We start from the raw sequence: 55,325 nt of genomic DNA, 5'->3' as shown, positions 1-55,325 counted from the left end.
AACTTTCTAAGCATCGTTTCTCAGGACTTTCCGGATCTGACACTCGTTCCGGACGCTATCGTAACCACAAGCGGCACGTTTAACACGAGCCACCCGCTTGCTCAAGGATGTACGAGCTTTACAATGCAGGCAGCCTCCTACTACAGAATTAGCGGCAGTCGTATTCAGCCCGTTGCTTACTCGAATGGACTTCCGGTTGTGGCTGCTTATGAAAACGACAAGCAGCGGATCGTGTTTATGACGGACTGCAACGCCATGGATGATGAGCGTGGTTTCCAGAATCCTGGAAACCGACGGATGATCGAGAACATCCTCAGCTGGACGTCTTCGCCGGTGTACAACGATACGAAAGAAACGAAGGATGCCTACGTCTCGAATAAGTTCACGACGACGATTCCGTCCAAAGAGACGGCATTTGATCAGCGGATCAAGGTGGCGAGCATTGCACTGTATACGGATTTTGGAAACGAGATGAAGCAGTTCATCGATAAGTATAAGGCGGCAACAAAGCTTACGTTGACGCCGATGGCGGCTATTGAAGGAGCAACGCTTGTGATTGTAAAGTCCGAGTTCCTGTATCAATCCGACGGGAAAGCGATCGGGCAAAGGGAAGCCTCCTTTAACGACGTAATTGATATTTACGTGACTGTCACCGTACCGGTGGTCATGAAGGATCAGAACAAGCTGCTTCGTTTCTTCCACATGGATTTTAATCCGACGCCAGGGCACAGCTTCACGCTCGGAAAGAACAGCTTCCACCGCTGGGTGCCGGTGAATGAAAAGGTAGAAGAATATGCGATCATAGAGGCGCCAGGCAGCGAGCTGCTGGTCCGCCAGATCAACGTGTACCTGAAACCAACAGGCATCTGGCTCGCAACGGAAACAAGCACAGATCTGATTGCCGGCACGCTCAAAACAGCATCAATCTACCATACGGACGAGGACTACTGGTTTAATCCGAAAGACGGCATGTTCGATTCGACAATGCTTCGGCTTGGCCGAGTCTTTGTTCAGGCCAACTCGGACATTTACAAGGACATGGTAATTCTGGACACCCGCTCCCGAGGTGGGGGGCTCGACGAGCAGCTCAGTCGGGAAATCATCGCCCGAGTGAACAAGGAGAGCTTACACCACTGGGATATTGGTTATTTCGACGGCGAGGCATACCAAGAGAATGGCGTCATGATCATTCATTTGCCACGCAAGCTGCTGGAGACATTCACTGAATCGCAGATCCAAGCATCGATTGCCAAGCACAAGGCATACGGGCTCTTGCCGATCATCGAGTATCATGATGAAGACGACAGTCTTGAAGTGACAGAAATATAGTTTCCGTGTAACGCATTACATGATATTATAATGGTAATGGCTGACGAGGTGCCGCCCATTGGGGCGGCCCATTATCTTGTTAAAGGAGTGAACGAGATGCCGATTAAAGATACACGAGATATAGTGCCTTTCGTCAACGGACTTGAGTCTAAGCTCAATGAGGTAGAGGACGGTATGGAATCGTGGCTACAAAACAAGGCAACGATCCTGGCTGCTATTCCGCAGGTCAGCAGCATACGGGTGCAAGCGACTTCTGCAATCGTAAAAGCCGAAGATGCGCTTGCTGAGCTGAACACGGCAACCTATGGCGTCGTTGCAGCGAAGGGTCAACGTCTGCGTAAATTGCTGGACGATCTCAAAAAGCAGGTTATTCAGATCGCAGAAAATGCCACGGGCGGGGCAAGTGTCCCTGATTACCTGAGCATGGAAATTAATAACGCCATCTCCTCGGTGGACAGCACGCTTGCAGATGGCGTCAAGCTGGATTATCGGTTGCGGAAAATCCAAGAGCTTGGACAAGCTGGAGCCGACTTTAGCAACCGGGATGTCGTGATGCCATATCGCTTTGAAGTGTCGGATCGCTTGGTGTCGGATCGACTTACCATTCCGAAAGAGGAAAACGTGGAGTTCGTTTCCGGCCGAGTTACGGTCCTTGATGTAACAGGAAATCAAGGCATCCTTAATGACAGCGGCAAGATGATAGAGGGCACGATCGATGCGGACGGTAATGTTCTTCTGAGCGATGCCCCGATGGTTTCGGTTCGCCTTTACTATCCGGTGCGCCTGTCATTTAAGGATGTGCCGGAAGACTTCCTAATGCTGCTGCTTGAAACCGTCATCTCCAAATCGAGCCCGATCATGGAGAGCCTGCTTAAATTCGAGAAGCTCTTGATGGATATCGTAACCGATATTACGGCCATGAAGGGAACGGACTGGACGGCCGACTTCTCCATAATGCGGAACCAGAAGGAGATCGTCCAAGAAGGCATTACGCCGAAGGGACTCAACATCAGTGCAGTCGATGGCATTGTGCATGCAACGTGGTCGTACAATGATCACCCACATCTATCGCACTTCATCGCTGAAAAATGGGACGAGCTCAGCAAATCATGGTTGCCGTTTGATGGCGATCAGGGACTCATAACGAAATGACCACAGGCAGCTTCGGCTGCCTCTCTACATAGGAGGGGTTCTCATGATTTTTAGGATGCCAATATTTTGGATCTTGTTCGGGTGGATTATTATCCCTGCTTGGATTTTATATCACATTGCTCGGTGGCTGATCGGTGATTGGAAATGTGATAAGTGCAAGGTTTGGTTTCGGGTGAATACCAGGAAAAATGTGTTCACACAAAAGCGGCGAAACGGCGACTGGACATATACTTGCTGCGGGTCTTGCTATAACGAGTACGAGAAAGAAGAACAGAATTATGGCTGGCCACCAGGCCTGACGCCGCCAAAGCCGGCATCATTACGAACAGAAAGCAGGTGACATCGTGGGTAAGTTCCTTAATGATTTTCTCTTAACCATGCCGGAGACGCAGCGAAAGAAATTGATGGAGCTACTGGAAAGCCGCCAGCGTCAAGGTATTATCAAGTCGGAAACCGAGCTGGCTGCAGAACTCGAGCGGCTGCTCAAGGGCCTGGACCGGCGGGACGGAAAACCGACGTTCACGCCCCGCAATCAATCCGAGCTGACCAGCTCCGAATCCTATAACGCCAATATGCAGGAGATTGAGTTCGATCTGGCCACACTCTTTGATGTTTCAGATCAGCTCGACCGTCTTTTGACCGATAACCAGCAGCTCACTCGCTCCATGCTGGCCGATATTCAAAAGAAGATCGCTGCCCTGGACTCCAGGTTAGAGCGGCACAAGCTGGTCATGTCCAACACGGATGGATTCCTATCCGGTGTTCATGAACAGTTCAAGGCGCCGCAGTATACAGAAACGTCCAGCGATGCGCTGCTGCTTCTGCAGAAAGAACGCCAGGGCAACTATTTACCTCCGGAGTACATGGCCGAAACGGTGGTGGACCGGTTGCAGCTCTCTTCAGCACAGACGATTGATCAGCTCAAGAATCCCTATGGCGCCAAGCTGGCTCGCATTGAAGTGAAAAACCGGACCGGCATGGTTGCCGGCAATCCGAAGTACACGATTGATTATGCGATCGACAGCTCGCAGGAAAGCTTCTGGGCGGAGGTCATTTTGGCGGATGCACCGCTTGAGCACAACATTGACGATATCTGGAATCATGACTACAAGAACACACCGACCACTGGAGCGCTTTGTGAATTAGAAATTACCCTGAACGGTGTTACGCCTGTCTCAGAAATCACCTTCGATCCATACTGTGGATTCCCGATGCAAATCGTTAGTATTCACGGCTACGAATCATCGGTGTACGACGGCAACGTGTATGAGCTCGTCACACCAGTTCACGAGAGTCCATATCAGCGCAGCCAAACGTCCAACACACAGATGAGCTTCCAATTTCCTTCTGTAGAAATATCCAAGCTCCGAGTGTTGATTCGCCAAGAGAACTATGCGAAAGAGAACTTTATCGTCAATAAGGATGAAGCCAATCAAGCTGAGCTCTGGGATAAGATCGCCGGCAACCGGCAGCTGACACAGGACTTCAAACAGCCGGGCGAGTCCATCGCTGAGTTCGACAAGAAAAACGAAATCTCTGGATGGAGTCGGTACCTCACCGCTCTTCAGGACTGGGCAAAGGAAAAGGGAGAACAGGCAAAAGGCGTGCTCGATGCCGCCAAGCAGGCCATGGAGGTCGTGAAGACCGGCCAGTATACCAACCCAATGCAGCTAGCACTGCGAGCCATTGCGCCGAATCAGAAGAAGACTCAGGCAGAGACAGAAGGGACGTTGGCGAGCGAGTGGCAGCCGGTATCCAAATACACCTATCTATATGGCGCCTACAACATCAGCATCGTCGGCCGCCGCTACAACCAGCAGTCGATTTATGTGTCGAAGCCGCTGCCGCTGGCCAGCAACCTGAAAACAGTCACACTGACTACAGTGGAGAAGCATCAGACAATTGACATGGATCAGGGCGACAAGGCGCCGATCACGGACATCGAATTCTACCTGGGGTACACCAAGAATCCGGATCCGGGATCCTGGAAACCGATCCTGCCATCCAACAAAGCCTATGTCGAAGGCGAACTCTTGATGGGCAACACCGTGGGTGAGGAGTATGAAGAGCTGAAAGACACGATCCAATTTAGCTTCCGCTTCCAGGCTATCTCGAACGACACAGTAACGATTCGGAGAAATGGCGAGCCACTCCCAGCATTCATGTATAAGCTCTCAGTTGACGGCAAGAAGATCGGCATTTTGAGAGACTTCTATTCACCGGCCAGCACATATACCGCAAGCTACAAGCCATCCGACGACGCCTACTTCGTAGATATCGATCAGGCGCTCATTGAGCCGTTGCAATACATCAATGACAATGGGGAGACGGGTGAAACGTTCGATGCGGTCGATGCCAATTACACGGTCACGCTGAAGCATACGCCTTACATTTTCCGGGAGCAAGTTTTCAGCTACGACGGGGAGAACGAGCGCTACAACCAAGACAGCAGCCAGTTCAATGCTGCCGACATGTACTACCCGATCATCGTGCGGGTCGGCGGAGTAGAGTATACGAACATCACCAATTACACGAACGGGACTTATGACAAGGAGCGGTTACAAGCGACAAGCGGCGAGAAGGTATTCGCTCAGATCGGTAGCAAGATTTATTTCCCAACCACGCCGACCGTTGATGAGCTCAAAGATATAACGGTTGACTATTACTACCTAACAACCGACGTTCGGCTTAAAGCCATCCTGCGCCGCAATCATGCCGGTTATGAGAGCATTACGCCGGCCCTTTACAATTACACGCTCCGCTGCCAAAGCTATGACCAGGAGGTACGCAATGTCTAATGAGCCGATTAAAAATAACTCGCAGATGCTTTATCTGCAGGCCCGTTTCCAGTTCGAGCAGGCAAAGGCCAAGTTCGATGATGGCACGATCAAGTCGGATACCAAGCTGATTCAAACAGTCTTCAAGGCGTTTCAGGACTTCTTCGTATCAGCCGGCCAGCCAATGATGATTCCTCGATATGCGGTCGATGGCGGCCCCCCATGGAGTGCCGACTTCAACAATATGATGGGCGAGATTAAACAGGATATGGATCTGCTCTTTCAAGAAGTCGATATCATCGGCCGGGCACTGTATGCGGATTTCAATCATAACGTCGTGCAGCAAAGCATGCTCCAGGCCGAGTTCGACCAGATCGCCGACAAGCTCAAGGATTTGGAGCTACTCTCGTCCAACCTGAATGTCAACGGCCAGATCGTTTTCTGCCGTAACGACTTCGCCAATAACGATAAGATTGATTTTGATCGGATCAGCGGGACGCCAGCGCATATCGAGAACGGCACCGTCACACTGGGCCAGACAAGCCAGTCAAGCGTCGGCAAAGAAGCCACGATTACGATTGTTCCCGGCAACAAGACCTACAAGAATTTCATTATCGGCAGCGAGTCCAATGGCTTCCCTGGTAATAATCATGAGATCACCGTGTCACCGGGCAGCTCCTTAACGAACAACGATTACACATACCGGTTCGTGGGCGAGAAGAACAACCATGGTGCATATGGCGTTGTGCTGGATGGCGACGCAAACACATGGTTCGAATACGAGCTCGTCAATGTGCGAGAGCAAGACAAACAAGCGGTGGCCAAGAATCTCGGATGGGATTATCAAGTGAATGGGAACCAGACACTTCGATTCGCCCGAGATCCTGACGGCGGAGTGCTGAAGCTGAATCTGCAGGTTATCCTGGCTGAAGAATCGCTGATCAACCAAATCAATGTGAATATGTACACGCCGCCCAACCATGGCGCCAAAACGGCGATCGTCAAAGATATCCTGGTTTCGGACGGCACGAGCGCACCATTATCAGTGATGACCAGCGCCAAGCTCGATTCCGACTACACGTTCCATTTCTCGCCACGCACGGCGAAGGTCATCACGATCCTGTTTGAGCAGCCGGAGAAATACTTTACGGACATTGGCCACATCTATTATGAGGCCAAGCGGCAGATCGAAAACGGCCCGGACTATGTATTCGACACGATCAATAAGGAATATTCACCGACGCATTTGCCACGAGTCGAGGGTCCGCAGATTGCGCTGCAGGATCTGGGTGTTCAGGTTAAAGCGACGCCCACCTCTGTAGACGCTACATATGGCCCGCAGACGCCGGACGGCACGACGCAATCAATGGAGAACATCATCTCCAACGTGCAATACAGTTTGAACGACGAGAACATCGAAATGGGCATCGAACGATTTGAGGGATGGCGGTATTGTATTGGGATCCGGGACATCGAGATCTTCTCAACCGAATACGAAGCTACTGGTGAAATCGTCACGGAGCCGTACTACTTTGAGCAGCCGCTCGAGAAAATCACACTCGACGTCAGAGAAGAAATGCCGCAGTACATCAAGTACCAGGTATCAATTGATGATGGAGCGACCTGGCACGACATTACGCCAATGGGCCGGCAAATGGCGAGCAGCTCTGACGAGGCGATGGCGCCAAAGATCTACACGATTCAGCAAGTAGAGAAGCAGTCGCAACAGGCGAACCCACGGCCGGGGTATCTGGAAACAGAATATCCGGTGTACAGTATCCGGATGCGAATGCTATTTGAACGGCCGGCGGAAACGGGGGGAGAGGCGTGAGTGAGAAATATACATCACCCATCTTAAAGGGATTCACTATTAAGGCGTATCTGCAGGGCGAGGCATCGGACAGCCAGGCCTCCAGCCGCAGAGCATACGAGGACGCAGGAGACGGCGACGAGGTGATCGACCCACCGTACTTCCCACCATCACCACCGTCGGCTGGAGATCCACCGCCACCGCCGGATCCAGATGAACATCCGCAGACGCCACCACCCGTCGATGATGACGGAGATGAGCCAGATCCGGATCATCCGGAATTAAACGTGAGGATCACAAACAAACTGGCGTCCCTTTGTCATGGCGATCAATTACCCGTGTCCGGTGTTGTTGACGGGCCATTTGGAATCACCAAAGTCGTGCTTCTGATCAACGGAGAAGTGGTCGAAGAGAAAAAGGGAGTCGGCGACAGAACGGAGATGGCCTATAACTTCAAGGTCCCTACCGATAAATACCTGATGGGCGGAACCATCTCCATTGAGGTGAAAGGATACGACAGCAAAGGCAATGTCGATACTGACAGCTACGTGCTTTCTCTGAAGGACTGCACGATACCGCCGCCGCCGGTCAAAGTCCGTGACTGCATGTTGTTCGACACCCTGCTGGTGCAATATTACCATCGTGACACCAAAACACTGGAATCCATCGACATTCCGTATGACTGGCTTCCTTACGAATTGGATAACGGGAACGGGGATAAAGTCACCTTCGGATGGAACGCAGCAAACAACGGCGTCATTGTCATGATGACTGAAAGCTATGATTCCAGCGGCACTGCATTTCAGCTCTCCTCGATTGGCGTGGTGTACAAGGACAATTACGATAAGGAGATCACGACGTGGGCCGCCGCCGTGGCTAGCAAGTCTAATGGCGCCAAAAACGTCGGGGCGATGCTCGGCGAGCCATCTTCGAAAAACCCAAGTGTCTGGATTACGGCAGCACAGAATGGAGACTTCTCCACTGCACCGGCGATCGGCGCACAGAACGACTACGTGATCTTCACATTCGATGCTGACTTTACGAGCAAACATTGTCTAATCTCGCATGATTTCAAGCCCGGAGATCACACGAAGGATTTGGATCTAACAGACCCTCCAGTCGAACCATACGATCCGGATAATGGCCCGCAGCGAGATTGTCTTCTATGGGACGGAATCATCGTACAATTTTATGATCCGAATACCGACAAGCTGGAGCGGGCTGTAATTCCTATGGATGGGCTCGGCAGCACGCCCGTCATGATGGGCGACGTGAAGATGATGATTGGCTGGTCGGATATGTTCAATGGTGTAACTGTTATGGTAAAGCAGTTAAAAGAAGGCGCCGGCTCTTATAACGCACACGTCACCGGCGTGGCGATCAAGTTCTCCGATTACTATGGCAATTCAAAAGAGGCATGGTCCCAAGAAGTAGCCTTTGCAACAGAGGGTACTCGTCATTACGAGCTCATGGTTGGTGAGCCAAAGGAAATCGTGAACTGCCCATGGATCAGCGAGATCAAAGCCGGAAACTATGCGAATGCGCCAAGCATGATGAACGTCAACGATTACGTGGCCTTCAAGTTCATGGAGGAGTTCACGAACAACCATTGTCCGATTGATGACTCCAAACAAAACGATGACGACATCGGTATTGATCCGGCCAATCCGCCGAATGTGCCCCACGTTTACATCGAGCCATTCCCGTTCAGCCATATTCAGGCCTGCATCATGGACGCTATTCAAGTGAAGGGATACGCAGAGGACTTTGATGGCCTAAAAGAAGTGAAGTTCTTCTTCACCGGCGATCTAATCGATATGTCGCCGTACCGTATCATAGGCACTGGCCAAAAACGGATTGATTTCAACTTTACGATCAACACGAGCTCTCTGCAGCCGGGCGACTATCGTGTAACGGGATGGGCAACGAACAACAGCGATCAGGTGAGTCCAACTGTCGTATCGACACCGAACAAACCAATTATGGAATTTACGCTCATGAATTGTTCGCCGGATATTACGATCAGCACTTTAATCGATACGTGTAATGACGTCAGTTGGACGTTTAGCGGATCAGTCAGTGCGCAGCGTCGCATTAAATCTTATAAGGTCGTAGATAATCTTGGCCGGACATGGACGCAGCAAAACGTCAATGGTTCAACAACGACCGGCAGCTACAGTATCACTGTGCCAGCCAATACCTATACGGGCGGTCAAACGATCACGCTGACGGCTACTGTTGAGGACATGGAGGGGCGAACGGATATGGCGACGACGACCATCTTCCGTCAATGCACGCCGCCACCAACCATAGATGCTGTTGTCTCTGGCATAGAGTGCAGCAATAAGGATTTGGCTGTTGGTATGAATGTTATCGGTGGGGATAGCCGAGGTGTTAGCACCGTGAAGATCAGCGATACTACTGGGCATGTTTGGTACACCGGCAATGGTGCATTCGGGTAAGGTCATTCTCGACTACCATCTCCAAGGACACGCTCTCTCCGGGCATGTACACCTTCATTTTTTGAAGTGACAATGGTTGGCGGAACGACGGCGAGCACCACAAAGCAGGTCAACATTATTACGTGCTCCAGCGACGGCAATGTATACGCATGCGGTGTACAATCGCAATCCGGGGGCGCTGGTACGACAACCAACTTCCATAAGCTTGGAGGTACGCCAGGCAATGTCGTGATCGACTACAACATGCAAACAGTTCCAGATGAAATGCAAGTGTACTATCAAGATATGCTAGTGGCGCAAACCGGTGGACCGGTATCCGGAACAAATAGTTTGTCATTCTACTACAATCCGTATAACGGCGTCGATTTCATTAAAGTCGTTGTCATCGGTTCAGGCTCAACAGCATGGAGCTATAAAGTTCTCTGTCCAGTATAAAAGAAGCGGGTGATATTCAATGGGAATCAGGCAGATCCAAGTTACACGGGCGATCGAAAAGATCGTGAAATATTATTTGCTGGAAGGCAAATATCCGACGCTGCAAACCATTACGTATCACTTTGGCCAATGGCTCCGGGGGCAATGTCCCTGGAGCTCCCGGTTTCAAAGCTACGAAATTGTTTCGCAGGCAAAAGTCCGACACCGATTTGTATAACAGCGATATTAGGCTCATTCATCAAGACATCTCCGACGCCTATGAAGCGACGATTCAGCAGACCACCCGAATTATGTCCGACTTCACCTTTGCGGATACGGAGCGGCAGAAGATGTGGAACCTCCTAGCTGGTATCTCAAAAAAGGTTGATCAACTCCTGCTTGTTTCCCAAAACGGAGCGGGGTATGTGGACGCCAACATTCTGAATTTCTATGACATGTCCTCCGTAAATGGCCAACGTACAACAGCTTATATCAACTTGAAGGATCGTCAAGTGACGCTGCGGGAGAATGAACGCAACAGTAATAAAGTTCTTCTGAATGGATCCCAAGCCAAGTTTAATTCGCTTACGGCAAACGTGGTTCATGCCGCCCTCGAGACTATTAACAATGCGTTTGATGATGACATCAATTCTGCCTGGTGGCAGGTCGTCAAAGTCGATGCGCCAACAACGATCCAGGCAGAGCTGATTGTGGTGTTCCCACAAGAAGAAGAGATCAACGAGGTGGTGTATGTCGCCCACAGCGTGAAGCCAGTCTTCATGCAGCTGGAATATACGTATGACGGTCTCACGTTCTCCCCAATCCCAGGCGAGAAGGACAAACGGAAAGTCGTTGATAAATCGGTATGGAGCTTCTCCAAGATTACAGTAAAGGGTATTCGCTTTAGCTTCGAGAAAAAGGATCACGACGATTACAGCGGCGGTGTGTACCAGTATTATTTCGGAGCCAAGAATATTACAGCCAGCAAGAAGGATTATGTGAGCGAGGGTATCCTCTACACGACACCGATCGTATTCGATACGCCCAACATTAATCAGGTGTCCATCAAGGCCGGCCATGAGATCCCGCATGGTACGGAGGTCGATTACGAAGTAGCCTCCTATGACGAGAGCAAGGATCTGGACACGCTGCTCTGGTTTCCGATCAGCTCGCTGGATGAGACCACGCCGAAGTATGCCAAGGTCGTGGAGTTCTCGGCTCGGCCGACCAAGTTCGTGGAGATGGCCAAAGCGGAGCCGACGCTCGAGATCAAGAACGGTATGCAGGTGTTCCGCCTGATCAAAGACGATGGCGACGGCACGTTGCCGCATGACTTCGAGGAGATGCGCAACCAAGTGCTGATGCGAGGAATCAATCAGTGGCGCCGGGAGAGGACGTATGTGAAGTTTGACGGCACGATGCCGTTGAATGGTTCGTGGAAGGATCAGTACGATAACCGGCCAGAGGCGGTGCGGATCGATTACTTGGCGATCAGCAATACACTAAGTCTCAAGCGGGACGGCGGCGGCAGCACGGACAACTTTTATCGGTTCACGACGTGTATTCAAAGCGACGAGACACGAGTCGTGCCGATGTCATTGGCCATTCTAAAGAGCCAGGAGAATGGACCGAAGAAGCGGATGGGTGCCTTCGCCGTATACGTCAATCAGAAACGGCTTGTCGCCTCCAACGAGGAAGTCACAATTACCCTAGAACCAGGCTGGAACGAGATCCAGGTGCTGTATCATTTCGGCAACATGCAGATGCGCCAGGATTTTATCGAGACAGAGCTGCCGAATGAAACCTACCTCGGCAAGTTCAACCTTGCACTGGAGAAGAGGGTGCGAGCTGATAAAGAGCCGCTCAAGCTCGTGGATGCTCACACGCTGTATTACAACATCTCTCCGAACAGCCGGGACTGTTTCGCCATCTACGAGCAGCAGGTCGTGTTAAATTATTTGCCCAAGAGCTGCATCTTCCAGCTTTCTTATGAAGTCGAAGACAGCGAGGCACAGAACAATCAAGTGGTGCTGCGAGCGATGTTGAAGCGGGAGGAGAACGTCCCGCATATCTCTCCGAAAATAAATCTGATCGAAGTCAGAGCGAGGTGATCGGAATGGAATGGAAAACAATCGAACCGGCGGATCGGCCGCTCAAGATGCCCAACATGATGAAGCGCAATGCCCGGCACCGAGGGCAGCGGGAATCCGAGAAGTTCCTATCCGACCATCAAGAAGAAATCTATGATATCAGACAAAACTTTAAGGACATTGATTCTGTGACAAATCAGCAGCAAGATAGCATATTTGCATGGATTCACGGGGAATCGCAAGAACCGGTGGAAAATATTACGTATTCGGGAGAGAAAACATTCACCGCAACAGCCAGCCAACTTTCGTACCTGCTGGTGCCCGGTGCGGCGGCGGGTCAATTTGAATCCCTCATGGTAGAATTGAATGGGGCCCTGCTAGGCTCTAATCAATATTCAATCGACAATGGGTACTTGATGTTCATGAGTAATGCGTTACAGGATGGGCTCTTGGATGTTAAATATACCGTCACGGTTCCTATCAAGAACCAGCGCATGGTCGGCGTGAGCGAGATCCATGACCGGATTCAGCGTCTGAGCGATCGGATGGGGGAAGTGGAACGGAGGTACAGTCAATATGAGAATGCCTACAAGTAAAGGCGGCGGGGCCCAGTTCAGGGGTCCCACGTCCTCTCACGATTACAATACAAACGAAGATGACAAGTACCTGGAAATGGTGGAGCTCTATCGGCAAAGCAATGAGAATCTAGCGCAGCTGACAGAGGTCCACCAGATCGTGCTTGCGGAACATGCGGCGCAGCAGCAGTACATCAGCCTCCTGGAATCAAAGATGGCCAGCATGGAAGAGCAGCTGACCGGCATTGAGGCAGTAACGCCGTATGAGCCCATCTTCAGTAAATCCACCTTCGCCTTGAATATGAAAGCCAAGTATCCGGCGGCTGCGCAGGAGCTTGCGGACACAGCGCTTCGATGCGACGTGGACCCGGCGTACCGGCTGGTCACGCTGCCGATTATCCACCAGATTCCAAAGACACATCTGGTCAATGATAAATCGGGCGAAATCATCGTTCCTTCCGAGCTGAAGGTGAAGGTGGGCCGAACGAACACCGGTGGTACGGTATCCGATAATGACGTGATAAACGCCTTTAATGGCGACAATGAAAGTTTCTGGCAGCGCAAGGTCAGCTATGACTTCTCGGCGGCGCCGGACCAAGAAGACGCTGTTCTGGAGATAGAGCTGCCGAGCCATCTCGTCAATAACCTGAACATCAATACGATTACGATTCATCCGCATCCGGAGCGTGGCATCCAGATCCAAAACATAGAAATGCATTACGCCAATGCGTGGCAGCAGATCAAAGGATTCACACAGGATGAGATATCATCGATCGACACGTATGAATTTGCACCTCGGAAGAAATGGTACTTTCCAAGTGTCCCGGTGCAGAAGATCCGCATCACACTGGTTCAGAAGAACCCAATTGATCTGAATGGCAAGAAGGTATTCGTTCTTGGCGCTCAAGAAATAAGTGTCCTTTTGACAATGTTCGAACCAGGCGGAGGCTTCATTCTATCTCCTTTCAGCATGGACGGTATTTACAACATAGAATCCATCGATCACGTCTTTCTCAATCGCTCTGCCTTCAGCTACGACACTAAGCTGGACCATCTCTTGGATGGAGCGATTTACGAGTACGAGGTGTTGAAAGAAGAGATGGATGGGACTCTGGTGCCGCTGCAAAGCTACGAGTGGACTGGCCAATATGCCAGGACACTTTGGGTGAAAACCAAGCTGTATCCAGATCCCAACAACGGTGTAAATCCATGTCTCCATGCTGTAAGACTAAATTATTCGAGATAGAAAGGAGGTTGGGAATGATGCAAAGGTTCTTGTCGAACAAAACATTCGATTTTGAGAATTTCATTACCCCTGTGAAGATCTTTATTGGTGTCGCTGGTGCTGCGATCGGATCGTTCGCAGAAACCATTTATGGGACAGGGGAGGATAGGATGTCGCTAATCGGTATTTATGCATTTTTCATCTTCATGGATTGGATTAGCGGCATCGCAGCTTCCAGGAAGGATGGGACCTATGCATCTGAATATGGTATCAACGGAATCCTTCGAACAATTTTCATTCTCTGTTTTCCGGCCGCCGCCAACATGCTAGATTTCGTCTTTCATACACCAGGCGTTTTCTTCTACGGCGTAACATCGGGCCTGATCTTTCATACCTGGAACAGCTTAACAGCGAACTCGGTCCGGGCAGGATGGGAAAAGTGGATTCCAAAAGCCATCATCAATTCGGTTCAGTCGGAAATCAAAGCCAAGCAAACCAGATCCAAAACGTCTCGGAATCGCCGGACTGCGGATCCAAATGAAGAGGAGAGTGTCTAATATGATTAAAGCTGCTGTGCAATACCTCACGATTACGCCGGCTATTCTGATCATGGTCGCTGAGCTCGTAAAGACCTTTGAAGTTGAAGGTAACGGCGAGCAGAAGAAAGAAGCCGTTCTCGAAGCTGTCGATATGACCTATGATGAACTCGGCAAAGTTGTCGAGCTGAAAATCTCCAAAGACTTCGTTCATTCCGTTGCAGAACGTTCGATCGGCGTCGTGGTTAATTTCTATAATCTCGTCGGCATCTTCACAAAGAAGAAGCAAACGTAAGAAAAACAGAGTAAAACGCAGGATACGCAACATATCCTGCGTTTTTTTGCGTCTAGGCATTGATTACTGTTGAAGGTGGTGTTATTATTATTGTGTAACGCATTACAATAATGATCATTGCAACACCCTCATATGCGGGCTATAATAAAATGGCGAATTGAAACAGGAGGCGATTGATTCATGCGACCGACGATCGAGAAGTATTTGCCGGATTTTGAGCAGATCAAGAAGATCAAAGAAACATTGAAAAAGTGTAAGGACGAGTGGCTGGAGAAGGACCCTAAGGGTAAACCGGTCCTCGGCCACAATACTATGCGCCAGATCATTGACCACGCCGTGGAAGGCGTTTCTTATTGGGACTTCGGTATCGAGCGGGAGTGGCGAGAAGAAGTTTACAAACATGATAAAGTTTCAAACAGCTATCAGTTCGACGGCTACGTGTATCACGTAAAAGGCTGGCTCTACATAGCGGGCGTTGGGCAGCGGGAACAATACGGCTGTAAGATCGCTATTGGTGGGAAGGACAACCAGAACTCCGCATACAAGGCGGCCGCATCTGATGCCTTCAAAAAGGCTGCTTCGCTCTTCAGTGTCGGTGAAGAAATCTACTCCAAGATTAAAGTCGAGATGGATGACGAGCAGCAGTACCAGCAAATGATGGGCGATCCAAACTACCAATTCCAACAGGCGCCACAATATCAGCAGCAGCCCGCTCCGTATCCGAATGGCCAACAGCAGCAGTGGTCTCCGGCAACGGATCCGACATGGACGCCGCAACCTCAGTGGCAGGCACAGCCGCAGGCTTATGATATGAACCCAGGATATCAGCAGCCACAACAACAGCAAGCATTCGGCAATGTGTACCAGTATCCAACTGGTCAGCAATTGCCAGTGCAACAGCAGCAAGGCGGATGGCCGCAGGATGTGAACCAGGAGGCTAATGGGAACTTCGATGCGACCAATCCGAACAGCTATCCATTCAACCCACATAACGAGGGTACACCGGAAGCTGCAGAGTGGGATCGAGTGAACATGCCTAATCAGCAGCAGCCGGTAAATGGCCAGCCGCAAGAACAAGCATTCATGGCACAGCCACAAGGCGCAGCGCAGCCACAGGGACAAGCACAGCCGCAGGGATACGCCGCACAGCCTCAAAGCTACGGGGCGCCCGTACAAGCTCAGCAACCCATGACGCCCGCATCGGCGCAGGAGCAGCAGGCAACGCAGCCGAGCGCTGTTCCGATTGAGTGGAATCAAAGCGAATTGATGCGCATGCATGAGCACCGTGGCCGCCTCAACATCCAGTCGGAAGAGCAGATGAATTCGTATATTCGGGATTACCTGAAAAATTCCGAAGCTTCGATGAAAGACATCACCCCTGAAAATCTCAAAGGGCTGAATGATTATCTGATGAACATCGCCGTGTAAAGGGGGATGAGCTCATGAATCAACGATGGGACATGGAAATCGAAGGGGTCCGCAAGGCGGCCCCCGACGGTACCAACCTCGCACTGGCAGAATGGTTTGTCAGAGAGGTTAATCAATCTGCAGCCAACATTGAAAATAAAGTGGCCAAGTCCATAAAAACAATCGAACGATTGATCAGCGGTGGCTGGGCGCTCGAAGATATCCAAGAAGAAATCATGAAGTTTGCCAAGGAGTATCCATCCATGGTGACGAGGATTTATCACTTGGAAGAGATCTTCGTGAACAAGCAGCCTCCCGACAACATCATGCAACCTGACGTGTTCTATTATCACAACATCCTGCGGGAGGTGCCGCCGCCAGTTCGGATGCGCATGGACCCGGAAACCGGTCAAATGATCCGTCATTCGGAGCCGTTCTTCCTCGAAATGAAGAGGCGCTTTACGATGAAGGAGCTTATGGACTACTGGTATACGAGCTGCCAAATCACGCCGCATGATCATATGAAGCGGCAAGACGAGGGCAAGTTCAAACATTTTCTTGGCATTTACGGGCTCGACGAGATCCTGTTTGCCATTGATGTCTCCAAGTCCAGCCGGGCCGAAATGAATTTGTCGCCGCTGCGCAATGCGTTTGACTTGGAGCGGTACATGGACAAGGCGCTGGAGTTTATTCGTGAAAAAGAGAACACCCATAAGCAGGTAGGGATCAATAGAGTGATTCGAAGAAAGGATCAAGCATGAACGAACAGCCAGCCATATTCGTGGAGTGTGGAGCGGATCTGCCTTGGGTCAAAGACAGCAAGTTTACGTTCACTCGGAAGCACTACATGACACCTCAGCAAGTGGACGAGTTCCGGCAGAAGTACAACAATGCCGGCGTGTACATGACCATGATGCAATACATCAACCCAGTATGGTACCAAAATGATAAGAAGAAGTGGCTGATCAATGCTGGAGAGTCGCTGAAATACGGAGACTTCTACCTTGATTTCGATTACCCGCTTCAAACTGACGACGACTTCGACAAGATCAAATTCGACGTAAGCGTGGCGATGCGGTATCTGAAGCTGATCCTGGCCGTCGAGCCTGACCAAGTCAATCTCTACTTTTCCGGTCAGAAGGGGATCCATTTAACCGTGGATGCCGCCGTGCTCGGCCTGCAGCCGCACTACTCGCTGAACATGATTTACAAAGAGATCTTTAACGATATAAAAAAATACTGCCTGCATGACACGATGGACCCGAAGATGTATGACGATAAACGGATGTTCCGTATGGTCAACAGCTTCAACATCAAGGGCCAGCGTTACAAGATCCCGGTCACGTACCAGGAGCTTACGAACATGTCATTGCAGGATATTCGAAATTTGGCCATGTCGCCAAGGCAGCTCCGTAAGCCGCCGCCGATGCTCTCGCAGCGGGCAAAGCTCGCACTGGAGAAATACATCAAGACATGGACAGATCGAGCCAACAGCCGCAAAGAGTTCAGTGGCCGGATGCGCAAGCTCGAGGAGCTGCCGATCTGCATTACTACAATGCTGGACAAAACATTCCGGGAAACTATTGACGGCCGCAACAACGCATGCGCAGCACTTGCCAGCTTCTTCATGCAACAAGGGATGGAGAGGGAGGAGGCGCTTGCTCGCCTAGTTCTATGGGGTGAGGAAAACTGCGTTCCGTCGCTGCCGTCACGGGAGGTAGAAACAACCGTGCATTCGGTCTTTAACGGCCAGTATCGCTATGGGTGCGAGACATTCAAAGCAGCCAGCGGCGTGTGCGATAAAGTGAATTGCCCATTATTTAGAGGGAAGGCCATCGGATAACGAGGCCCTTTCCTGTGTGGATCACGTACCATCACGTATCCAGACAGGAGTGGGCGTCGCATACCCGCTCCGCCTCCTGTGAACATATAGAGGGGAGTTCGCCAGCTCCCCTTGCGCATAGGGTCGCTTCCTCGTTACATATCTACATCAGAATTCATACGTGACTTCTGAAATAGGGCGAGGTATGGAAGCAGCTATGCGCAAGGGGTGAAGACGACCCCGCCGGAGGAGACAGTCAGAATGAGCAATTTCGAGGATTTAATGCGGCAGATGAATGAACAGATGCGGACGGACAGCAGCGTTTTCGTGCAGGATCCAAACAATCCGCAGCGCCTCATGATTACCGATGAACGAGCGCTATTCGGCCGGGACCTCAATATCATTGAGCGGCAAATGGTGGCGAACATCCTAAGCATGGACAACTATGCATGGAGCAGGGGATCTCGAGGAGGCTTGGCTACAGGCTTCGATCTCTTCGATGAATTGATTGAGGGCGGAGCTCAGCCGGGGCTTATCCTCTTTGCTGCAGCACCAAACGTGGGTAAATCTGCCCTCATGCTTCAGATTTGCAAACAGATGGCCGAGCGGAATGACCGGGTTTATGTCTCGTATCATTCCCTTGATGACAGCAACAACGAGCTGATGCCACGTTATATTGCCTGTGATCAGCGGATTACAATCGCCCAAGCCAAGATGCCGGAACGCTTTTCTGAACAAAAAGACATCCTGGAAAAGCGCAACGAAGGGCTCAAGAATTTGTTTCGCCGCACGGATAGGTTCGGCATGTTCGATTCGAATCACACTACTTCTCTTGAAGGTATGGAGCAGCATATTAAGGACATCATCATGACGCTGCCCGAGGGAACACGGATCGTTATCGCCATCGACTCGTTCAACGATATTACTGTCGAGAGCGAGAAGTTTAACAACAGCGACGCCAAAAACACCTACGTGGCCAAGGCGCTCAAGAAATGGACCGTCACCTACAACGCAGTTGTCATGTGTACTGCCCATCTTCGTAAGACCGGCAACAAGCGGCCGACCGTCGAGGATTTGAAGGATACCATCGAGCTTCAATACGAGGCCAACCTGATCTGCCTGCTCTACAGCGATGTAGGCGTGAAGGAAGAGAATGCAGCAGTCTATTGGATTAACGAAGATGAGGAACGCAAGATGCCCGTTATTGAAATGCGTATCGGCAAGAACAAGTTTGGTAGTTTCAAGGGAACCCGGTTCTATGAGTTCACGCCGGACTGGTCGTATGCGGTTGAGGCGCCAATCGAGGATTGCCGACGATACGCATCCCTGATTAATCAAGCATAGGGATATTAACTCCGCAGGGAGTTCATATATCAAATTCTTCTTCACTGGAGGCGAAGAGCATGGAACAATTTAAAAATGTGGATCTGTTTGGCGAACCAGCATCCATCCAGCCGATTAGAGACTTGAAAACAATCGGTGATCGGGTAATGAGCCTGCTTCATGAGCACGAGGCTGCTCGGAACAGCGACAACGTACTGATCTATCTGTACTGGCGCACTTATGACAGCTGCGTGAGTCTGGAAGATATGGTGTATGCCACGCCGCCGGAGGACATCCGCCGCTGCCGTCAGAAGATCAACCAGAACGGGCTGTATCATCCGACCGATGCAGAAGTAGCCCGCAAGCGCCGGCGCCGGCAGAGCCAATATCATCAACATTCGCTCAACATTTAAGGAGGGATTCAAGTGGAGTTCGTAATACAAGAAAGCAGCACACCTGAACAGCAGCAGAAGTATCTGCGCAATTTGATGGTCGGGGAGATTCAGACGAAGGTACGATTGGAAGATACCATTCAATCGTACAAGGCTGAAGTCGCCAAGAACACAGAAAACATCGTGGACCAGGCGCAGATCATCCGCAACTTGGAGACGGAGGTTGCGGGCTTTCCGGTCATCCCGCCCGATAAGCAAAAGCAACTTGAAACGGCCAAGTCACGGCTGGATCGGCATCTTGGGCTAAAGGTTGATTTTGAGAAGATCCTTTCTGATCTCGGGGGTCGTAACCAGCAAATGGTGGATGACATGCAAACGCATATGCGGCAGCTCTCGAATATTGAAATCGGTTTGGGCGGCTTTGTGGCGCACAGCTTTGGACTTCGCACCAACATCAAGTTCGACGAGGCCAGCAAGGCGCTGACATTTAAGCCACAGGGCAGCGTGGAAGTAGCGATCGCCACGGATCTGGCAAGCTGGAAAGACAGCTCCCAGATGACGATCACGAAGCGGGAGGAGAACTAATCGATGCTATTCTCATATTATTTCGACACGGAAAAGACGCACCGGCTTGAATGCCTGTTCGAAGTTCTCAGCTACAACGTCAAGAACAATACCAAGATCGAGCTGATCTTCAACATGAAGATCTCCGAGATTATGAATAACGCCGTGAAGAAGTCCGAATTTAAGCTTGGCACCTTCAACTTCGATGCGCCAGTAGAAGGCGATACGAAGCATGACATCGACTTTCTCCGCACCCGGTTTGCGCCGCACCAGAAATGGGTCTTCGAGGCGAAGAACAACAAGAACACAGCAGAGAGCATGGTGATCGGACTGATCTCGAGTACGGCCAACATCAATCCGCTTGGCCTGGATATCACCCAAATCAGCCCGATTTATGATGCCGGGCTCAAGGGGAATAACCTGGCCCGCCTGGAGCAATCGTATGTCCCTCCGGTCGTGCAGCAAACGCTTTTGGCAGCGACGTTCGATACGTTCGAGTATCCGCCAGGCTTTGAAAGCAGCACGGCCATCTATGAGCCGGCCAAGAAGTATTACGATCTGCAGGACTTCAAGCAGACGCTTCCGGAGCCGATTCCGGATCATAGCCGTTTCGTCATTGACGTATACTTAGCGCCGAAGTCCGTGAGCGACATGACCGAGACGCTGTTCATGCTTCATGCCAGTGGCGTCGGCACCGTCTATGTCACCCAAAACTACATCATTTTCTCGGTGAATGGCAAAGACAGCTCAAAGCAGTACAACCTGCCGATTGATCTGACCAAGCTGCACGACGGCACCTTCTTCTTGTCTCCTTCACGTTTGGTGGTAGAAGGTGACGGCAATGGGACGCTGAAGGTTCGTTACAATGAAACCGAGCTGACGACCACCTACGATCCATCGTTCTCGGTACAAACCTTGACCTTTGAAGGGGCCAACACTTCCAGTGGTGCTGTTGAAACCTTAATCGACAACTTTAACGTAACGTATTACAAATAAGAAAGAGGAGTGAATTGATCATGTTAATCGGACCATCCAAAACCCTCGCTGAGATCGAGGAGCAAATGAGCAACAAAATCTCCATGAACAAGATGGAGATGAAGAGCCTATCCACGCAGCTCGGCAAGCTGAACCAGGAATACAATTCGCTGCCAAAGATCAAAGGTGAGCCACCGACAGGCCGCATGGTTGAGGTCGTCAACGAGATCCGGGAGAAGACGGCCAAGATGGACGAGCTCGATTCTGAAAACAAAAAGCTGGAGATAAAACTGGAGGAAGCGGAGAAAGATCCGAACAAAGATCGCAAGCTCACGCTGACGCTTAAAGATCTGATCGACCTTGGCTTTGATAACGATATTGCGTAAGGAGAATGCAACATGGCCTTTGACGAGACTCGCTTTTATGAAAAGGGACTGACCCGCAGCAAGCGTCAGGACCTGGTGGAAGAATACAAAGAGGAAGAACAGCGCAAGAGCCTGAAGATCAATCCAGGAAAGAGAGTAAACTTGAGTACCGGGGATCCGCTCAATATGCCGAGGCATAAAGTGCATGGCGTCTGCTCGGCCTTCCAGGAATGCCCTATCTGCTACAAGTGCCGCTCGTATGACTCTTCGCATATGGCATGCCGATCGTGCGTCCTGACGCAAGAGGGCAGCCTCTGTAAGCGGGAACTGCATACCGAGCAGGCTCTGAATATGATGATCCGCCGGGAGCGAATCGATCTGGACGCCGGTAGGTTCGAGGTCCACTACAAGCATGTGGAAGAGAACAAGGGCTTTATCGAGAAGATCAAACTGCCGGACGGCACAATGATCCGATACGACGAGGCGGCCGACAAGATCGATTTCGAACCTATGCGCCCGTTTATTGGAAATCAGTTTGATTACTTCATTGACGGAGTAGGACAGGGCAAGCGGAAACTGACGGACATCAAACCAACCAAGTCTGGTGTTAATGCCATCTGGATGGATGGGCCCGAGGAGCCGATGTGATCATGGCAAAGAACAAGAGCTTTGGTCAAATGAGCTTCACGCAGATCGCCATGCAGCAAACATTACAAGCCGTGGATGCGCCGGTGTACTGCCGGCTCTGCGGCCGTAATGTAAAGGAGCCAAGCAGCAAGTCCCCGCCGGGAAACAACGGGGCTTGGATGAGGTACTTAGATTTGGAGATTGCGAACAAATGCCATGTTAGCTGCTATCAAGAAGAAGTCAACAAACAAAGGGGACAATAAAGCTATGATACAAGTCAATGAAGCGCATTTAATCTTTCGACCGGAGCTGGAGCTAATCATCTCTGCAGATATCAAGGTGCTTGCTGAGAACGTGATTGGTAATGCGCAGCCATCCTTTTACCAGGACGAGCAACTCGTAAACTATACCAAAAAAGTATTCAAGATCGTGAACATGCTGCTCGCCAAGGAAGGAACCGGCGGCCCGTTCCGAGACATGATCTTGTGCGCCATCCTGTTCCAGGATATTGCGCTCAACTCGCTGCCGGAAGACATGAAATACCTGCACCCGATTACCGCTGCCACCGTGGTACGCCAATTCGGCGACGGCCTGAACTCGCAGATGGTCGATGCGCTTGTGCAAATGATTGAAGGCCATGAAGGTCCAAAGTCGCCGTCCAAGTCGCTGGAGCCGAAGATGGGCCAGCCTGGATTCATCGTCGGTCTTGCCAATCAACTTGTGCGCTTCGACTTTATCGAAGTGGCTCTGTGAGGTGATGACGGTGAAGCCAATCTTAATGGGGGCAGAAAATCCGGAAGGATTGAAGCTCGAGGATGTGCTGGACCAGCTCTGCAATGAAGTGGCTCATAAGATCAACAAGATCATCAATGATCCGTCACCTCAAGCCAAGCTCGTCGTCCGGAACAACCAGGCAATTATCGAGCACTTGGGGGCGGCCGCAGTTCTACAGAAATCCAGCTACGTCGTTCTTGATGCTATGAAGGCCAACGAAGGCCCGACCGGCCAACCAAGAATCGGCAACACGAACTCGTAGAGGACTCATAACCATAACCCCAACATCTTGAGTGTTGGGGTTTTTAATTTGTCAATAGCTTGAATATTCTTTCTTTCTATTCTAAAATGAAAGTTACCATTGTTTTAGTGTAACGCATTACACGGAGGGTGGTTTCGTGATGGTTGTCTTTAACAGTTTCACCGGAAAGGTGAGGCGGTTTGTCAATAAGCTCGGACTGCCGATAAGGGAAATCGAAGATGGATTAATCATCGACGAACCCTTTGTGGCAGTCACATATACATGTGGCTTTGGAGAAGCCCCGGAGGACATGCTGCGATTCCTTGATCGCAATCGCAGCATGCTGCGAGGCATTGCGGCTAGTGGGAGTCGGAACTGGCCGAAATTCGCACATGCAGCGGATGTCATTGCTGCCCGCTACCATGTGCCGGTTCTCCATCGATTTGAGCTTGCCGGTAGTCCAAGTGATGTAGAAAAATTTTTGGAGAGGGTGAGTGATCTTGAGTTACATCGAATCGAATAACATGATTCTGCAAAAGCACGAAGACGGCTTTTATCAACTGGAGCATGATCAAGATGCGATATGGAAGTTCCAGGCCGAAGTGAATTCGAAAATGAAGAAATTCAAAACGCCGGAGCAACGCTTCAAGTGGCTGGTCAGGCACAAATATTATTACAAGCAGCTGCTGAAGGAATACAGCATGGAGGATATCTTAGAGATCCACAACCTTGCTCGCTCTTTCAATTTCGGCTTCAAGAGCTTTATGGCGATCAGCAAGTTCTATCAGGACTATGCACTGATGACCAATAACAAGCAGCAATATCTTGAGACCTACGAGGATCATAACACGATCGTGGCGCTGTATTACGCAGCCGGCCGCATGGATCGTGCTCGCCGCTATATTGCGACGCTCATGAAGCAGCGTTACCAGCCGGCGACGCCTTCTTACATGAACGCTGGCCGTGCCCGCAGAGGCGAGCTGGTGTCTTGCTTCTTGCTGATCGCTGATGATTCGCTCAACAGTATCAACTACGTGCTCAACTGCTGCGGACAGCTTTCCAAGGTCGGCGGTGGAGTGTCCGTCAATCTCTCGAATCTCCGGGCCATGTCCGATCCGATCCAAGGCTACGAGGGCGCCGCAAAGGGCATCATGGTCGTCGCCAAGCTCATGGAGGATACTTTCTCCGCCTGGGATCAAATGGGGCAGCGTAACGGCAGCGGGGCGGGCTACGTGTCCATCTTCCACCTGGACGCTGACATGCTCTTGCATTCCAAGAAGCATAACGCCGATGAGAAGATTCGCCTGAAGAAACTTTCGACAGGACTTGTCGTGCCGCACATCTTCTTTGAGCTTGCTGAACGTGGCGAAGACTTCTATCAATTCAGCCCTTACGATATCAAGAAAGAGTACGGCATCCAAATGACCGACGTGGACTTCGACAAGATGTACTACGATTTGGTGGCCAATGAGAACATCCGGAAAAGCGAACCGAAGGACACGGTCGATTATCTGAACGAAATCGCCAAGCAGCAGGTCGAAACAGGCTACCCGTATCTCATGTATCAAACGAATGCGAATAAGTTCCACCCGCTTCGTAATCTCGGTAATGTCTCGTTCTCGAATCTCTGCACAGAGATCATGCAGCTGATCGAAGTGTCAGAGATCAATGACTGGGGCAAGAAGCATACGATCCGCAGAGACATTAACTGCGTCCTCGGCTCCTTGAATGCCTACAACGTCATGATTGACGAAGCGATCGAAGAGTCGGTTTACGACGGCATGGATATGTTGACCGACGTGGTACGCCTCTCGAACGTCAAGAACGCTCCTGGTGTAGCGAAAGCAAATCGTGAAATGCACAGCGTTGGTCTTGGACTTATGAACCTGCACGGCTATCTGGCCAGCCAGCTGATTGGTTATGAGAGCAACTATGCACTGGAATTCGTTACGGCCTTCTACAATGCCATGAACTATTACAGTTTGAAGCGCTCCATGGAGATCGCAATCGAACTTGGCGAGACATTCGAAGGGTTTGAGAAAAGTGACTACGCTGACGGCAGCTACTTCGATCATTACCTGACAACGGATTACCGCCCAACGACGGACCGTGTCAAAGCGCTGTTCGGATCGCAGCGACTGCCGGGACCAGAAGATTGGACATGGCTGAAGGGCGAAGTCATTAAGCACGGTATCTACCATAGCTACCGTCTTGCCGGGGCGCCGACCCAAAGTATTTCCTATATCCAAAACAGTACCCAAGGGTTTATGCCAATTACAGACCAGGTGGAGACACGGGCTTATGAAAAATCCAAAACATATTATCCAATGCCGCACCTGTCCAGGCAGAATCACTTCGCCTACAAGAGCGCATACAAGATGGACATGTTTAATCTGATCGATATTGTGGCCGCTGCACAGGTGCATGTGGACCAAGCGATCAGCTGCATCCTTTTCGTGGACTCTGATATTCCAACGAACGAGCTTGCAATGTATTACGTCTACGCTGCCAAGAAGGGGCTAAAGAGCCTGTACTACACACGGTCCCGTGAATTGGCTAAAGAGGAGTGTGAAGCTTGTGCCGTTTAACGATATTCAAATGATCGAACATGCCGTGAACTGGAACCGGAAGATCGATCATTTCACCGAGACGTTCTGGGAGCAAAACAACCGGCAGAATTGGATCGATACCGAGTTCGTCCCATCCGATGACATCAAGGTTTGGAAGAAGATGGACAAAGCGCTTCAAGAAGCTTACGCCTTTGCCCTGGCAGGTCTGACGTTCCTTGATACTATACAGGCGAATGTCGGCATGTCGCAGCTTGCCATCCACATCAAGGAGCTCAAACGAAAATCCGTCGCCGGATTCATGGCCATGATGGAGCACATGCATGCCAAGAGCTACAGTACGATTTTCACAACACTCATTACCGACGGCTCCTACATCGATTGGCTGCTGGAGGATTGGGTCAAGAACCACCCGCTTCTTCAGAAGAAAGCCCGGATTATCCAAAAGATCTATCTCCGCATCAAGACGGATGAAGATCTCTGGCTGGCCATGGTGGCATCGGTTTTCCTTGAAAGCTACTTGTTCTATTCCGGCTTCTTCCTGCCACTCTTTTTGGCCGGCGGCGGGATTGATGGCCAAGCGATGCTGACGAATTCGGCGGAGATTATTAACCTGATTTTGAGGGACGAAGCCGTCCACGGGAGCTTCATCGGATTGCTTGCGCAAGAATTGTTTGAAAGTTTCGATGAAGACGTACAGAGCCGCTTGAAGAAAACCATGTATGCGCTCCTTGAGGAGCTGCATGAGATTGAAATGGCTTATACCGAAGAGATCTATGGAGAGCTCGGCCTGGCGTATGAAGTTAAAGCGTATGTACGCTATAACGCAAACCGTGCCATGCAGAACCTTGGCTTCGACGACTATTTTCCGGAAGAACATATCAATGTCATTGTTATGAACGCAACGTCCAAGATCGCAGAGTTCATCACGCATGACTTCTTCAGCCAGAAGGGCGTATACAAGAAAGCCAACGTTCAGCCAATTACCAAAGCCGATTTCGATCGAGTCAACGAGCGCCTCAAGCTGCGCCGAATGTAGGAGGATATCTATGAGCGAATTAGTAGGAGCTTATCAAGACCGCACCGTGCTTAACGGACTGGACCTTACCTATGAGCAGGTTCGAGCCTTCCAGTTGGCTTTCAATCACCCGGCTATGGACAAGCCGACGATGCTGAGCGCCGATCGCACCGAGAAGCGGATGAGCTGGATCCAAGAAGAGGTCCAGGAGTTCAAGGAGTCCGATAATGTCGTTGATCAGGCTGACGCCATGATCGATGTCATCTACTTCGCAGTCGGCACCCTTGTTGAGATGGGCGTCCGACCGCAAGAGCTGATGGACATCGTGCAGCATGCCAACATGAGCAAGCTCTGGCCAGACGGCAAGCCGCATTACAAGGAAGACGGAAAAGTGAAAAAGCCAGACGGATGGGAAGATCCCTATCCGAAACTTCAAGCAGCCATCACTCGCCAGATGGGCTAAGGAGGAAATGCCAGTATGGAACTTGCACTCGCCTATTTTAAACGACATCACATGCCGCACCGAGGGACACCTTGGAAGCGGTATACATACTCAACAAATGGCACGCAATACACATTTACATCGACACCACGACCTGTGATAAAGAATCCCATTGAATTGGTGGCTGCCTATCTGCGCATGCAAGAAATCCGCAAACTGCCGCAGCTATTCGCATAGGAGGCGCCATGGATCTCGTAAATGCCTATAACGGTTTTGAGCCGGTCGTAATCATTGGAAGAGGCACGCTGACGGCCGATACACTTGAAGAAATGATTATGGGTATGGATACGTCAGGGAAAGTTATGCCGGCGAATGACTTTAGCGTCCAGGAATGGTCCTTTCCATACAATCCGTACTCCCAAGAATTTATTAGCCAATATCACCAGGCCGTGGTCAGGCCGAAGAAGAGAAAGAAGATTAAGAAGCGACGGAAGGTAGAGCTGGTGTCCGCTTACCTGGAACAGCTAGCCAAAGGCTATGAGAAAGAGCAGAAGCAATTACAAAAGAAGATCGATGATCACAATATGCGCCATTATAGAGAAATCGGATACTATATAACCTTCTGTAATTATAACTTTGCGCCAGAAGAGTTGACCCAACGCTTGGAGCAGGTAGTGTGTTATATGGCTTGCTTGGATACCTACCGTGATCCACGTAGCCGGTCGGAGCGGAGAAAAGACGAAGAGGATCCAAAGCCACCACGGATGCGTGACTTCTTTGAGAATCAGAGAGGGAAACGCAAATGGAGCTCGTAGAGGAGTATCTTGTTCAGCGCACATTTGATGAGCCGCAGTTCATCTTTGAAATATGCAGCTGTGCAGATCGTTTCGAGCCATCTGACTGGCAAGGGGAGTTCTGGCTGCAGAAAACGCCGAAGAATGGCAGCGTCACCGCCTATGTCAATGGCGTCATGCAAACTGATTATGAGGTTCTTGGTCACTGCATTCGATTTGCGTATCCGATTTCCGATCACGCCATAGTCGATATCCAATACAAGGCGTTTGTATGCAGGGAGGTGTCACCATGGAGTTAGCCAACCGCTATTTAGAAATCAATCCGCCTCGTCCTGGACATCCCTCAGAGGATCAGATCCAGCTAATCCGAGTGGCTTACAGCAAGGCGATGCTGGAGCTGCGCATGAAGACGAGGGTCGTTACGAGTGAATATATCGGCGAGGTGGAGGAGAAGGTAGAGGCCGTGATCCAAGAGATCGGATATGGCGGCTTCATCCACTTGGACTTCAAGTATGATCGATCCGGAAACATCGACATGGACGTGAAGTTCAGTGTAGACGAAGGAGGGCGAATGATCGCATGGAGTTAGTCGCTTCATACCTGAATCGATCCTATGACCGTTTGGCCAAGATCCTAAAGATCGCAAGCGATACAATCGAGATGGCCACAAGCCATTACAAACATAAGCCGAACACGAACCAGAATCGGCAACTCATGCAGGAGCAAATCAACTTTGCCCTGAAGAAATTGGAGCAGGATTATCTGCCAGCTAATCGATTCATCATGGTCGATATCCAAGAGTCAGCTCAGATCGGCACGATTGTTCTGTCCACATACTTCGCTGATCATCGAGGGAAACGGATCAGTGACGAGCAAATGATCGAAGAGATCTTGTCTATGGATTCGATGAAGAGGAAAGCAGAAAAGGCGAAGCAGCCTTACTTTAAAGGCTACCAGCCGAACTGGATGAAGGCACTCCGGGGGCCGGGGTGGTCGAAAAAAGAAGGGGGAGATATTCTTGGAGATTACGATCGACCAACTGTACGATTTTAAGTCGTGTGGGCTCAAGTTCAAGCTCACGCACGTTGACCGGGTACCCAACATGCAGATGTCAGAAAACGACGGGCTCAGGGAGGCGGTCCTGATGACGATCTCCTATTTTTACATGAAGCTCAAGGAAGACAAAATGCTTTCCATGGAGTCGATGAAGCAGAAATTTACCAGTCTCTGGTACGGAGGCAAGGTGCTGAACATCAAGTTCGACAGCAGCCAGTCGCAGCGGAAGCGGGAACTCGATGCATTTGGCATGCTGGCCAGCTTCCACCGGAAGCAGCGGTACGTGCCGGACGAAGTCGTGTCCGTCAACACAGAGTTCAGGATCCCTTTCGGACCAGACCTCTTCATCACCGGGAAGATTCCACTGATCCGGAATACGACACGAGGCATGGAGATCGTTAATTTCAAGACGTCTAACCACAAGCAAGACGAGTTCTGGAACCGCACCGACATGGCGCTTACACTGCAGGCGATCGGGTTCCACTCTATGTTCAATCGAGAAGCAGACAGCATGTGCCTGGAGTATCTGAAGCTCGGCACCAATGCCTATGTGGAGCGGCGTCGCAAAGACTATCAGCGCCTATACAAACAGGTCCGACTTTTTAAGGAGCACATGGAGAAGGGCTATTACTATCCACGAGAGTCGTATGCCTGCGATAAATGCCCAGCCAAAAACTATTGCATGGAGTGGTCGTAATGGAAGAGGTGAGCGGGTGGAGCTGGTAGCTGAGTATATTGAAATACGCAAAGGCGTATTTAAGGATTACGTGCGGTATGAGGATCGCCGGGCGATCGATGTGATGATACATGCGCATGCCGAATCCATCATCAAGACCTGCCGTGAGCGAGTTGAAAAAAAGTGGGAAAAGCGCCGCCACAATGGCGATTACGAGGAGTTCTGTAGCGAGGTCCGATACATGGCCAACAATGATGTCCACCTAATACGACTCAAGAAGGAATATGCCGGAGAAGACGGCAGCCAGCTTCAGCATTACGTCTCCAGGCTGCCGATACGGCCAATGGGCCGTGTCATGTACGAAGGGAATGACGCAGTAATTCTCAGAGTCTTCCTCAAGGGGGTATTGCCTCTTGTGCTGGGTGTTGCCGTCGGTTCCTTACTCATATACCTTATGAGGATGTAATGTGTTACAATAACCAAAGGGACAGGGTGAAAAACAAGGAGGGTCCAATGGATCAACTTTTCACTCAAGACGTAACCGTCGAGAACATTCTTCCCGCTTCAGCCGGGCAAGAACTGATCGACTGGGGCTTGAACGCAATCATGGCGCAGCAGGCTTGGAAGAAGACAAAAGGAGAAGGCGTCAAGGTCGCTATTCTGGATACCGGTGTGGACACGACGCATCCGGATCTGCAGGGCAATATCAAGGCGGCCATGGACTTTACCGGGTCGCCTTATGGCGTCGTAGACAAGAAAGGGCACGGCACCCACGTTGCCGGCATCATTGCGGGCGTTGATAACGGGATCGGCATGATCGGCGTGGCGCCGCATGCGGAGCTGTATATCGCCAAGGTGCTCGGAGACAACGGCAGCGGATCCTTTGAGGCGATCGTCAGGGGCATTGACTGGGCCATTGCTCAGGGCGTGGATTTGATCAACATGAGCCTGGGCAGCAGCGAGGAGCCGCCGGCGGCCATGCACGAGGCTGTCAAGCGGGCGCACGAAGCTGGAATCTTCCTGGTGGCTGCAACCGGCAATGAGAACCGCAGCGTTGGCTGGCCGGCCATGTACGACGAGGTAGTTGCCGTATCGGCGATGGACCTTACCTATGAGCGGGCCACCTTCTCCAATTATGGAATGAAGAATGAGGTTATGGCTCCGGGCGTGGAGATTTACAGCACGTATCCGACTGGCCAGTATGCTGAGCTGTCGGGGACCAGCATGGCAACACCGGTCATCGCCGGGGCAATTGCCTTATATCTTTCGCTGTTGAAGAAGCAGGGCATCGTGCGGCCGCCGGTTGAGCAGGTTCACCAGGCTGTGGTCAAAGCGGTTGTCGATTTAGGATCGAATGGGAAAGACGATCTTTACGGCGCTGGATTGATCAATCTTGTGAAATTGCTAGGAAAATAAAGATTTCACGAGCTAGAGGGAGAAATCCCTCTTTTTTTTCTGCCATAATGTGCTATAATGATTTTGTGTAATGCATTACACAGGGGGATGGTGATCGAATGAAACGGATGGTAAACATCGTTGAGGATCTCGGAAAAGGGATCATACAAGAAGGATTGGCACAGAAAGGAGATGCGAAAGATGTCGGTCGGAAAAAAGAAGAATTTCATGAAGGAAAGCCAGACCCACGAGATGGAGCAAAACAGTAAGCTTGTCAGCTTGAGCGAGCGGCAGGAGGGCGGAATCAAGACGATCGAGCTTACCCTCGAGCCGGACAAGTTCGACGAGCTTGGCAGTAAATGCCGCCTCTCGTATGAAGAATACTGCGACACGATCAACAAGCTGCTGGAAGAAGAGGAGAGCGACTGGCACGAGCTGCGCATGAAAGATATGGTCAACCTGACCCGTGACGCACTGATCGAAGCCACGATGCTTAAATTCGCCAAAGAAGAGTACCAGATCAATTCCGAGCAGTATGCTGCGAAAGACATGAATTACACCAAGCGCTATGCGCCGGGCGGCCAATTCATTGGCGAGGCTGTCGTGATCACCATGGCCCTGATTCCACAAATGAATATCACTGTGCGATAGGGGGATCGACATGGAGCCGTTAATGCTACCAATGATGATGTATGGCAAGTTCCGAGGCGTGAGAGTGAAGCGGGACGCCGAAGGCAATACCGTGAAGAAAATGCTCAAAGGCAAGGAGGCTTCCGTCAAGGAAAAAGTCTGGATCATTCATAAAGAAGAGAGTGGCGATGCGGGGGTATACCCGAGTGTCAATCATATCTACGTTCATACTGGCAAGGGCGGCCGCAGGCTCTCAAAGCCGGCTGAGGCGCTGAAAGAGAAGTGGGAGGCACTGGCCTCTATGTGGGCGCACGACACAGCCTGGCAGATGACTGAGAAGGAGAAGATCGTCGTCGAGATGATCGCTCACTTCCCTGACGAGAGCCGGGACCGGGACACGAATAACGTATTCAAGCTGCTGATGGACGCATTGAATAAAATCATCTACGATGACGACCACTTTGCGCTGCCGAGGGTCATGGACTTCAAAACGGTCGCTCCGGGCGAAAAGCCATTCTTCGAGCTTTACATTTACCGCAAGGCTGATGAGGACGAGATCCTGCAGCAGCGGCTATATGGCCAGGAGATGATGGTTGATGAGCGACGAGTTAATCAAAGCCTACCAGGCGTCGGGTAAATCCGATGACCTGGTAGCAGCTTATAAGTATTTCATACTGAAATATTACATGCTGTTTCGGAAGAAACATATTGATTTTGAAAACTATGACATCCGACAGTTCATGTCTTGCTATATTCGCAATCCGGAGCATGTGAAAAGCCTGCGGCGTGGGCCCAAGTATCAAAGTGCAGAAGCACGGGCCGCCGCCTACCGGATGCTTTCTTTGATCGTAAAAGTCTTTGAGGACTACGATTGGGCACGAATCCCGCTCGACTATAGGGACTCCGAGATAAAGGACTTCATACCGTATGACGACTTGTACAATGAGCTCGTCATGATCTTCCTTGGCTGCGCCAAAGATTATGTTGATCAAGGCGCAGGATTCCAGCGATACGTCTACAAAACTTTCCGGTACCGCCTCAAGCATCATATCGATGCCAAAATGTACGACGCCAGTGATTCCAGCTCTACATACTCTGACATGATGCAGGCTGGACAACGTGTACCGTTTGTTGATTCCCTTATGGATACAATTGAGAACCCGCTGCAGCTGGACCCCGATATTCAGGATGATTTGAACAATGAGAACTGGTTCAATGGCTATGGTAACGGGGATCTGTTCAAGGACCTGTCTTACATGCAGCGCCGGGTGCTCGTCAAATATTATGAATGTGGCTACAAGGACAAGGATATCGCACGGGATATCGGCTATAACCCGGTTTACATCGGAAAGGTGCGGCGGGATCTGGTGGAGCATTTCCGTGACATGAGAAAGCGAGGAGAAATAAAATGGCTAAGATGAATCGAGTTACACGTATTGGTGCGCTTGCCCGTAATGGCGAATTGTTCTTCACTCCCTGCAATGTAGATCAAGACGAGATCAAAATGCATGAATCCGGACTGGCGTTGCAGGTCAAAAACGTGCTCTATCCAGTGGCCATGTACCAGGCCATCGACCTGCACACGAACCAAACATTCGCAAACTTCAAGAAAGCCGCAAAAGAGCAAGATAATCTCATCGGAACTCCTTGATTCTCTTGATTTCTCTTGTTTTCACCAGTATAATAAATATGTAATGCATTACGTCAAGGGAATGATGGAATGGGCGTACTGGAGCCGATGATCAAGAGTTACTATCATGAGTCACAAAAAGACGGGAACCGGCCGATGAGAGGCAAGCTTCACCCAAGCACAATCGGCATGTGTGACCGGCGCATCGTTTTCGACATGATCATGGTGCCCAAAGAGGCCAATGATGCGCAGCTCATGCGGATCTTCGATAACGGCCACGGCATGCACCATCGTTACGAAAAGATGTTCGAGGATATGGGGATCTTGGTTCAAGCGGAAATGAGGATTGAGCTGGAGAATATCAGCGGCCACACGGATGCTTGGGTAAAAATACGCAGCTTCGCAAACCCTCACGGAGAGGATTACCTGGTCGAGCTGAAAAGTGCATTCAGCAAAAGCTTTGAGTGGATGGTCAAGAACAATTTACCAAAGAAGGAACACCGAGCACAGCTCACGTTCTACATGCACCTGACCGGGATCAAAAAAGGAATCATCTTCGTGGAAAACAAAGACACCCAAGAGGTCTGGGAATACGAGCTGGAGTACGATCCGGCGCTGGGTCAGCAACTCATGAACAAGGCTCATCGCTTGATAGAAATGGCGCAACAACGCAGGCTGCCGGCGATTGAAAAAGGATATACGCCGAGCAACTACAAGTGTGCGCAATGCCCTTACAATATCTACTGTCACGCCGGTGCAACGAGACAAGATGGAGCTGTGAGGTATCCAATCCCATTCAATATGGGAAGCGAAATCTACCAAGACGTGCTGCGAATTATCGCAGCCATCCAGCAGGGCGATCCGATTCCAGATGTACTTGAAGGTTCCACCAATGGTGACTTAGTTCGAGAAGTGACGAGAAAAAATGAGCTGGTTACTCAATACACACAAAGGTGGAATATGGAATGTTCGTAGACGTTGGATTTAATAATTTTGTAGAGGTCGAAAAAATCATCACGATCAGCCGCCCGGATTCTTCTCCGATCAAGCGCCTGATGAAAGAGGCGAAGGACTCCGGCCGCTTCATCGACCTTACGCAGGGAAAGAAAACCCGCTCCGTCATTGTCACGTCCAGCTTGAACCAAACTCTTTTGGTGGGTGCAGCTGTACAAGCTACGACGATCGTAACACGCATCAAGAAAATGAGAGATGAACATACGGCCCGGATTATTGCAGCACCTTTGATGGTGCCTGGACTTGAAGTAATCGGTGGAGGTTCGTCGGAAGAATAGGGGTTGGCTTTCATGTGTATACACGTTCATCTGCATGTGCATAGCGAACATTCTGCATTGGATGGCTTATCGCAAGTGCATGAACTGGTCGAACGAGCAAAAGAAATCGGAAGCCCTGCGCTGGCAATTACCGACCACGGTGTGTGTGGGGCCATTCCCGATTTTATATCTTCTTGCCTCAAACAAGGCATTAAACCGATCCCTGGTTGTGAAGCATACATGACCAAGGATCGTCTTCTTAAAGGGGAGTTTCTCAAAGAGAAGCGCACAGCACTCTTGGAGAAATATAATCTGAAGGACAAGCCCTTGAAGCAGTTCATTCGACATATCGAACGTAATCCGCAGGACTTCGAAACCGAAGCTCGCACGCTGCTGATGGATTGGATCATGAATGTCCAGGAGGACCTATTCACGATTCACCAGGGCAAGACGGCTGACGAGCAGAAGATCGCTGAGTTCCGTGAAGAAATCTATGATTATCTCTTGTATGACAACTATCATCTCGTCTTGATTGCCGTAAACAATCAAGGGCTGGAGGACCTGTATGAAATTGTTTCCGATGCTCATATCAATGGCTTTTATTCTGACCCTCGCACTGATCTTTCTTTCATTCGCAGCCATAATCTTGGGGCCAATATTATTGCTACTTCTGCTTGTTTGGGTAGTTGGCTTAGCCGTCTTGCTCTCGCAGGAAGGATGGATGAAGCTAAAGCGTTCATTCAGGAATGCAAAGAAACGTTTCACTCGTTCTACCTCGAAAAACAAGCAACAATGATCCCTGACCAGGTGCGGCTGAACGCCCTGCTGGATCAACTCGCTATTGAAACCAATACGCCGAAGATCCTCACGACTGATGTGCATTACGCACAAAAAGACGATTATGATATTCATGATATTCTTGTGGCTTCCTCGACCGGTAAATGCATCCACGATGAAGACCGGATGCGGTATGCGCATGAGTTCTGGATGAAGTCCGAAGAAGAGATCCGTGAGAATTGGAATGATGAAGAAGCGATCGCCAATACATACAAGATCGCTGAGCTCGTCAATGTCTCACTGCCTGACAAGCCGCTGCTGCCACGTTATCCGATCAATGGGGATGAGACAAGCGAGCAGCTTCTTGAGAAGATGGCCTGGAACGGCTTGTTCCAAAAGGCCATGAAGTACGCTGATGTTTCAGCTCAAATTGAACGATACTCCCAGCAGCTCAAATATGAGCTTGGGGTCATTAATAAACTCGGCTTTGCCGATTATCACCTAATCGTTGCCGACTTCATCCAGTGGGCGAAGAACAACGGATACCTCGTTGGACCAGGACGTGGCTCCGCCGCCGGTTCACTCGTCTGCTATTGCATTCAGATCACCACGCTGGATCCGATCAAGCACAATCTGATGTTCGAGCGTTTCCTCGATCCAGAACGGGCGGAATATCCGGACATCGACATTGACTTCTCTTATGCCGGCGCCCGTGCCGTGCAGATGTATCTTAAAGAAAAATATGGTATCGATCGTGTGGCGCAAATCGGTACGATCGGCACACTGGCAGCTCGCTCCGCTATTCGGAAAGTCGGTAAGACACTCGGCTTTGACTTGGATACACAAGATGGATTCGCCAAATCGATATCCGAACGTGCGCTGGTCACGTACAGCGATAAGCGGTCGATGCTCGAGCAGGCCTACAATGACGTCAATACGCCAATGGTTAAGGTTTATGCTGATCAGTACCCGGATTGGTGGAAGGCTGCCAGAAAACTCGAGGGGCACATCGATCATGTCGGAACACATGCCGGCGGCATCGTTCTGTCACCAGATAAGATTACGAAGCGTGTCCCATTGCGGCTTGATAAAGATGCACTTGAAACGACAATGTTCGATATGGAATGGATCGAAAAATTGCTGGTCAAATTCGATATCCTGAAAATTGATGCGCTCGATGTCATCAAGCTGACCATGGAATATGCCGGCATCTGGGGCGTAGTAGACATTGACGATATCGATCTCAATGATCCGAAGGTCTATCAAGATGTGTACCAGGCCCTGAACCTAGCTGGCATTTTCCAATGCGAAAGCGATCTGTATCAAGGGATTATCAAGGAGATGAGGCCATCCAGCTTTGATGACATCTCCGTCATCGTGGCGCTTGGCCGGCCAGGCCCTATGGACTTGATTCCGTCCTACATCAATCGCAAATTTGGCCGTGAACGCATTGTCTATCCAGTGCCGGAACTTGAAGAGATCCTGAAGGATACGTTCGGCATTTGGACGTACCAGGAGCAGATCATGAAGGCCTCGATTCGACTCGGAGGATTCACCCGTGGCCAGTCAAACATTCTGCGTAAAGGGATTTCAAAGAAGAAGCACGACATCATGAGCAAATGGATCGATCTTATGATCTACGGTAGCGAATGGTACAAGCAAGACCGTGCTAAGGTCGCAGAGATCGTTGCCAGTTATGCCAATAAAGACGACGTGCCATCCGAAATTATTATCAAGTACGATCCGGAATACATGAAGGTTCCGCACCTGGAAGGCGCCGTAAATCGTGGCTTCTCTGAGGAAGCGCTGCTGAAAATCAAAGCTGACTGGGTAAAGTTTGGCGACTACTGCTTTAACCTAGCGCACAGCGCCTGCTACGCCAAGCTATCGATTCAAACGGCGTGGCTGAAGACTTACTACCCTGTTGAGTTTATGGCCGCTCTAATGACCATTTCTGAGGGCAAGAAGAAGGAGAACATTCCTAAGAACGTCATCTACATGAAGGAATGCGAAGAGATGAAGATCAAGATCCTGCCGCCGGACATCAACCGCTCAAATGCCTCCTGGACACCGGAGCGTAAAGAGAACATTGATTTCGGTGACGACAGCATCGGTTACATCCGGTATGGTCTGGCCAGTATTGCCGGCATCAGCTCGGACACGGTGGAGGAGATCATTAGCAAGCGACCATATGAATCGGTTGAAGCGCTCGTGTTCCTCACAAACGGCGTGAAGGTCAACAAGACCAAGGTCGTTAACCTAATCAAGGTTGGCGCTTTCGATTCCATTAACAAGGGACGCAACCAGCTGCTGCGGACGTTCCTGCAGTCAAAGGGCGACAAGAAGTGGGAAGAAATCTCGGCGCAGACAAACAAGAAGCACATCCTCGATTACGAGCGGGAGCTCCTTGGCACATCAGTTACGATCAAGTCCAGATGGGATCAAATTCCGGAAGGTAAAACGGATGTCCATATGACCGGCGTTGTCTTCAAATACGACGTGCTGACCTCCAAAAAAGGGAACAAGTACGCTGAGATGTGGATTAACACAGCGGAGGATGTCCGCAAGGTTGTTGTGTTCTCAAAGATCATCAATAAGCATGGGGATGCGCTGCGGGAAAACATCAAAGTACAAGTGGTCGGCAAGAAACAGAAGGATGATTTGGTCTGCGACTCACTGACAATCATGACCAGGGACAACGAGAAGTGGGAGGTGGACATCGCCTAATGGAGATGATCGCCAACTATATTGATCTTGTGGCCAAGAACGCCATTGATAAACATGGCTTTACCCGTGCAACGATAACCATATCCGGCTTCGACATGGAGCTCGAGATGTGGGTGCGTGAACATAGCGACGATCGGAATAAGGGAGAAGCCTCTGTTGCTGCCGGTTTCACCAACGTCGAGCATGAAGATGAGTTTGTGCGACGCTGCCTGAATCAAAAGACACCTTTCGAGCTTTTCTTCAGAAAGGGCGGCTTCATATATCGATTTGAGAGCTGCGTGTTGAAACGCCTTATGCCATTGCAGCTGAGAATAAACATGGACAACGGGCCGCTTCCGTTTTCCTTACGTAAATTTTCGTTCAAAAAAATTGTCTTTAACTACAACACTCAAGATGGCAGAACCGGCCTTTCGATGAGACCCTGGAGGTAACATTCATGCAAAACGAGAACATGACCATTCGCCCAGCCCTTGCAGCCAACACCACTAGAATGGAGGAGCAGCTGCAGATCCATGTCTGGAAAGGTGGATGGGAGGGGGAGACCTCTGAGTACCTGTTCGCAGGCTTCCATAAGAAAGTAGAGGAAGTAAAGGACGGCCTTAATTACCTGAATGTGGCACCAGAGGACTCGGCAATCGATATGGTCATCGAAGATATCACGCATGCACAGAACTACCTGATGATGCTCGCCGACAATCTGATCCGCTCGAAGCGGGGGTGACGCACCATGGAGATGACGGAGAAGTACCTGGAAAGCACATTCGTCCGCTGCCGACTCTGGATCACGGACAAGAGCGATAACGTGCAGCAAATCAACGAGGAATTTTGTAAGCTCGTTAGCTTCAAGCGGGATCACAATTTCACTGGTACCAGGTTCAGAGCTATTGTCCGTGTCGAGGAGTGGGTCCACAAGCAAATGCACAGCGGCAAGACCGAGAATTGGAGCAAGCGATTGGCTGTCCTCCTCTTGGATAATGGACTTCAAAAGGAGCTACCATTCAGAATCCTTTCGATGACTTTTTTCTTGGACGGCGATGATATGCAGTACAGTTTCCTCGTCGATCCGCTTCCGGAGTAGCCATGGAGCTCGTTAAAGCATATTGCCGGCTTCATGGAGATCCAGTCGTCTGGCGGGTGCAGCGGCCCTATGGCCACTTGCCTGGTAAAATAACGAGCGTCGCTTTTGACCTTGAGATCCCAATCTCCGCTCGACTATTGTCCACGACATTCGGTGCCGGAGGCACGGAGCTGCAGGACGGATCCTATATGGCTGCATCCTATACGGGACAAGCAGAACTTGCGATCGCATTCCCCAATAACGAAGCCTGCAATCGGTTCTTTATGTACATGACCAGCACTCCTTGCGTAAATATCCACTTCGGCGATGAGCTTCTGCAGAAGGCATACCTTGTCAGCTATCAGGTTCGATTAAACGGGCCGGACGATCCGATGACCGTCGAGGGATCATTCATATTCGAGAGCATGAGACATCTCTCAAATAATGGATGAAAACAAGAGAAATACTGTGATATACTTTTCATAGTGTAATGCATTACACAAAAATAAAACAACGAGGTGAAGACATGTTAGCAATCACAGAAATGATGATTCCCGTTAACCCGTTCTCCAGACCAGGCATCAAGCTGAAGGCGAGAAAAGGACTGGTCATGCACTATACGGCTTCCAGAGGAGCCCCGGCCGTGAACATCGCCAAATACTTCGCAGGCTTGCAGTTCCAACACGAGAATGACAGCGATGATGACACCTATGCGAGTGCTCAATACAGCGTCGATCGGAAGTCTATCTATCGTGTCATTCCAGACTACGAGATGGCCTATCACTGCGGCTCGAAAACGTACACGGCCGAAGCGCTGAATCATCTGGGAAGCTATCCGAACAACAGTACGATCGGGATCGAGATGTGCATCGAAAAAGACGGCAGTATCCACGAGGAAACCTTCCAAAATGCTGCAGATCTGGCTGCTTACTTGATCACGACTTATGCGTTTCCGGAAAGCGAGATCTGGACACACAAAGGCGTTGTCGGCTGGAAAGACTGTCCGCTGCCATGGGTGCAGAAACCGAGTGAATACGAACGGTTCAAGAAAGAAGTCAATGCCCGTCTACATCCGGTAATTGCGCCGAGTGAATACCGCATCGATGTGAAATACAACGGAACGGCGCTGGCAGAGAAAGGTATCTCCCGAGGAACTGATTCGTACACACCGCTTCGTGCGATCGCTGAGCGCAGCCGGACTTCCGTAAACTGGGATCCGAAACTGAACAAAGGAATCTTGAACAGCAAGGTGATGGACAGCTCATTCGTTATCAATGGCGTAGGCTATGCCAAATCCACCGAGGTGGCTGCAGCTCTTGGATTGAACGTCAAATGGGGCGGCAAAGATTCCGCTGTCGGTTTCGATGAAATCGTCCACGAGTGCAATGTCGTCATTGGGGGCAAGACCGTCAAGGGGTTCATCCGGCAAGCCAATAGCAATTCGTATGTGGCCGTCCGTGATGCCGGCGATGCTGCAGGGGCAACGGTCGGTTGGGATCAAGAAACACTCTTGTCCAGCTTGAATGGCACTGCACTTCAAACGACCTTCGTCTACCAGGAAGTCGGGTACGCCCATACGAGAGAGGTTGCAGCAATTCTTGGCCTGAACATCAAATGGGATGGAGCCACAAACACGGTAAAGCTGACGAAGGAGTAAGGCTCAATGGCAATCAGCACAGGCGATGCAATGATTATCGTTCCACCAGGTGGAAAGAAGACCGGCCGGAAAGGGAAGTAGGGGTTCATTGAGGTGAATCTTCATGGACCAAAACAAGTTCAAGAAATACCAGGTCGAGCAACTCGTGGTCATTATTGACCCGCTTTCACCATGCGAGAACCGCCTTGGCATTATCAAGCAAGCCGACAATGCCAAGATGCGGTACATCGTTGAGTTCGATGACGGATACAAGGATGGCTTCTGGTATCACCAGATTAAAGCATACCGCACCAAAGAGGAGCTGGAGGCTTTGATCGATTTGTCTCTGGCCTTGGGCCAACCTGCCAAGTGGCTATTTCATGACTGGCTATTCGAATTGAAATGCCGATTTGGCAACGACGAGAAAGACAACGAGGTGTAGCGGGGGATGAAGAAATTCAACTGGATGTACCTAGCCAAGCGTTTCCGGATCCTGGCGATCATGGGCGCCTTCTATGTTCTGGCCGAGGTTTTGAAGTGGCCAACATTCGCATTTATGTTGGTGATCTTCTTTTTGTTCTCGGATCTATCGGATATGGAAGATGAGATTGAATCAATCAAAGGGGACAAGGATCAATGGAAAGACTTCTTAATCAATCGAAAGCGTTTCTGAGCGTGCTGCAGTCGCAAATGACGGACGAGGACAAGGCGAAGTCACGGAGTATGGCAGAGGAGATGTTCGAGGAGATCAGCAAAATCGTCAACAAGAACAATGCCAACTGGATGACGACGACCAATGCCAGTATTGCCGTCATGCTTACCGTGCTGGAGCTTGCAATGGAGCAAGTCGAGGAACGTAGAAAACAGGAGGATGAAGACAAATGAAGATGACCATCATTGCCCTGGAGGGCCTCGATAAATCCGGCAAGCACACGCAAACGGAGCTGCTGGTCGAACGCTTGAGAGCTGAAGGATACAAAGTCGAGCAAAGCGAGTTCCACCGGTACGATACGCCGACCGGACAATTGATCCAACGCTGGCTCTACACAAGATCCGGCAATATGCCCGAGGGCATGGAACCTTACGACGTGGATCAGAAAACGATTGAGCTAATTATGGCGGCCGACAAACAGGCGCAGCAGAAATGGTTCGAAGAGCTCGACGCCGCAGGAACCGATGTGTTGATTCTGGACCGCTACGTTGGCAGCCAGTACGCATATGGTTTGCCGGCTAACAAAGCAGCTGATCAGAATCTCAAATACGGCGAGATTCACTCCTGGCTTCAAAGCCTGCTGCGGTTTGTCCGGACTCCGGATCTAACGATCCTGATCGATCTGCCGCCGAAGGAAAGCATCAATCGCAAAGGGAAACACGGTGGAAACGATCGGTATGAATCCGATTTTAATCTGCTGACCGACGTGCGCAGCATGTACTACGACCATATCAACACCCTTGTTCGTGGATCCTCAGCCATGGTGATGGGACAGCTGCCGGCTGAAGAGATTCACAAAGACATTTACAAGGAAGCAAAGCGGGTATTGCCTCCAGTTTAATGGGGGCTATACATAGCAGGGGAGGAGACAGCTATGCGGAAAATCGTAGGAGTAGACCTGGACACCACGTTGAATAACCTGGAACAGGTGTGGCTCGCCAAATATAATGAGAAGTACAATGACAGTCTAACAGTGGCCGACATGGCCAACTGGGACGTCACGACCTACGTGAAGCCGGAATGCGGCAAGGACATGTACAAGTTCTTGTGGGAGCCTGGATTGTTCAGAGACCTGGGCATCAAACCGAGCGCAGCTTCCATCATGGCGTGGCTGAACGACCACTACGAAGTGTTCATCGTTACGTCAGCGCATCCGAACGTCGTGGCCGACAAGTGGGCGTGGGTGGAGAAACATCTACCGTTCATCGACAGCTACCACTTCGTCCCGCTCCATCCCAAGGATCTCTTCCGGATGGATTACTTGATCGACGACGGACCGCACAACATTGAAGGATTCAGGGGAAAAGGAATCCTGATGGACATGCCGTATAACCAGTACCTGAAGAACAGGCACATCCGCTGCCGCAACTGGCTGGACGTCTTTCAATATTTCAAAGCCGAACTCAACCGTGACGGCCGAGAAGCATATGGTTTTGTGGCCGCCTCCGAATAGGGGCGGTTTTTCATTTATCCGACACCGATCACATCAGCCAGCTTGAACCAGGAACTATTCATCCGGATCTGCTGCAGCTGCGGATCAAACTTTTCAACGACGCCTTCAATGGATACATCCTCAAATGGGTCGAACAGAATCAGCTTCACCGGTTCACGATTAAACCTCGATGTTCCGATCGCCTGCGTAATAATCTCCCATTCCTGGTCATCGAGAAGGGGCTTTGCCCGGCGGCGGCTTTCGAGCTGATGCTTAGCGAGTGCAGCGCCGAACTCCGGAACAATGAACTTGGACGACCACACACCATTGCCATCTAATTTGCTCATAACAATCACCTCACGGCCATTATACGAGAACATATGTTTGCAATGCAAGTTTAATCTAATTTGAACATTGTCTAAAGTCTTCAACGTATAAATGTTCACCCGTTATTACCTGCAGTTCTGTAACGTCTCTAAGTTCAGTATCAAAGAAGTCTCAGGACCTATATGGACAAGGGTGGTGGAGATGGTTTATACTGGATTCACGTTGAAGATTTTAGACAGTGAATAATTAAGATTTAGGAGGGTGATAGATTGCATGGCGGAAAAACAGAAGAGAGAAAGTAGAGGGTTCATGCTCAAGCAGCGGGCCTTCCTGAAACTGTATCTCATTACATTGATGGAAAAGAAAAAAGCATATGGACTACAGATCCTGGACACGCTGACCGAAACGTTCAAGCCTTTCGGATACCAGCCCACCCACTCGGCCATGTATGAGGCCTTGTATGATCTTGTAGAAGACGGCATTTTACATAGGCAAGAAATCGTACCGCCGCATGACCGGTTCAAAAAACTGGTGTACTATCAGTTCACCGACGATGGCGCCGATCGGGCAGAAATCTATAAGAAGCAGCTGAAAGAGGAAATCGATCGCTGCCAGGGATTACTGCAGCAAGCACTGAAGGATAATTTTGGATAAGAAAAAGAGCGGCGACCCAATAGAGAAGGGTGCCGCTCTTTCTATACAACAATACAAAGCCCTGAAGGGCAGTTACAGTTTGTTGGCGATCATGAATGCGACCTCACGGATGTTCTCCACACGGTCACGTTCTTCCTTTACTACCTGCAGCGCCTGTTCGACGAGCTTCTTAACCTCCGGATCTGAAGTGGCACGATCAATCCGGAAGAGGGCGGTTTCGATTCGAGACATGCTTACCTTTTCTAGTTCCTTCATTTCGTATGCTCCCATTCTGCGGTAATTCCTTGACTCTCGAGATCCGCAATTTTATCGTCACGCAATTTTTCGCTGCCATGGAACGATTCATCCTGATGGCCAGCTGCATTAATCCAGTATACTCTGAACATCGCATCACCTCCAGCATGGAATGCAAAACATATTTCGTACCGTAATATGTTATACGTTATATTTTTTATTTCTTGATAGATTGATATTTTCGATAGGCCAGAGCTGTCGCTTTTTGCAAAGCCGGCACTCCATGTTTCACCAATTGCCTTCCGGCCTCTGCTGCAGCCACACGCCCAAGCGTGACAAGGATTTTGCCCGCAGGATGCATCATTACAACCCCCAAACTATTCTCAAAACATACCAAAACTATTTGTAAAATTAACACGAATCGTTTACTATTAAGACAAAGAAAAAGGAACCTTCTCACTTTGGCCGGTGGTTTAGGTTCCCTTTGGGGGTATTGCTATGCGATTTGATGCTTTTAGTATAGTCGATACCCCTACTATTTGTAAAGTAGGAGGGAAAAGAGTTGCATGAAAATTTCAAAGGATTCAGCATTCCAAGTGGCTTTACGCAGACTCCCAACGAGTTCTACGATCTGATCATGCGGAACGAGCTGAGCCTCATAGAGATCAGGCTGCTATCATTTATGATGCGTTTCACGTTCGGATGGCGAAAGGATGGCTATTGCCTCCAATTTAGCCTCAACGATCTCGTGAAGTACCTGGGCTTCGATAAGAAGCAAGCATCAAATGCCATCAAGCAGTGTACGGAGAAGGGCTACATAGAGCAAAACAACCTTCACGGCCATAATTTCTATCGCCTCGTGATGGATGAGACTACTCAAGTCGAGTGGACATACGATTTTGATTGGAAAAAAGTCGTCAACTGGGGTGAAATTGACAACCCCAGTAGTAAAAAGGACAACAGGGGTAGTAAAAAAGACAACCCCGGTGGTCAAATTGACAACCCCGGTGGTGGAAAAGACAACCCTGGTGGTATAAACGACAACACGGGTAGTGAAAAAGCCACCAATGACGGGGTAAAATTGACAACAGAAGGTAGTCAAAATCACCCCGACGAGGTTGGCAAAAGCACTACACCTGAGAGCCCTTCAGCCCAGGCGGGACAAGGCTCCGACGATGCCCTAAATAAATCTATAAATATATTAGATTTTAAAGATAGTAGAAATAGATCTTTTGAAGAAGAAGATGAAGAGTCCATCTACTCTCAAATGGGTAAGGATTGTTTCATAGAAGAAGTCTCAAGCAAAATCAGACTTCCTCAAGCGTTCACCGACAAAGTGCTGAAAGAGATCGAGTGGGACAAGTACACCCCGGTTGCAGTGCAGCGGGCAGCGGTCAAATTCCGGCAGGGGTTCAAAACCGGAAAGATCGACAAGAACCCATTCGTCTGGTTCAAATCGACGCTCGATAATGAAGAGGTCCTTTACACAAATGAGTTCTACAATATGAGGTGATCCACGAATGGACGAGCGTGACAAGGAGCTCCGACGCAAACGGGATCTAGCAGAGGCCATCGGGGCCAGAAGGCAAGCAGCGGATATGCTCCTTCAGGCCTCGCAGCTGATCTCCAGAGCACACCGCAAATTAAGCTACAACAAGAGCGATGACATTCAATTGCGGCTGACGATGATAAAAATGGAACTGGACGAGAAGATCGAAATCCTTCAGGATCCAGAAAGCGATCCAAATTGAAAGGAAATTGCCCATGCTGCTCCAAGCGGAGAAACTGAAGTTTGTTCCTGAGCTGTTCCAAGAGCGGCCGGATTTAATGGAAGAGGTTCTCAAAATTGATGTATCTGAGGATCACGTTGGCACGAAGACGAACCCAGAAATGGCTCGCTTCTACACCAAGTGCGGATGCACGACCGGAGCCGGCTACTGGGTGGATACCGCTATCGACAGCAAAGAAATCGAGCTTTTCGTTTGTGGTAACTGCGGGACATGGAGCATGTCAGTCACCTATTAGGCGAACTCAAACGCCAGCTGACCCTTGATCACATTCTTCGCTCGTGTCTCGATAACAACGATTCGATGACTCACATCTTCCTCAATGCTTTGAAATACAGCGGCTGGCCGATTGGCATACTTCTCCTGCCAAAGCGCCAGCCGCTGTTCTCTTTCCTGAAGAAACATCGAATTGCCATCCTCAATCCGTTGCAGGTTGTCTCGCCAGAATTTGCCCACACTCATATTGAACGGCGGATTGCTCAAACACACGTCCATCGGAAACTCCCTCGATTGCGCTACAACGATCTTCCATTTCATCTCCTTGGGCAGTTCATCCCAAGGCATCATCATTTCCTCTTCATACTTATAGAGCTCCCGTTTCTTCAAATCCACTGGAGACAAGTACACATCGATGTGTTCGCTGCTCTCTTCAAAAATATTACGAGGTGCCGTAAACTCGCCCATTAAGGAATCGCCGCAGTAGATCCGGGTATCCGTGGTGAACTCGAAGTACCGGCACATGCGCATCTCTTTCTCGTCGAAGTGGATGCCTTTGATTGGATGAGGGGCGTAGAGAAGGGCGGGTTGATACAGGAACGCTTGTATGGAGGCCGTCTTGACCATGGCTGGATTAAGATCCGTACCGATCATGTTTAGGCTGCGTGAAGGTAACAGTTGCGCAGCTGCGCCCAAGCATGGTTCATAGAGCGTTTCATAGAGCTGCGGCTCAGCAATCATATTCATCATGATTGTGATGTTCAGAGGAGTCGGAAAATAATCGGCGACACCGCTGTATCCGTGTGTGGCCAGAAAATCAGAAAAGTAATCCGACGGATACATGAAGAACAAATCCAAATTGAATGACCGGTACAAATGGCCCCAAAGTGATTCGGGCATGGACGGTTTATCAAACCAGGAAATACCAAGCGCATAGCCGATCCAATCCAGTAATACATCGACACGCAGCCCGTACTGGTAGACGTGCTTCATGCAGTTTTCCAGCATCTTTGATACCTCATGTCTCCCAGACGGATACATGCTCATCGACACGTCCGGCCAGTCGATGTCTTCAGGCAGCCGGCCAAGTGCGTTCACTCGGAGCCACTCGTACCACCGGCCATTAATCAGCGTTTCGGTCATTAAGGCAATGCCACGCATCCAGCCGAACCGATGAGAGTCTTCAACCGACTTAGGCGGCTGAACAAAAATAGGGGACCGCATAATCTCAGCGGCCCTTGCATGCCTTCGGCACATCTCATCCAGACCGATTTTATCAATAAACTGATCGCTGAAGCTCACTGCCGGATCCGGCTTCTTTGCTTTCGTTTTCACTGGCATCGCTTTTCTTCCTCTCCAAATATGCAAGTGCAGCGTCAAGTCCACGTTTGTCGGCCGGTCGCTCCCACCACTGCATAAGGACCTCGCTGGTGTCCAGATCGTAGATTAGAACGATATGGTGATAGTGTCTGAGAATCAGCCACTGGTGATGAATAATAGGAGCCTGGCCGATCGCCGCTCGCCACTTTTGTTTAAGCGGGGATGCCTTCTGGAATGCTCGGTCCAGGCACGTCTGAATCTGCTTCATGATGATCCTCCTCAAGCTCTGCAGCCTCATCGTCGATATCGTCGTCTTCGTAAATCCGATATTCGTTTTCGTCTTCTACGTCGTCGTCCGGCTCGCTCATGATCGTGTCATACACATCGTCTTTGGTTCGGATGATCAAGCGACCTTCGTTCTCTGGTTTCCACCAGCTGCCACCAATATGTGCCAGTATTTCAGCCGTGTCCTTGATGTTGTCGGACTCAATTAGACACTGGCAATCGAAAACGGAAGGCATGAGGGTGATAAAGTTCTCCGAGCCGTCGCCGTACCTGGATGGATCCTGAAAGGCATGACTATCAAAAAACTGACGAGCTTCCCGGTGATCCTTCATTGGCTTCATAGCCTCGAAGATCGCTTCGATGATTGGCTTGTTTTTCTTATTGATGTGATTTATGCGCATGCCAAGAGCCTTGGGCTTTTCTTTGTAATGGCGGAAGCCAAGCTCAACAGCGAGACGGTCCATCTCTCTGGTAATTGCCTTGTCAATGCCAGGGCCGGATACGCCGATACTGATATTGGTTCGAATACTATAGAGCGTGTAGTAATCCCCGCCGGCAGCCAAACAGCGATCGGCAGCAGCACGGAACTTGGCTGCGATTTCCTCCGGATCTTGGAAGTCACGCAGCTCATCGTTCAGATGAAGCATGGGGGAGGAGCTCCCATTCCATCGGTGGCAATGTCCACGCTTCTCCAGCTCTGGGATACACATCCGGATTTTGCCGTTCAGCCCAGGGACGATGATGCTTTCACCGCCTGCCTGATAGATGCGGCCGAACTCCCGGTCTTTCATATGCACAGAGTGACTGTTGCCACTTGCTTTGAAATGCAGGATCAAACCCTGCAACGATTCCTGAATGACTTCTTCTGTTAGCTCAATGGTGTAATCGAAGTCGAACAGATCTGGCATTCGAAGCACCTCATTTCATTTATATAGCTGGTCCATAGAGTGCCGAGACACCGTATGGGGAGTCCGGATCCGGAGCATACCATCTGACCTGAGTTCCGGAGTTATGCCCTTCGGCGCCGCAATTCCAACAGTACATGTCGTATGTGACTGGAACCCAGCCGACACCTACATCCACACTTTCAGACTGGTCATCACATTTTTCGCCGCAAAGAGGGCACTCGTCGCCCTCTTTGTAATTACCGACCATATTGTGGATGATTAGATATTTGTAGACGAGATTCATTTCACTCTCCGAATGCCGGGCTGCTGCTCTTGCTGCTGCAGATCCTGTTCCAGCTCATGCCGTATATTAAGCACCGTAGAGAGCTTGCGCTTGAGACGCTCGATCTCATTGATGTGCCGGATGTTTTCTTCCGTAAGCCCGTGCGTCTTGGCTTGCTCCTCCCGCAGCCACTGCTCCAGAGTTGCAATTTCTTCCCGAAGCTTCTCGATCAGCTGGAGGTCCTCGGCATTGGATGTTTTCGCCTCAAGTTCTCCGGTCAAATGCTCGTTGTCAGCGATCAGCTTATCGTTCAACGCCTCAAGCGTTTGAACTGTCTGATTGAGTTGACCGAACATATTCCGGATAAAATCCTGTGCTGCGTCCAGGTCTGCATAGTTCTCGTTGGGAACCACGGAGATGACAGGATCGTGGACCTCATCGGCTGTGTCGTCCTCTGGAATGGTGAAGTCATCCATGCTAGACACATCTTCCAGCATGATCTGGATAGGGAGCATGTTAATTTTGGTCTTGCCGGTGCGAAGCAGACTAAGCTGCGACGCACACGCCTTGACCGATCGACCGAGCTCCCGGCCGATCATGTCGAAGCAAACGTCCGGCTTATAGCGGACAGAAAGCTTCTTATAATTGAGGAGAAGATAAAGTAGATCCTCGTCCAACCAAATCTGATTGGCATTTGTGGCTTGATAATTTTTGGTACCCAGGCGATGTTTTCCCATGGTGCTTATCTCCCTTCAAGTTCTTTAATCAATCGCTCCTCTTGCTTCAGGATGTCTTTGGCCATCTTCAGCATTCGCTTGCGGAGCTCCAAGTGGCGAGGATCTTTCAGGTCGTTTGAGTATCCAAAGGCGACCGTCATATTTTGGAAAGCCAGGTATAGGCGTGGATCGTCAGCATGATGTGCTCTTGCTACATCAATCGGGTTTGCGTAGTTGCCGATTCCAAAATTGGAAATCTCCTTATTTCGGGCACCGAACTTATCGATACCGTTCATACCAAGCTTAATTGACTCTACGAATTCGACAGGATGCTTCTCGATCTGATCAAAGGCGTCGTTTAGAATCGTAATGGTCGTCATGTATCCCATTTGGTTTACCTCCACTCAAAAGTTGGCAGTTCAGCATGATGCTTGGATCTTGCACGGTTTGTTTGCTCATTGCGTATCACGTCGGTGAAAAAGTATAATTACGAAAAAGGCAAAGGGGTGCGTTATGGTTACAAAAGAGAATTTGGAATCCTATTTTCACATGTGGAATGGAAAGCACAAGCGGCTGACCCGCCAGTTCGAAGCAGACCTTCCGCAGTTCGGATCCCAAAAAGAAGCAGCTGCCTTCTTTACGGAGCTGTTCGGCAACGAGCTCGAGCTCACGGACATTTACGATGTGGATGGCCAGGATTTGTGGAACTACCGGCTCGTCATTGATCGTCATACGTGGGAGGCAGGTCAGAAGGAACTCAATGAAAAAGGATACACGTCAGGCGCCGACTTCATGATGGCCACGCAGGAGATCCAGATCTTCGACGATGGCAGCCTTCACATTGTGTATTGATCTACTGAGCGCAGTAGGTAAGGTCTGCCGAGATGAGGGGGTCTTTGTCACCCCAACGCTTGAGGATATCCCGTTCATAAACATAATCGCCTTTCAAGGCTTCGTTCATGTCCAAGATAATCACGTCCTGGCCTGTCCATTTATCAAACTGCCAATCGAAATCCTCTGCGAATGCATATAGCTTCTGCTTTACCTTGCCGCCACGGATTGGCCGCTGCAGGAAGAAATCAGCTTGCGTGTTGAAACGTTTGCGCTGCGGGTTCTTACGCTCATCCCAGAACGCCTTGTAGTCCGCAGGGTAGAGGGATCCTTTTGGAAAGACATATGCAAATTCGTCCATAGTCTGACCGGTCTTTGTCTTGATATTGCGGAGCTTGACCAGCAACTCATACATTTCTTGGGCGGTGGCCGGGAAAGCAAGCTGGTATAGGTCCGAAGGGAATTCGGTTTCGTTGTATAGGACAACGAGGGTGTCGTTCGATCGCATAACGATTCTCCTATCTATCGATGTAATCAGAATCCAGAAAATTAAGATCGAGGAATGGATCGCCGCTGCCGTCACGTTCAATTGTCGTCTCAACGGTGAAGAGGTTCATCTCATCAGCCGCCTCGTACAAGCGCAAGGGCCGGTCCAGATCGGTCGGATCGAGATCCGAAAGTGCAATCAAGAGATCCCGGTACGTCTTGATATGGAAGGGCTCTTCAGGCATTTCCACTATGCCGCCCCGACGAATCATTCGGAAGGCTGCGATCTTAGAGAAATCACTGATTGCCTTATCAGTATATGTGAGGCGCCACTTGCCATCGGCCATTTCCTCCATGTAAACAAATCCACGCTCGCTGGATCTAACCAGATTGGCCTTGCTGATCTCCATTTCAAGATCCGGAGTTCCGTCGTTATGCGTGATGATCATGCCTCGCATCATTTCGCTTCTTCCTTCCTAGAGCGTTTTGTATTCCCTTGTCTGCTCGTCATAATATTGAATCTCTGTGGTGCCCCACAGCGGCTGCGACCAGTCCAGCGGACAAAAGCAGTTGTCATCGTCGGACTTGCCGTATAAATAAACATTGCGGTCGTCATCGAGGAGCCTAAATTTATGCTGCCCTTCGGCATAGCTCTTAGCTTCATCGACACAGATGCATTTGAATCTCTTTCCGGTCTTATCCCACTGCTTTTCATCCGGCTCCGTATGGATGTTGTCCTTCGTGATCGTGAATCCCATCAGCTTGCAACCTCCTCGTCTTCGCCTCCAAGAAGATGGAGCACAGTGTCCACAAATTTCTGAACGGTCATTTCACCGATATCCTCGTCCTCCGGAAGAGAAACGTCTACATCGAAGAAATCTTCAATCTCACTCAGCATGTCGTCAAATTCGCTGCGGCCGCCATAAACGTACATGATGTTGTCGGTCTTAACGTCTAATGCGGTAATCGGGTCCAAACAGCCCTGGGTGATAATCGTCAAAATCCTGTTGCGCTTACTACTCATAAAAGCCACCTCACAGTTTTCGTTTTTGGGTAAAGATTGCTCGGCCGTCTTGCTGCAGCTCCGTCAAATGATGGCCGATCAGCTTCTCCGGAATGGGCAGCGGGCCATTATGACATGCATTACAGCAGGAGAACTTGATATCCAAGTAGCTACTCTTCCATTCAGGCCTATCGGTAAACGGTCGGGTGAGCATTTCAAATTTCAGGCGATAGGGCACCAAGTAGGTACTGTAGACCACTTGCTTGCAGTAGTCGCACATGAAAGGGAGGAACCCCTCAAACAGATCCCCTTGATTGAATACAGGGCGATCCTGACGATAGAAGACCATCCTCTCGTGATCGACGACCTCATAAATGAAGCCGTGCAAGGATTCACGGAACTCGTAGCGATCGCCGGCGTCCAGATGGGCCGCCCGACGGCGCATTGCACGACCGTCGGTACGAACCTTATGGAAATCATTCAGGCATACATATCCCATTGGACACCTAGTTAACCTTCCGAGAGTCGATCGGACCGTGATTCTCCTCGAGATACTGCAGTCCGAGCTGCTGCTGGCTCATGATCTTGAGCAGTGTCTCTTCATTGGAAAGGAACTCTCCCAATTTCGCTCGATCATTGAGCTTAGCGGCGATCCCGACATTGATAAATTCGGGCAGCGTGGTAATATCTTTGATTACCGTGTCCACCAACCCTTCGTTATCAATGTGGCCCATGTAAACGACTTTTCCTTCGTGGATCAGATAGTAATCAGATCCGATCGTTTTCACGTCGCATGGCACGTAAATGAGGCTCAGCACTTCATTGCTCATTGGCACGTCTGACATTTCATCAATGCCGGTGATGCTATCGTAGATGGCGGCTGCCTCTTGGTTCCCCGCAATCATCATATCAACCATCATTCCTACAAGTGGATCCATGTTTATTACGCTCCTTCACTTTGGTCATTAACCAGGTGGGTGAGATTATGCTCAACGAGGGCAGCATTCAGCTCATCTTTGTCTTCATAGAATTCTTTGAGATTATCCTCGACCCAATCCCGGATATCAGCGCCGCCGCTGACGATAAAGCCCTTGACAATCTCGAGCTCGCAGGTGCCGTTCGGTATTTCGCTTACGTCGGTGGTGAGGAGCTCCAGATCACCGCCTTCGTTCTTACCGCCCCAGGCATTCAGGATTACGAGCTCACGGTCCAATTCCAGATTATCGATGGCATTGTCGATAGAATTACTGATCGCATCTGTCAGCCAATATTGAACGATTTCGACAGTTGAAACGATTTGTTCCTCGGTCAGCTTAATAGACCGCTCGCTGCAATACTCCAGGATTTGCGAGCGAACAAAGGTACCAGTCAGATCCTGAAGAGCAGGGGAAAAGGAGAGAGGACGCCAGTGCCGGCCATCAATAATGCCGAATTCGTTGTGATCCCGAGTGTCCACGTCATGTGGTGCAATCAGCATCGTGGCGCCAGCACTCCACTTTTTGTGGTACTCACCAAACGTTCTGATCATCGCTGTGTCATTCATTCGAATCGCCTCCGGATTCTGTCCATTTATACGCATAGCTATTGAAGACTTTGATCTTGGCAAGCGCATACCGCTCAACGTTTCCGTAATAGAGATCGCCCATCGTATCGATCCATGCCATCCAGTCGGCGACTTCGCCGCAGGCCGGATGCCAGTATTTCTTCTCCTCAATTAGGGGCAGATCGCCACTAATAATGTATTTCACATAGCTGTCGATCAGCCAACGGGTCTTGTCTGTGGAGCAGCCGTGGCCTTCGAACTTCAGAATGATGCTTTTCAGATGACGGGCAATGAAATCGTAATGAAGGAAGGCGAACTCCACCTTGTGCTTGAGTTTACGGTTCAGGTCCGCCGGCACGATAGAGGGGAGGGCATGGCGCATCAAAGCATCAGCTTTGTCTCGAACGGCCATCGTAAGCAGCAGAGAAAATTTCTCCGGATTGTTTAGGTCCAGGTAATGATATTCCTGCGTAACGCTGCGGATCCAGTCCGCATTCTTTGCGTCCGACTCGGCTTCAAAGGCGCCGAAGAGCCCGTTGATCACGTTTCCGATTTCTTTTTTTTCTTTATCCATGGTCGTTCCTTTCTGGTTTCGGGTTTAGTTGTAGCGGCGGATCGGAAAGACGGTGCATTTGCGTTTTGAGATCATGGCCGCACGCACTCCACATAATAGGATTCTGCAGCGAGTAGGGGATATAATCGTAATACTGTAGGTATCCGCAAACCTTGCAGCACAGCCATTGTCGCCGCCATCCGGGGAACGGGGGCTCAGGCCATTGTTCAGTTCGAATCAAGTATGCGATCGTGAGATCCACTAGAAGCTCCGCAAGTGCTTGCGCTTGTAATACTTGGCCCAAATATAAAGAGCAGCAATGATAATGGTGGTGACGTATTGCATTACAGCGAATCCTCCTTATGTATATTGAAATGGAATACAGGTTCGATAATGCAAAACCCCGAAAAATTTTTTTTGAAAATTTCGCCCCTATATAGGGATTTATTCGTCCTTGAATACCATCGACTTGTAATGATCGAACTGGCCAAGGCGCCGCAATTCGTTGACGTGTTGGCGGATCGAATGCTCAGTGCGTCCCATATCCAAAGCTAAAGTTTTAACCTGGCCACGGATATAATGCTTGCACAGATACGCATTTTCCTTAGTGGTATATGGCTTGCCTTGATTCGGATGGTAATCCGGATGGTAAAGCATTCGGTTGTAGCGATCATACCGAACACCATCCCCTTGCATTACAGCGGCCACATGTGGCATAATGAAAGAACTCATTTCATAAGTTAACGCTTTACCGCACTACTGCACAAAAGATGTATTTTGTACATATGTCCATGTATGGAAAAATAAGGTATTTAATGCCGTTAATTATTTCGATTTGGATTCGGTTCCCACTCCAGTCCTGTTTGAACGCCTGACTTAAATGAAATGGTGGCTAAAGCGACTTCAGCCTCTGTCATTTCACGGTCCAATAGCTGCTGGATCATGCCCAAGACAAGGGCCAGATCTTGCTCCACTTTGTTCATTACGCCACAACTTCTTCAGGCTGGTCGGAGGCAAGCATTTTTCGCTCGACTTTCCGTTGCTGATGCTCTTGTTCGGCCTGGGCATAGATTTTCTGGATCGTTTTCGTGCCCACGCCGTGCGTGTTCTGAATCGCAGATGACCAAACTTCATTGGCAGCATCGGCTCCCACCTTGATACCATCAAGGAAAGATTTCTGCAGCTCTTTCTGAGCAGCTCCAGATTTCAGCCCTGCAAGGTACCC

General features: G+C 50.1%; 73 protein-coding genes and 1 pseudogene (2 of these 74 running past the window's edge). 55 read left to right on the top strand and 19 right to left on the bottom strand.

Annotation, left to right across the window (positions count from 1 at the left end; all coding sequences use genetic code 11):
* The 50 genes and pseudogenes from GZH47_RS33810 to GZH47_RS33565 all read left to right on the top strand — a co-directional run.
* Positions 1-1,329: the 3' end of a hypothetical protein gene (locus GZH47_RS33810; RefSeq protein ID WP_162645999.1), read on the top strand. 2,841 nt of this gene lie to the left of the window's left edge; the window shows 1,329 of its 4,170 coding nt (coding positions 2,842-4,170); its start codon lies beyond the left edge, outside the window; the stop codon is at positions 1,327-1,329.
* Between the two features lie 96 nt (positions 1,330-1,425).
* On the top strand, positions 1,426-2,481 hold the full coding sequence (locus tag GZH47_RS33805) for a hypothetical protein (RefSeq protein ID WP_162645765.1): 1,056 nt from the start codon (positions 1,426-1,428) through the stop codon (positions 2,479-2,481).
* A 344-nt stretch (positions 2,482-2,825) separates the two neighbouring features.
* Positions 2,826-5,279: a hypothetical protein gene (locus GZH47_RS33800; RefSeq protein WP_162645764.1), complete on the top strand. Its 2,454-nt coding sequence runs from the start codon at positions 2,826-2,828 to the stop codon at positions 5,277-5,279.
* On the top strand, positions 5,272-7,089 hold the full coding sequence (locus GZH47_RS33795) for a hypothetical protein (RefSeq protein ID WP_162645998.1): 1,818 nt from the start codon (positions 5,272-5,274) through the stop codon (positions 7,087-7,089). The genes GZH47_RS33800 and GZH47_RS33795 overlap by 8 nt, the downstream gene beginning before the upstream one ends.
* Positions 7,086-9,530, top strand: a complete 2,445-nt coding sequence (locus GZH47_RS33790; protein ID WP_162645997.1) for a hypothetical protein — start codon at positions 7,086-7,088, stop codon at positions 9,528-9,530. The genes GZH47_RS33795 and GZH47_RS33790 overlap by 4 nt, the downstream gene beginning before the upstream one ends.
* 839 nt (positions 9,531-10,369) lie before the next feature.
* On the top strand, positions 10,370-12,055 hold the full coding sequence (locus GZH47_RS33785) for a hypothetical protein (protein WP_225446654.1): 1,686 nt from the start codon (positions 10,370-10,372) through the stop codon (positions 12,053-12,055).
* 5 nt (positions 12,056-12,060) lie between these two features.
* Complete coding sequence (locus GZH47_RS33780; RefSeq protein ID WP_162645759.1) at positions 12,061-12,630, top strand: hypothetical protein; 570 nt, start codon at positions 12,061-12,063, stop codon at positions 12,628-12,630.
* Positions 12,611-13,855 (top strand): hypothetical protein, encoded by a 1,245-nt coding sequence (locus GZH47_RS33775; protein ID WP_162645996.1) that lies wholly within the window; start codon positions 12,611-12,613, stop codon positions 13,853-13,855. The genes GZH47_RS33780 and GZH47_RS33775 overlap by 20 nt, the downstream gene beginning before the upstream one ends.
* A gap of 14 nt (positions 13,856-13,869) precedes the next feature.
* Positions 13,870-14,391 carry a phage holin family protein gene (locus tag GZH47_RS33770; RefSeq protein ID WP_162645995.1) on the top strand — a complete coding sequence of 174 codons (522 nt, stop codon included), beginning with the start codon at positions 13,870-13,872 and terminating at the stop codon, positions 14,389-14,391.
* Between the two features lies 1 nt (position 14,392).
* Positions 14,393-14,665 (top strand): hypothetical protein, encoded by a 273-nt coding sequence (locus tag GZH47_RS33765; RefSeq protein WP_162645994.1) that lies wholly within the window; start codon positions 14,393-14,395, stop codon positions 14,663-14,665.
* Between the two features lie 180 nt (positions 14,666-14,845).
* Positions 14,846-16,093 (top strand): hypothetical protein, encoded by a 1,248-nt coding sequence (locus GZH47_RS33950; protein WP_192043676.1) that lies wholly within the window; start codon positions 14,846-14,848, stop codon positions 16,091-16,093.
* Between the two features lie 32 nt (positions 16,094-16,125).
* Positions 16,126-16,833: a hypothetical protein gene (locus GZH47_RS33755; RefSeq protein ID WP_162645993.1), complete on the top strand. Its 708-nt coding sequence runs from the start codon at positions 16,126-16,128 to the stop codon at positions 16,831-16,833.
* Positions 16,830-17,915, top strand: coding sequence for a primase C-terminal domain-containing protein (locus tag GZH47_RS33750; protein WP_162645992.1), 1,086 nt, complete (start codon positions 16,830-16,832; stop codon positions 17,913-17,915). Before GZH47_RS33755 ends, GZH47_RS33750 begins: the two co-directional genes overlap by 4 nt.
* Positions 17,916-18,155: 240 nt before the next feature.
* Positions 18,156-19,238, top strand: coding sequence for a DnaB-like helicase C-terminal domain-containing protein (locus tag GZH47_RS33745; RefSeq protein WP_162645991.1), 1,083 nt, complete (start codon positions 18,156-18,158; stop codon positions 19,236-19,238).
* Between the two features lie 59 nt (positions 19,239-19,297).
* A complete protein-coding gene (locus tag GZH47_RS33740) occupies positions 19,298-19,630 on the top strand; it encodes a hypothetical protein (protein ID WP_162645990.1) in 333 nt (110 codons plus the stop codon).
* A gap of 12 nt (positions 19,631-19,642) precedes the next feature.
* Positions 19,643-20,194, top strand: coding sequence for a hypothetical protein (locus tag GZH47_RS33735; protein ID WP_162645989.1), 552 nt, complete (start codon positions 19,643-19,645; stop codon positions 20,192-20,194).
* 3 nt (positions 20,195-20,197) lie between these two features.
* Positions 20,198-21,169 (top strand): hypothetical protein, encoded by a 972-nt coding sequence (locus GZH47_RS33730; protein WP_162645988.1) that lies wholly within the window; start codon positions 20,198-20,200, stop codon positions 21,167-21,169.
* 20 nt (positions 21,170-21,189) lie between these two features.
* Complete coding sequence (locus GZH47_RS33725; RefSeq protein ID WP_162645987.1) at positions 21,190-21,534, top strand: hypothetical protein; 345 nt, start codon at positions 21,190-21,192, stop codon at positions 21,532-21,534.
* 12 nt (positions 21,535-21,546) lie between these two features.
* The gene (locus GZH47_RS33720; RefSeq protein ID WP_162645986.1) at positions 21,547-22,161 is read left to right on the top strand and encodes a hypothetical protein; all 615 of its coding nucleotides are present in this window, start codon (positions 21,547-21,549) and stop codon (positions 22,159-22,161) included.
* A 2-nt stretch (positions 22,162-22,163) separates the two neighbouring features.
* Positions 22,164-22,403 carry a hypothetical protein gene (locus tag GZH47_RS33715; protein WP_162645985.1) on the top strand — a complete coding sequence of 80 codons (240 nt, stop codon included), beginning with the start codon at positions 22,164-22,166 and terminating at the stop codon, positions 22,401-22,403.
* A 4-nt stretch (positions 22,404-22,407) separates the two neighbouring features.
* Positions 22,408-22,893 carry a hypothetical protein gene (locus tag GZH47_RS33710; protein ID WP_162645984.1) on the top strand — a complete coding sequence of 162 codons (486 nt, stop codon included), beginning with the start codon at positions 22,408-22,410 and terminating at the stop codon, positions 22,891-22,893.
* 1 nt (position 22,894) lies between these two features.
* A complete protein-coding gene (locus GZH47_RS33705; RefSeq protein WP_162645983.1) occupies positions 22,895-23,176 on the top strand; it encodes a histidine kinase in 282 nt (93 codons plus the stop codon).
* Between the two features lie 139 nt (positions 23,177-23,315).
* Positions 23,316-23,678, top strand: a complete 363-nt coding sequence (gene nrdI / locus GZH47_RS33700; RefSeq protein WP_225446656.1) for a class Ib ribonucleoside-diphosphate reductase assembly flavoprotein NrdI — start codon at positions 23,316-23,318, stop codon at positions 23,676-23,678.
* Positions 23,656-25,743 (top strand): class 1b ribonucleoside-diphosphate reductase subunit alpha, encoded by a 2,088-nt coding sequence (gene nrdE, locus GZH47_RS33695; protein WP_162645981.1) that lies wholly within the window; start codon positions 23,656-23,658, stop codon positions 25,741-25,743. The genes nrdI and nrdE overlap by 23 nt, the downstream gene beginning before the upstream one ends.
* 10 nt (positions 25,744-25,753) lie before the next feature.
* Positions 25,754-26,761, top strand: a complete 1,008-nt coding sequence (gene nrdF / locus GZH47_RS33690) for a class 1b ribonucleoside-diphosphate reductase subunit beta (RefSeq protein ID WP_162646004.1) — start codon at positions 25,754-25,756, stop codon at positions 26,759-26,761.
* A gap of 10 nt (positions 26,762-26,771) precedes the next feature.
* A complete protein-coding gene (locus tag GZH47_RS33685; protein WP_162645980.1) occupies positions 26,772-27,203 on the top strand; it encodes a pyrophosphohydrolase domain-containing protein in 432 nt (143 codons plus the stop codon).
* Positions 27,204-27,427: 224 nt separating this feature from the next.
* Complete coding sequence (locus GZH47_RS33680) at positions 27,428-27,997, top strand: hypothetical protein (RefSeq protein ID WP_162645979.1); 570 nt, start codon at positions 27,428-27,430, stop codon at positions 27,995-27,997.
* Positions 27,985-28,275: a hypothetical protein gene (locus GZH47_RS33675; RefSeq protein WP_162645978.1), complete on the top strand. Its 291-nt coding sequence runs from the start codon at positions 27,985-27,987 to the stop codon at positions 28,273-28,275. The genes GZH47_RS33680 and GZH47_RS33675 overlap by 13 nt, the downstream gene beginning before the upstream one ends.
* Positions 28,266-28,565, top strand: coding sequence for a hypothetical protein (locus GZH47_RS33670; RefSeq protein WP_162645977.1), 300 nt, complete (start codon positions 28,266-28,268; stop codon positions 28,563-28,565). Before GZH47_RS33675 ends, GZH47_RS33670 begins: the two co-directional genes overlap by 10 nt.
* Positions 28,556-29,029 (top strand): hypothetical protein, encoded by a 474-nt coding sequence (locus GZH47_RS33665; protein WP_162645976.1) that lies wholly within the window; start codon positions 28,556-28,558, stop codon positions 29,027-29,029. Before GZH47_RS33670 ends, GZH47_RS33665 begins: the two co-directional genes overlap by 10 nt.
* Positions 28,995-29,729: a PD-(D/E)XK nuclease family protein gene (locus tag GZH47_RS33660; protein WP_162645975.1), complete on the top strand. Its 735-nt coding sequence runs from the start codon at positions 28,995-28,997 to the stop codon at positions 29,727-29,729. The genes GZH47_RS33665 and GZH47_RS33660 overlap by 35 nt, the downstream gene beginning before the upstream one ends.
* 16 nt (positions 29,730-29,745) lie before the next feature.
* Positions 29,746-30,174: a hypothetical protein gene (locus GZH47_RS33655; RefSeq protein WP_162645974.1), complete on the top strand. Its 429-nt coding sequence runs from the start codon at positions 29,746-29,748 to the stop codon at positions 30,172-30,174.
* A gap of 47 nt (positions 30,175-30,221) precedes the next feature.
* The gene (locus GZH47_RS33650; RefSeq protein ID WP_162645973.1) at positions 30,222-31,124 is read left to right on the top strand and encodes a S8 family peptidase; all 903 of its coding nucleotides are present in this window, start codon (positions 30,222-30,224) and stop codon (positions 31,122-31,124) included.
* Between the two features lie 180 nt (positions 31,125-31,304).
* Complete coding sequence (locus GZH47_RS33645; protein WP_162645972.1) at positions 31,305-31,754, top strand: hypothetical protein; 450 nt, start codon at positions 31,305-31,307, stop codon at positions 31,752-31,754.
* Between the two features lie 10 nt (positions 31,755-31,764).
* A complete protein-coding gene (locus tag GZH47_RS33640) occupies positions 31,765-32,370 on the top strand; it encodes a RusA family crossover junction endodeoxyribonuclease (protein ID WP_162645971.1) in 606 nt (201 codons plus the stop codon).
* Entirely contained in the window at positions 32,330-33,154 is an 825-nt protein-coding gene (locus tag GZH47_RS33635) for a hypothetical protein (RefSeq protein WP_162645970.1), read from the top strand. Before GZH47_RS33640 ends, GZH47_RS33635 begins: the two co-directional genes overlap by 41 nt.
* Complete coding sequence (locus GZH47_RS33630) at positions 33,142-33,384, top strand: hypothetical protein (protein ID WP_162645969.1); 243 nt, start codon at positions 33,142-33,144, stop codon at positions 33,382-33,384. Before GZH47_RS33635 ends, GZH47_RS33630 begins: the two co-directional genes overlap by 13 nt.
* A gap of 69 nt (positions 33,385-33,453) precedes the next feature.
* The gene (locus GZH47_RS33625; RefSeq protein ID WP_162645968.1) at positions 33,454-34,338 is read left to right on the top strand and encodes a PD-(D/E)XK nuclease family protein; all 885 of its coding nucleotides are present in this window, start codon (positions 33,454-33,456) and stop codon (positions 34,336-34,338) included.
* A pseudogene (locus GZH47_RS33620) lies at positions 34,329-34,556 on the top strand (extracellular matrix/biofilm biosynthesis regulator RemA family protein); the annotation flags it as partial. The gene GZH47_RS33625 and the pseudogene GZH47_RS33620, both read left to right, overlap by 10 nt.
* Before the next feature lie 111 nt (positions 34,557-34,667).
* The gene (locus GZH47_RS33615) at positions 34,668-38,138 is read left to right on the top strand and encodes a DNA polymerase III subunit alpha (protein ID WP_162645966.1); all 3,471 of its coding nucleotides are present in this window, start codon (positions 34,668-34,670) and stop codon (positions 38,136-38,138) included.
* A complete protein-coding gene (locus GZH47_RS33610; RefSeq protein WP_162645965.1) occupies positions 38,138-38,569 on the top strand; it encodes a hypothetical protein in 432 nt (143 codons plus the stop codon). The genes GZH47_RS33615 and GZH47_RS33610 overlap by 1 nt, the downstream gene beginning before the upstream one ends.
* Positions 38,570-38,574: 5 nt before the next feature.
* Positions 38,575-38,859, top strand: coding sequence for a hypothetical protein (locus GZH47_RS33605; RefSeq protein ID WP_162645964.1), 285 nt, complete (start codon positions 38,575-38,577; stop codon positions 38,857-38,859).
* Positions 38,860-38,865: 6 nt separating this feature from the next.
* Complete coding sequence (locus GZH47_RS33600) at positions 38,866-39,216, top strand: hypothetical protein (RefSeq protein WP_162645963.1); 351 nt, start codon at positions 38,866-38,868, stop codon at positions 39,214-39,216.
* A gap of 2 nt (positions 39,217-39,218) precedes the next feature.
* Positions 39,219-39,647 carry a hypothetical protein gene (locus GZH47_RS33595; protein WP_162645962.1) on the top strand — a complete coding sequence of 143 codons (429 nt, stop codon included), beginning with the start codon at positions 39,219-39,221 and terminating at the stop codon, positions 39,645-39,647.
* Between the two features lie 74 nt (positions 39,648-39,721).
* Complete coding sequence (locus GZH47_RS33590; RefSeq protein WP_162645961.1) at positions 39,722-40,852, top strand: N-acetylmuramoyl-L-alanine amidase; 1,131 nt, start codon at positions 39,722-39,724, stop codon at positions 40,850-40,852.
* 103 nt (positions 40,853-40,955) lie between these two features.
* Positions 40,956-41,273: an MBT domain-containing protein gene (locus GZH47_RS33585; RefSeq protein ID WP_162645960.1), complete on the top strand. Its 318-nt coding sequence runs from the start codon at positions 40,956-40,958 to the stop codon at positions 41,271-41,273.
* Between the two features lie 6 nt (positions 41,274-41,279).
* Entirely contained in the window at positions 41,280-41,504 is a 225-nt protein-coding gene (locus tag GZH47_RS33580; RefSeq protein WP_162645959.1) for a hypothetical protein, read from the top strand.
* Entirely contained in the window at positions 41,468-41,716 is a 249-nt protein-coding gene (locus GZH47_RS33575) for a hypothetical protein (protein WP_162645958.1), read from the top strand. The genes GZH47_RS33580 and GZH47_RS33575 overlap by 37 nt, the downstream gene beginning before the upstream one ends.
* Positions 41,713-42,384, top strand: a complete 672-nt coding sequence (locus GZH47_RS33570; RefSeq protein ID WP_225446653.1) for a dTMP kinase — start codon at positions 41,713-41,715, stop codon at positions 42,382-42,384. The genes GZH47_RS33575 and GZH47_RS33570 overlap by 4 nt, the downstream gene beginning before the upstream one ends.
* A 33-nt stretch (positions 42,385-42,417) precedes the next feature.
* Positions 42,418-42,996 (top strand): 5' nucleotidase, NT5C type, encoded by a 579-nt coding sequence (locus tag GZH47_RS33565; RefSeq protein WP_162645957.1) that lies wholly within the window; start codon positions 42,418-42,420, stop codon positions 42,994-42,996.
* Between the two features lie 14 nt (positions 42,997-43,010).
* Here the strand turns inward: GZH47_RS33565 and GZH47_RS33560 are convergent, their stop codons facing one another.
* Positions 43,011-43,322 carry a YolD-like family protein gene (locus tag GZH47_RS33560; RefSeq protein ID WP_162645956.1) on the bottom strand — a complete coding sequence of 104 codons (312 nt, stop codon included), beginning with the start codon at positions 43,320-43,322 and terminating at the stop codon, positions 43,011-43,013.
* Between the two features lie 253 nt (positions 43,323-43,575).
* Here GZH47_RS33560 and GZH47_RS33555 point away from each other — a divergent pair, with 253 nt between their 5' ends.
* Positions 43,576-43,956: a helix-turn-helix transcriptional regulator gene (locus GZH47_RS33555; RefSeq protein WP_162645955.1), complete on the top strand. Its 381-nt coding sequence runs from the start codon at positions 43,576-43,578 to the stop codon at positions 43,954-43,956.
* Between the two features lie 72 nt (positions 43,957-44,028).
* Here the strand turns inward: GZH47_RS33555 and GZH47_RS33550 are convergent, their stop codons facing one another.
* The 3 genes from GZH47_RS33550 to GZH47_RS33545 all read right to left on the bottom strand — a co-directional run bounded on the left by GZH47_RS33550 (position 44,029) and on the right by GZH47_RS33545 (position 44,554).
* Entirely contained in the window at positions 44,029-44,211 is a 183-nt protein-coding gene (locus tag GZH47_RS33550; RefSeq protein ID WP_162645954.1) for a hypothetical protein, read from the bottom strand.
* Entirely contained in the window at positions 44,208-44,342 is a 135-nt protein-coding gene (locus GZH47_RS34475) for a hypothetical protein (RefSeq protein WP_263866936.1), read from the bottom strand. Before GZH47_RS34475 ends, GZH47_RS33550 begins: the two co-directional genes overlap by 4 nt.
* A 65-nt stretch (positions 44,343-44,407) precedes the next feature.
* A complete protein-coding gene (locus GZH47_RS33545; protein WP_162645953.1) occupies positions 44,408-44,554 on the bottom strand; it encodes a hypothetical protein in 147 nt (48 codons plus the stop codon).
* 198 nt (positions 44,555-44,752) lie between these two features.
* Here GZH47_RS33545 and GZH47_RS33540 point away from each other — a divergent pair, with 198 nt between their 5' ends.
* The 3 genes from GZH47_RS33540 to GZH47_RS33530 are packed head-to-tail and all read left to right on the top strand — an operon-like array spanning position 44,753 to position 46,215.
* Positions 44,753-45,703 (top strand): helix-turn-helix domain-containing protein, encoded by a 951-nt coding sequence (locus GZH47_RS33540; RefSeq protein ID WP_162645952.1) that lies wholly within the window; start codon positions 44,753-44,755, stop codon positions 45,701-45,703.
* Between the two features lie 7 nt (positions 45,704-45,710).
* Positions 45,711-45,941 carry a hypothetical protein gene (locus tag GZH47_RS33535; RefSeq protein ID WP_162645951.1) on the top strand — a complete coding sequence of 77 codons (231 nt, stop codon included), beginning with the start codon at positions 45,711-45,713 and terminating at the stop codon, positions 45,939-45,941.
* A 13-nt stretch (positions 45,942-45,954) separates the two neighbouring features.
* Positions 45,955-46,215, top strand: coding sequence for a hypothetical protein (locus GZH47_RS33530; protein ID WP_162645950.1), 261 nt, complete (start codon positions 45,955-45,957; stop codon positions 46,213-46,215).
* Here the strand turns inward: GZH47_RS33530 and GZH47_RS33525 are convergent.
* The 4 genes from GZH47_RS33525 to GZH47_RS33510 all read right to left on the bottom strand — a co-directional run bounded on the left by GZH47_RS33525 (position 46,212) and on the right by GZH47_RS33510 (position 50,073).
* Complete coding sequence (locus tag GZH47_RS33525; protein WP_162645949.1) at positions 46,212-47,534, bottom strand: hypothetical protein; 1,323 nt, start codon at positions 47,532-47,534, stop codon at positions 46,212-46,214. The genes GZH47_RS33530 and GZH47_RS33525 overlap by 4 nt on opposite strands.
* Positions 47,535-47,725: 191 nt before the next feature.
* A complete protein-coding gene (locus GZH47_RS33520; RefSeq protein ID WP_162645948.1) occupies positions 47,726-48,706 on the bottom strand; it encodes a hypothetical protein in 981 nt (326 codons plus the stop codon).
* A gap of 279 nt (positions 48,707-48,985) precedes the next feature.
* Complete coding sequence (locus tag GZH47_RS33515) at positions 48,986-49,705, bottom strand: hypothetical protein (RefSeq protein ID WP_162645947.1); 720 nt, start codon at positions 49,703-49,705, stop codon at positions 48,986-48,988.
* A 5-nt stretch (positions 49,706-49,710) separates the two neighbouring features.
* Positions 49,711-50,073 (bottom strand): hypothetical protein, encoded by a 363-nt coding sequence (locus tag GZH47_RS33510; protein WP_162645946.1) that lies wholly within the window; start codon positions 50,071-50,073, stop codon positions 49,711-49,713.
* A gap of 124 nt (positions 50,074-50,197) precedes the next feature.
* Here GZH47_RS33510 and GZH47_RS33505 point away from each other — a divergent pair, with 124 nt between their 5' ends.
* Positions 50,198-50,536 (top strand): hypothetical protein, encoded by a 339-nt coding sequence (locus GZH47_RS33505; protein ID WP_162645945.1) that lies wholly within the window; start codon positions 50,198-50,200, stop codon positions 50,534-50,536.
* A gap of 1 nt (position 50,537) precedes the next feature.
* Here the strand turns inward: GZH47_RS33505 and GZH47_RS33500 are convergent, their stop codons facing one another.
* From GZH47_RS33500 to GZH47_RS33450, 11 genes are all read right to left on the bottom strand, one after another.
* Positions 50,538-51,023, bottom strand: a complete 486-nt coding sequence (locus GZH47_RS33500; RefSeq protein WP_162645944.1) for a hypothetical protein — start codon at positions 51,021-51,023, stop codon at positions 50,538-50,540.
* Between the two features lie 10 nt (positions 51,024-51,033).
* Positions 51,034-51,462: a hypothetical protein gene (locus GZH47_RS33495; protein WP_162645943.1), complete on the bottom strand. Its 429-nt coding sequence runs from the start codon at positions 51,460-51,462 to the stop codon at positions 51,034-51,036.
* 15 nt (positions 51,463-51,477) lie between these two features.
* On the bottom strand, positions 51,478-51,759 hold the full coding sequence (locus GZH47_RS33490; RefSeq protein ID WP_162645942.1) for a hypothetical protein: 282 nt from the start codon (positions 51,757-51,759) through the stop codon (positions 51,478-51,480).
* Positions 51,759-52,025 (bottom strand): hypothetical protein, encoded by a 267-nt coding sequence (locus GZH47_RS33485; protein ID WP_162645941.1) that lies wholly within the window; start codon positions 52,023-52,025, stop codon positions 51,759-51,761. The genes GZH47_RS33490 and GZH47_RS33485 overlap by 1 nt, the downstream gene beginning before the upstream one ends.
* Positions 52,026-52,035: 10 nt before the next feature.
* Complete coding sequence (locus GZH47_RS33480) at positions 52,036-52,503, bottom strand: hypothetical protein (protein ID WP_162645940.1); 468 nt, start codon at positions 52,501-52,503, stop codon at positions 52,036-52,038.
* 7 nt (positions 52,504-52,510) lie between these two features.
* Positions 52,511-52,942 (bottom strand): hypothetical protein, encoded by a 432-nt coding sequence (locus GZH47_RS33475; RefSeq protein ID WP_162645939.1) that lies wholly within the window; start codon positions 52,940-52,942, stop codon positions 52,511-52,513.
* A 5-nt stretch (positions 52,943-52,947) separates the two neighbouring features.
* The gene (locus tag GZH47_RS33470) at positions 52,948-53,547 is read right to left on the bottom strand and encodes a hypothetical protein (RefSeq protein WP_162645938.1); all 600 of its coding nucleotides are present in this window, start codon (positions 53,545-53,547) and stop codon (positions 52,948-52,950) included.
* A complete protein-coding gene (locus GZH47_RS33465; RefSeq protein WP_162645937.1) occupies positions 53,540-54,121 on the bottom strand; it encodes a hypothetical protein in 582 nt (193 codons plus the stop codon). Before GZH47_RS33465 ends, GZH47_RS33470 begins: the two co-directional genes overlap by 8 nt.
* A 423-nt stretch (positions 54,122-54,544) precedes the next feature.
* A complete protein-coding gene (locus tag GZH47_RS33460) occupies positions 54,545-54,817 on the bottom strand; it encodes a DNA-entry nuclease (protein WP_225446652.1) in 273 nt (90 codons plus the stop codon).
* 104 nt (positions 54,818-54,921) lie between these two features.
* Entirely contained in the window at positions 54,922-55,083 is a 162-nt protein-coding gene (locus GZH47_RS33455) for a hypothetical protein (RefSeq protein ID WP_162645936.1), read from the bottom strand.
* Positions 55,083-55,325, bottom strand: the 3' portion of a protein-coding gene (locus GZH47_RS33450; RefSeq protein WP_162645935.1) for a hypothetical protein. Its footprint extends 39 nt past the window's final position; the window shows 243 of its 282 coding nt (coding positions 40-282); its start codon lies beyond the right edge, outside the window; the stop codon is at positions 55,083-55,085. The genes GZH47_RS33455 and GZH47_RS33450 overlap by 1 nt, the downstream gene beginning before the upstream one ends.

The sequence above is a fragment of the Paenibacillus rhizovicinus genome (assembly GCF_010365285.1).
Taxonomy (GTDB): Bacteria; Bacillota; Bacilli; order Paenibacillales; family Paenibacillaceae; genus Paenibacillus_Z; species Paenibacillus_Z rhizovicinus.
This window is presented reverse-complemented; position numbering and strand designations above follow the sequence as displayed.

Coding starts and splice junctions, on each gene's coding strand:
- GZH47_RS33505 (WP_162645945.1), top strand. CDS start 50,198: ATGGTTACAAAAGAGAATTTGGAATCCTATTTTCACATGTGGAATGGA.
- GZH47_RS33565 (WP_162645957.1), top strand. CDS start 42,418: ATGCGGAAAATCGTAGGAGTAGACCTGGACACCACGTTGAATAACCTG.
- GZH47_RS33590 (WP_162645961.1), top strand. CDS start 39,722: ATGTTAGCAATCACAGAAATGATGATTCCCGTTAACCCGTTCTCCAGA.
- GZH47_RS33725 (WP_162645987.1), top strand. CDS start 21,190: ATGTTAATCGGACCATCCAAAACCCTCGCTGAGATCGAGGAGCAAATG.
- GZH47_RS33500 (WP_162645944.1), bottom strand. CDS start 51,023: ATGCGATCGAACGACACCCTCGTTGTCCTATACAACGAAACCGAATTC.
- GZH47_RS33640 (WP_162645971.1), top strand. CDS start 31,765: ATGGAGCCGTTAATGCTACCAATGATGATGTATGGCAAGTTCCGAGGC.
- GZH47_RS33755 (WP_162645993.1), top strand. CDS start 16,126: ATGGAAATCGAAGGGGTCCGCAAGGCGGCCCCCGACGGTACCAACCTC.
- GZH47_RS33625 (WP_162645968.1), top strand. CDS start 33,454: ATGGGCGTACTGGAGCCGATGATCAAGAGTTACTATCATGAGTCACAA.
- nrdF (WP_162646004.1), top strand. CDS start 25,754: ATGATCGAACATGCCGTGAACTGGAACCGGAAGATCGATCATTTCACC.
- GZH47_RS33710 (WP_162645984.1), top strand. CDS start 22,408: ATGATACAAGTCAATGAAGCGCATTTAATCTTTCGACCGGAGCTGGAG.
- GZH47_RS33770 (WP_162645995.1), top strand. CDS start 13,870: ATGATGCAAAGGTTCTTGTCGAACAAAACATTCGATTTTGAGAATTTC.
- GZH47_RS33555 (WP_162645955.1), top strand. CDS start 43,576: ATGGCGGAAAAACAGAAGAGAGAAAGTAGAGGGTTCATGCTCAAGCAG.
- GZH47_RS33495 (WP_162645943.1), bottom strand. CDS start 51,462: ATGATGCGAGGCATGATCATCACGCATAACGACGGAACTCCGGATCTT.
- GZH47_RS33670 (WP_162645977.1), top strand. CDS start 28,266: ATGGAGTTAGCCAACCGCTATTTAGAAATCAATCCGCCTCGTCCTGGA.
- GZH47_RS33635 (WP_162645970.1), top strand. CDS start 32,330: ATGAGCGACGAGTTAATCAAAGCCTACCAGGCGTCGGGTAAATCCGAT.
- GZH47_RS33610 (WP_162645965.1), top strand. CDS start 38,138: ATGGAGATGATCGCCAACTATATTGATCTTGTGGCCAAGAACGCCATT.
- GZH47_RS33805 (WP_162645765.1), top strand. CDS start 1,426: ATGCCGATTAAAGATACACGAGATATAGTGCCTTTCGTCAACGGACTT.
- GZH47_RS33650 (WP_162645973.1), top strand. CDS start 30,222: ATGGATCAACTTTTCACTCAAGACGTAACCGTCGAGAACATTCTTCCC.
- GZH47_RS33740 (WP_162645990.1), top strand. CDS start 19,298: ATGGAACAATTTAAAAATGTGGATCTGTTTGGCGAACCAGCATCCATC.
- GZH47_RS33515 (WP_162645947.1), bottom strand. CDS start 49,705: ATGGGAAAACATCGCCTGGGTACCAAAAATTATCAAGCCACAAATGCC.
- nrdI (WP_225446656.1), top strand. CDS start 23,316: ATGGTTGTCTTTAACAGTTTCACCGGAAAGGTGAGGCGGTTTGTCAAT.
- GZH47_RS33595 (WP_162645962.1), top strand. CDS start 39,219: ATGGAGCTCGTTAAAGCATATTGCCGGCTTCATGGAGATCCAGTCGTC.
- GZH47_RS33715 (WP_162645985.1), top strand. CDS start 22,164: ATGGCAAAGAACAAGAGCTTTGGTCAAATGAGCTTCACGCAGATCGCC.
- GZH47_RS33780 (WP_162645759.1), top strand. CDS start 12,061: ATGGAATGGAAAACAATCGAACCGGCGGATCGGCCGCTCAAGATGCCC.
- GZH47_RS34475 (WP_263866936.1), bottom strand. CDS start 44,342: ATGTTCAGAGTATACTGGATTAATGCAGCTGGCCATCAGGATGAATCG.
- GZH47_RS33455 (WP_162645936.1), bottom strand. CDS start 55,083: ATGAACAAAGTGGAGCAAGATCTGGCCCTTGTCTTGGGCATGATCCAG.
- GZH47_RS33615 (WP_162645966.1), top strand. CDS start 34,668: ATGTGTATACACGTTCATCTGCATGTGCATAGCGAACATTCTGCATTG.
- GZH47_RS33460 (WP_225446652.1), bottom strand. CDS start 54,817: ATGCCACATGTGGCCGCTGTAATGCAAGGGGATGGTGTTCGGTATGAT.
- GZH47_RS33475 (WP_162645939.1), bottom strand. CDS start 52,942: ATGGATCCACTTGTAGGAATGATGGTTGATATGATGATTGCGGGGAAC.
- GZH47_RS33720 (WP_162645986.1), top strand. CDS start 21,547: ATGGCCTTTGACGAGACTCGCTTTTATGAAAAGGGACTGACCCGCAGC.
- GZH47_RS33560 (WP_162645956.1), bottom strand. CDS start 43,322: ATGAGCAAATTAGATGGCAATGGTGTGTGGTCGTCCAAGTTCATTGTT.
- GZH47_RS33775 (WP_162645996.1), top strand. CDS start 12,611: ATGAGAATGCCTACAAGTAAAGGCGGCGGGGCCCAGTTCAGGGGTCCC.
- GZH47_RS33465 (WP_162645937.1), bottom strand. CDS start 54,121: ATGGATAAAGAAAAAAAAGAAATCGGAAACGTGATCAACGGGCTCTTC.
- GZH47_RS33535 (WP_162645951.1), top strand. CDS start 45,711: ATGGACGAGCGTGACAAGGAGCTCCGACGCAAACGGGATCTAGCAGAG.
- GZH47_RS33510 (WP_162645946.1), bottom strand. CDS start 50,073: ATGGGATACATGACGACCATTACGATTCTAAACGACGCCTTTGATCAG.
- GZH47_RS33490 (WP_162645942.1), bottom strand. CDS start 51,759: ATGGGATTCACGATCACGAAGGACAACATCCATACGGAGCCGGATGAA.
- GZH47_RS33950 (WP_192043676.1), top strand. CDS start 14,846: ATGCGACCGACGATCGAGAAGTATTTGCCGGATTTTGAGCAGATCAAG.
- GZH47_RS33665 (WP_162645976.1), top strand. CDS start 28,556: ATGGAGTTAGTCGCTTCATACCTGAATCGATCCTATGACCGTTTGGCC.
- GZH47_RS33750 (WP_162645992.1), top strand. CDS start 16,830: ATGAACGAACAGCCAGCCATATTCGTGGAGTGTGGAGCGGATCTGCCT.
- GZH47_RS33745 (WP_162645991.1), top strand. CDS start 18,156: ATGAGCAATTTCGAGGATTTAATGCGGCAGATGAATGAACAGATGCGG.
- GZH47_RS33605 (WP_162645964.1), top strand. CDS start 38,575: ATGCAAAACGAGAACATGACCATTCGCCCAGCCCTTGCAGCCAACACC.
- GZH47_RS33470 (WP_162645938.1), bottom strand. CDS start 53,547: ATGAATGACACAGCGATGATCAGAACGTTTGGTGAGTACCACAAAAAG.
- GZH47_RS33575 (WP_162645958.1), top strand. CDS start 41,468: ATGGAAAGACTTCTTAATCAATCGAAAGCGTTTCTGAGCGTGCTGCAG.
- GZH47_RS33530 (WP_162645950.1), top strand. CDS start 45,955: ATGCTGCTCCAAGCGGAGAAACTGAAGTTTGTTCCTGAGCTGTTCCAA.
- GZH47_RS33675 (WP_162645978.1), top strand. CDS start 27,985: ATGGAGCTCGTAGAGGAGTATCTTGTTCAGCGCACATTTGATGAGCCG.
- GZH47_RS33795 (WP_162645998.1), top strand. CDS start 5,272: ATGTCTAATGAGCCGATTAAAAATAACTCGCAGATGCTTTATCTGCAG.
- GZH47_RS33685 (WP_162645980.1), top strand. CDS start 26,772: ATGAGCGAATTAGTAGGAGCTTATCAAGACCGCACCGTGCTTAACGGA.
- GZH47_RS33580 (WP_162645959.1), top strand. CDS start 41,280: ATGAAGAAATTCAACTGGATGTACCTAGCCAAGCGTTTCCGGATCCTG.
- GZH47_RS33550 (WP_162645954.1), bottom strand. CDS start 44,211: ATGAAGGAACTAGAAAAGGTAAGCATGTCTCGAATCGAAACCGCCCTC.
- GZH47_RS33730 (WP_162645988.1), top strand. CDS start 20,198: ATGCTATTCTCATATTATTTCGACACGGAAAAGACGCACCGGCTTGAA.
- GZH47_RS33765 (WP_162645994.1), top strand. CDS start 14,393: ATGATTAAAGCTGCTGTGCAATACCTCACGATTACGCCGGCTATTCTG.
- GZH47_RS33485 (WP_162645941.1), bottom strand. CDS start 52,025: ATGAGTAGTAAGCGCAACAGGATTTTGACGATTATCACCCAGGGCTGT.
- GZH47_RS33630 (WP_162645969.1), top strand. CDS start 33,142: ATGGCTAAGATGAATCGAGTTACACGTATTGGTGCGCTTGCCCGTAAT.
- GZH47_RS33585 (WP_162645960.1), top strand. CDS start 40,956: ATGGACCAAAACAAGTTCAAGAAATACCAGGTCGAGCAACTCGTGGTC.
- GZH47_RS33570 (WP_225446653.1), top strand. CDS start 41,713: ATGAAGATGACCATCATTGCCCTGGAGGGCCTCGATAAATCCGGCAAG.
- GZH47_RS33600 (WP_162645963.1), top strand. CDS start 38,866: ATGGAGATGACGGAGAAGTACCTGGAAAGCACATTCGTCCGCTGCCGA.
- GZH47_RS33480 (WP_162645940.1), bottom strand. CDS start 52,503: ATGGGATATGTATGCCTGAATGATTTCCATAAGGTTCGTACCGACGGT.
- GZH47_RS33520 (WP_162645948.1), bottom strand. CDS start 48,706: ATGCCAGATCTGTTCGACTTCGATTACACCATTGAGCTAACAGAAGAA.
- GZH47_RS33645 (WP_162645972.1), top strand. CDS start 31,305: ATGTCGGTCGGAAAAAAGAAGAATTTCATGAAGGAAAGCCAGACCCAC.
- GZH47_RS33545 (WP_162645953.1), bottom strand. CDS start 44,554: ATGATGCATCCTGCGGGCAAAATCCTTGTCACGCTTGGGCGTGTGGCT.
- GZH47_RS33680 (WP_162645979.1), top strand. CDS start 27,428: ATGGATCTCGTAAATGCCTATAACGGTTTTGAGCCGGTCGTAATCATT.
- GZH47_RS33525 (WP_162645949.1), bottom strand. CDS start 47,534: ATGCCAGTGAAAACGAAAGCAAAGAAGCCGGATCCGGCAGTGAGCTTC.